Genomic DNA, 57,671 nt, shown 5'->3' with positions numbered 1-57,671 from the left:
ACGGACGACCGCGACACCTACGCGCTGATCGCCGTCCAGGGCCCGGAGGCCACCGCGATCCTGGCCGGGACCACCGACGCCGACCTGCCCGGCCTGAAGTACTACGCGATCCTCCCGGCCCAGGTCGCCGGCCGCGACGTGCTGCTCGCCCGGACCGGCTACACCGGCGAGGACGGCTTCGAGATCTTCTGCAACCCGGGCGACGCCGAGGGGGTCTGGCAGGCGCTGACCGCCGCCGGCGAGGGCCGCGGCCTGGTCCCGTGCGGCCTGTCCTGCCGCGACACGCTGCGCCTGGAGGCCGGCATGCCGCTGTACGGGCACGAGCTCTCCACCGACCTGACCCCGTTCGACGCGGGCCTGGGCCGGGTCGTGCGCTTCGACAAGACCACCAACGAGGGCACCTTCGTCGGCCGCAAGGCGCTGGAGAAGGCCGCCGCCGAGGCCGAGGCCAACCCGCCGCGGGTGCTGGTCGGCCTGGTCTCCGAGGGCAAGCGCGTCCCGCGCGCCGAGTACACCGTGGTCTCCGCCGACGGCGCCCCGATCGGCCGGATCACCTCGGGCGCCCCGTCCCCGACCCTGGGCCGGCCGATCGCGATCGCCTACGTGGACGCGGCCCACGCCGCCCCCGGCACCACCGTCGCGGTGGACGTGCGCGGCAAGCACGAGCCGGTCGAGGTCGTGGCGCTGCCGTTCTACAAGCGCGCCCGCTGAGGCCCGGCCCTCCCCGTAGACCCCGTGGACCCGGGCCCGCACCATGCCCGACCCGGGCTCGGGCCACGCCAGGCCCAGGTCCGACCCGGGCCTGGACCGTGCCCGGACCACGCCTGATCCACGCCTGATCCACGTCGAAGCCGTCCGTGCGGCGGCCCGCTTCGTCGTACCCGCTTCCCATCCTGGAGAATGACGCCATGAGCAACCCCCAGCACCTGCAGTACACCAAGGAGCACGAGTGGCTGACCGCCATCGAGGGCGGTGTCTCCACGGTCGGCATCACCGCCCACGCGGCCGACGCGCTCGGTGACATCGTCTACGTGCAGCTGCCCGAGGTCGGCGACGACGTGACCGCGGGCGAGTCCTGTGGCGAGCTGGAGTCCACCAAGTCGGTCAGCGACCTGTTCTCCCCGGTGACCGGGAAGATCGTCGAGATCAACCAGGACGTCCTGGACGACAACAGCCTGGTCAACAGCGCCCCGTTCGAGGGCGGCTGGCTGTTCAAGGTCCAGGTGGAGTCCACCGACGAGCTGCTCAGCGCGGACGAGTACACCGCCTTCATCGGCGGCTGACCCGCTCGTGACGGGGCGGCCGCAGCGCGGCGGCCGCCCCGCCAGGCTCCCCCCTCTCTGCTCCCGTCTCTCTCCTCCCGGGAAGACCACACCATGACGGTTCTGAACCAGTCCCTGCACTCCCTCGACCCGGAGATCGCCGCCGCGGTCGACGCCGAGCTGCACCGCCAGCAGACCACCCTGGAGATGATCGCCTCCGAGAACTTCGCCCCGGTGGCGGTCATGGAGGCCCAGGGCTCGGTGCTCACCAACAAGTACGCCGAGGGTTACCCCGGCCGCCGCTACTACGGCGGCTGCGAGCACGTCGACGTGGTCGAGCAGATCGCGATCGACCGCATCAAGGCCCTGTTCGGCGCCGAGCACGCCAACGTCCAGCCGCACTCGGGCGCGCAGGCCAACGCCGCCGCGATGTTCGCGCTGATCAAGCCGGGCGACACCATCCTGGGCCTGAACCTGGCCCACGGCGGTCACCTGACCCACGGCATGAAGATCAACTTCTCCGGCAAGCTCTACAACGTGGTCGCGTACCACGTGGACGAGAAGACCGGCCAGGTCGACATGGCCGAGGTCGAGCGCCTGGCCAAGGAGCACCAGCCGAAGCTGATCATCGCCGGCTGGTCCGCCTACCCCCGCCAGCTGGACTTCGCCGCGTTCCGCCGGGTCGCCGACGAGGTCGGCGCGCTGCTGATGGTGGACATGGCGCACTTCGCCGGCCTGGTCGCCGCCGGTCTGCACCCCAACCCGGTGCCGTACGCGGACGTGGTCACCACCACCACCCACAAGACCCTGGGCGGCCCGCGCGGCGGTGTCATCCTGTCCAAGGCCGAGTACGCCAAGAAGATCAACTCCGCGGTGTTCCCCGGCCAGCAGGGCGGTCCGCTGGAGCACGTGATCGCCGGCAAGGCCGTCGCCTTCAAGGTCGCCGCGTCCGAGGAGTTCAAGGAGCGCCAGCAGCGCACCCTGGAGGGCGCCAAGATCCTCGCCGAGCGCCTGCTCCAGGCCGACGTCGCCGAGGCCGGCGCCTCGGTGCTGTCCGGCGGCACCGACGTGCACCTGGTCCTGGTCGACCTGCGCAACAGCCAGCTCGACGGCCAGCAGGCCGAGGACCGCCTGCACGAGGTCGGCATCACGGTCAACCGCAACGCCGTCCCGAACGACCCGCGGCCGCCGATGGTCACCTCCGGCCTGCGCATCGGCACCCCCGCGCTCGCCACCCGCGGCTTCCAGGCCGAGGACTTCCGCGAGGTCGCCGACATCATCGCCGAGGCGCTCAAGCCCGCCTTCGACGAGGACGCCGCCACCGCGCTCAAGGCCCGCGTCACCGCGCTGGCCGAGAAGTACCCGCTCTACCCGAACCTCTGATCACCTCGGTGATCGTTCGGGCGGGGTGACCGGCCTCACCCCGCCGCGGCACCTGGGATCCCGGGGCACCGCGCACACTGGACAGTGCGCGCGGTGCCCCGACCCGTGTCGTCCCCCGCCCGCCAGTCCTTCCACGAGACAGACAAGGACGTCCCCCGTGGCCCTCAGCGTCTTCGACCTCTTCTCCATCGGCATCGGCCCGTCGAGCTCCCACACCGTCGGCCCGATGCGCGCCGCCCGGATGTTCGCCCGGCGCCTGCGGTCCGAGGACCTGCTCGCCCAGGTGGCGAGCGTGCGCGCCGAGCTGTACGGCTCGCTGGGCGCCACCGGCCACGGCCACGGCACCCCGAAGGCCGTCCTGCTCGGCCTGGAGAACCACTCCCCCCGCACGGTCGACGTCGACCAGGCGGACAAGGACGTCGAGCGGATCACCGCCGAGAAGCGGCTCAACCTCCTCGGCACCCACCCGATCGACTTCGACCCGGGCACCCAGCTGGTCCTGCACCGCCGCCGCTCGCTGCCGTACCACGCCAACGGCATGACCATCTGGGCGTACGCGGCGGACGGCTCCACGCTGCTGGAGAAGACCTACTACTCGGTCGGCGGCGGCTTCGTCGTCGACGAGGACGCCATCGGCGCGGACCGGGTCAAGCCCGACGACACCGCGCTGCGCTACCCCTTCCGCACCGGCGAGGAGCTGCTGCGGCTCACCCGGGAGACCGGGCTGTCGATCTCCGGCCTGATGCTGGAGAACGAGAAGGCCTGGCGCTCCGAGGAGGAGATCCGGACCGGGCTGCTGGAGATCTGGCAGGTCATGCAGGAGTGCGTGCGGGCCGGCATGTCCCGCGAGGGCATCCTGCCCGGTGGCCTCAAGGTCCGCCGCCGCGCCGCCGCGGCCGCCCGCGCGATGCGCGCCGAGGGCATCGGCCCGGCCAACGCGATGGAGTGGGTGACCCTCTACGCGATGGCGGTCAACGAGGAGAACGCCTCCGGCCGCCGGGTGGTCACCGCGCCGACCAACGGCGCGGCCGGGATCATCCCCGCCGTCCTGCACTACTACCTGAACTTCATCCCGGGCGCCGACGAGGACGGCATCGTCCGCTTCCTCCTCGCGGCCGGCGCCATCGGCATGCTCTTCAAGGAGAACGCCTCCATCTCCGGCGCCGAGGTCGGCTGCCAGGGCGAGGTCGGCTCCGCCTGCTCGATGGCCGCCGGCGGCCTCGCCGAGGTCCTCGGCGGCACCCCCGAACAGGTCGAGAACGCCGCCGAGATCGGCATCGAGCACAACCTCGGCCTCACCTGCGACCCGGTCGGCGGCCTCGTCCAGATCCCCTGCATCGAGCGCAACGGCATGGCCTCCGTCAAGGCCGTCACCGCGGCCCGGATGGCCCTGCGCGGCGACGGCCGGCACCACGTCTCGCTCGACAAGGCGATCAAGACGATGAAGGAGACCGGCGCCGACATGAAGATCAAGTACAAGGAGACCTCACGCGGCGGCCTCGCCGTCAACGTCATCGAGTGCTGATCACACCCGCTGTCGCCTGAGCCCCCGGACCCGTCCGGGGGCTCTCGGCGTTCCGGGGCTCTCGGCGTCCCGGGGCGTTCCGGGGTGTCCCTCCTGCCGCCCCTCGCGGCGGCGTACGGGGTTCAGCCCGCCGGCGCCGCGGTCGGCGCGCCGTCCCGGGACCCCTGCTCGTCGGGCGCGCCCCCGCCCGGGTTCGGGCGGGCCAGGCAGGCGACGGCGGTGGCCATGGCGGCCAGGACCACCCCGCCGACCACGGCGCCGTGCAGGCCGCCGGTGACCGCCTCCCCCACCGCGTCCCGAACCCCGGCCGGCAGCCCGGTGAGCGCGGCGGGGGTCAGCCCGCCGCCGGTCAGCCGGGCGCTCTGGTCGGCGCCGAGCCGCTCCGTGAGGACGTCCGTCATCCGGGCCGCGTAGACCGCGCCGAGCGCCGCCATGCCGAGCGAGCCGCCGATGCTGCGGAGCAGGGTGACCACCCCCATCGCGGCGCCCATGTCCCGGGGCCGGACGGCGCCCATCGAGGTCAGCATGGTGCTCTGCATCAACAGGCCGATCCCCACCCCCGCGACGGCGGTGAGCCCGGAGGCCACGGCCGTCGGGGTGCCGGTGCCGAGGAGCAGCAGCAGCGCCGCGCCGACGAGCGCCAGAACGCCGCCGATCAGCGGGTAGCGCCGCTCGCCCCCGGGCCCGCCCATCAACCGGGCGGTGAGGAGTTGGGCGCCCATCATGCCGAGCATCAGCGGCAGCAGGAGCAGGCCGCCGGTGGTCGGTGAGGCGCCCTGGACGAACTGCAGGTACTGCGGCAGGTAGCCGACCAGGGCGAGCATCACCGCGCCGGTGAGGAAGCCGAGGATCTGGGCGACCGTGAAGTTGCGGTCGCGGAACAGGGCGGGCGGGATCAGCGGTCCGGGCGCCCGCCGCTCCACCCGGGCGAACCAGGCGAGTGCCGCCGCCGCGACGGCCGCCGCGCCGAGGACCTGGGGCGAGGTCCAGGAGTAGGTGACGCCGCCCCAGCTGCCGATCAGGGTGAGGGAGAGGATACCGACGGTCAGCAGGACCACCCCGGCCCAGTCGAACGGCGCGCGGACGCGTTCGGTCCGCAGCCGGACGCCGAGGCCGACCGCCGCCAGCGCGAACAGGCCCACCGGCAGGTTGACGTAGAACGCCCAGCGCCAGCTCAGCCGGTCGGTGAGGAAGCCGCCGAGCAGCGGTCCGCCGACGAAGGCGATCGGCATCAGCACCCCGATCACCGACTGCACCCGCCCCCGGTCGCCGGCCGGGAGGAGCACCCCGATCACCGAGAGCGCGCCGACCATCAGCCCGCCGGCGCCGACCCCCTGGACCGCCCGGAAGGCGATCAACTCGCCCATGTTCCGGGACAGTCCGGACAGCGCCGAGCCGGCCAGGAACAGCAGCACCGCCCACTGGTACGCGCCCTTGCGCCCGTACAGGTCGCCGAGCCGGCCCCAGAGCGGGGTGGCGGCGGCGGAGGTGAGCAGGTAGGCGGTGACCGCCCAGGAGAGCTGGTCCAGGCCGCCGAGGTCGCCGACGATGGTCGGCAGCGCGGTGCCGATGATCTGCCCGTCGAGGGCCGAGAGGAAGATGCCGAGCATCAGCCCGACGATGCCGAGCAGCGGCGGCTTCGGGCGTTCGCCGGGCGCGGTCGCCCCTTCGCCGGAGGTGGTTGCCCCTTCGCCGGGGGCGGTCGCCCCTTCGTCGGGGGTGTCCACGCCCGCACCGGAGGCGGTCGCGCTCTCACCGGAGGTGGTCACGCCTGCGCCGCCCGGTCAGGCCGCGAACGGGCGGACGCGCCGGGCGTCGCGCAACGCCTCCGCCCACCAGGCGAGTTGGTCGAGCATGCTCTTGGCGGCGACGTCGGCGGCCGGGTCGAGCGGCTTGCCGTCGGCGTCGAAGCACTGGGCGGCGCCGTGGAAGCTGACCGTGTTGCGAATCGTCATGGCGTTCAACTCGGCGAGCACCACCCGCAGTTGCTCGACGGCGCGCAGACCGCCGGAGAGGCCGCCGTAGGAGACGAAGCCGACCGGCTTGCCGTGCCACTGGCTGTTGTGCCAGTCGATGGCGTTCTTCAGCGGGGCCGGGAAGCTGTGGTTGTACTCGGGCGTGACGACCACGAAGGCGTCGGCGGCGTCCAGTCGGGGTGTGACGGCGGCGAGCAACTCGGCCGCGCCCGGCTCCAGTTCACCACCGAAGGACGGGAAGGTGGTCGGCAGCGGGGTCTCGACCAGATCGACCAGATCGGCGGTCATGTCGCCGCGCGCACCGAGGTGGCCGAGCAGCCAGTCGGCGACGACGGGCGCGAACCGGCCGCTCCGGGTGCTGCCGACGACGACCGCGATCTTCAGGCTCTTCTCCGAAACGTCCTTGGCCATGGATGTTCCCCCTCCGGGACGATGTGTACAACGTATCTGCCAGATACAACGTACACACCGGCGCGTACGCCGTCTACTTCCAATACGCCGTACACGCCGGGTGGTACGGTGGGAGCCCCAGCCGGAAGGAGCCCGCCGTCATGCCCGCCCAGCAGGCCCCCGCCGGAGACGACGACCAGACCAAGCCCCAGGCCTCACTCTGGGAGCGCCTCGCCCGCCCGGCCCCCGCGCCGCGCACCACCCTCACCCCGCACCGGATCGCCGAGGCCGCGGTCGCGATCGCCGACGCCGAAGGCCTCGACGCCGTCACCATGCGCCGGCTCGCCACCACCCTCGGCGTCGCCCCGATGGCCGCCTACCGGTACGTCTCCGGCAAGGACGAACTCATCGACCTGATGGTCGACTTCGTCCACGGCGAACTCCCCCTGGACACTCCCTCCAGCGGCTGGCGCGACACCATGCGCACCCTGGCGCTCCACCTGCGCGCCATGAACCTGGCCCACCCGTGGATCGTCCGCGCCGGCGCCGTCCCCCTCACCCCGAACCAGCTCGCCATCCCCGAACGCGCCTTCGCCGCCCTCGCCGACCACGGCCTGGACGCCGACACCACCATGGCGGTCTTCCGCACCGTCACCGGCTACGTCCACGGCTCCGTCGCCGCCGAGCTCGCCCTGCGCACCCTCCAGCGCGAACACGGCTGGTCCGACGGCGACGAGACCCGCGCCGGCCTCGCCCCCCGGATGTCCTTCCTGATGGACACCGGCCGCTACCCCACCTACCAGCGCTACCTCCACGAGGCCACCCGCAAGGACGACCCCACCTGGCAGTTCGAAACCGGCCTCGACTGCGTCCTCACCGGCATCGCCACCCACCTCGGCATCTAAAGGCGCCGCCCCGGGCCTCCGGCGGGTGGGGGAAATTATGTAGACCGGTCTACCTTCCACGCGCGGAATATGCAGACCGGTCTACTTCTTCACCGCACCCCCGCGCCCCCCTTGCGCAGGAAGTCGGCCCGTCCGACTTCCTGCGCGCCCCGCCCCCCACGAACGCTCCCTATGTAGACCGGTCGATATATTTTCCCCGAACCCACTCGGACGCTCGATCCCGGCCCCGCGCGCAGGAAGTCGGCCCCGCCGACTTCCTACTCCGAGGAGACCTCCCCCGCGATGAGCAGCCGGTACCCGTAGTCCATGCGCTCCTGGTCGAGGAGTTCGGCATGGCGGCGGTGCCAGGCGCCGGATTCGAGGTCGGCGCGCAAGCGGTCGATCGCCGGCTGCACCACCGCGGCCGGCAACTGGGCGAAGGTCGAGCTGGCCCGCCGGACGACCGGGTCGAGGTAGAACTCGGGCCGCCGCCAGTAGGCGATCTGGTAACCGTCCGTGAAGTCGTGCGGGACGGGGAAGGGCAGCACGGTGTGCGCGTCCAGCGCGTCGACGACCTGGGCCAGCGGTGTGAAGCGGCTCTCCTCCAGCTCCCGGATCTCGGGCAGGTACTCCTCCAGCAGCCACAGCTGCGGACGGTGGGCCGGGTCCCAGGTGAAGACGACCTGCCGCCGGGCGACCCTCCGCAGCTCCGCGAGGCCCCGTTCCGGATCCGGCCAGTGGTGGACGGTCAGGACGGCCATCGCCGCGTCGAAGGAGCCGTCCGGGAAGGGCAGTTGCTCGGCTCCGGCCTTGACCTTCCGGCGCCCCGGGTGCTGGTCGAGCATGACCTGGGAGGGGTCGACGGCGATGACGTCGGCGCCCTCGGGTTCGTAGGATCCGGCGCCCGCACCGACGTTCACCACCGACCGGGCCCCCTGGAGGGCGGAACCGATCAGGGCGTGCAGTCGGGGATCGGGCCGGCGGATGGCGCGGTAGCCGACCCCGATGCGGTCGTACGTCGCCTGCGGTCGGCTGTCCGTGGTCTCTTCCATGCGGTCAAGCCCACCAAGCGGGGCGCCCGGCGGCAAGCGGTTCGGCGCAAGAGCGGGTGAGGCACCGCGTGTTGGCCCGCCGACCGCCGAACGGCACCTGCGCAGGAAGTCGGCCCGTCCGACTTCCTGCGCGTGGGGCCACCCGCGGGTCAGCGGCGGCGGGCACCCATGGGCACGGTGAGGATGGCGAGGCCCGCGGCGAGGATGGCGAGGCCGCACCAGGAGGCGGCGGGGAGGCGTTCACCGAGGACGGCGACGCCGAGGAGGGCGGCGACGGCGGGTTCGGCGAGGGTGAGGGTGGTGGCGGTCTGGGCGGAGGTGCGGCGCAGGCCGTGGCCGAAGAGGCGGTAGGCGAGGAAGGTGGTGATCACCGCGAGGTGGAGCACCACCGCCGCGCCGCGCGGCGAGGCGAGCCACTGCAGGTCGCCGAGGAACAGCACCGGCAGGACGAGCAGCGCGGCCGCGCCGAACATCGCCCCCATCACCCCGGCGGACGGGTGCCCGCGCGAGATGAGCCTCCCGCCGATGAGCGAGTACACGGCGTACGAGAGGCCGGAGAGCGCGGCCAGCCCCACCCCCACGGCGTCCACCGCCGCGCCGCCGCCGGTGAGTTCGGGGCCCAGCACCAGGACGGCGCAGCCGACGACCGCCGTCACCGTGGCACCGGCCCACCGGCCGCTCGGCCGCCCCTGCCGGGTGATCCAGCCGAGCAGGCCGGCGAAGACGGGGGCACTGCCCAGGGCGATCACGGTGGCCACCGCCACCCCGGCGCGGGTCACCGCCGGGTAGAAGGTGACCGGGTAGCCGACCACCGCGACGGCGCCGACGGCGAGTTGCCACCGCTCCCGGCGGCCGCAGGCCCGGGGCAGCGCGCGGGCGCTGCGGGTGGAGAGGAAGAGGAGGAGCCCGCCGAGGACCAGCGCGGCGGCGCCGATGCCCGCCGAAGGGGCGCCGTCGGGTGCGAGGGAGCTGGCCGTCCCGGTGGTGCCCCACAGCAGTGCGGCGACCAGGATCGGGACCGGACCGCCGAGCGGGCTGGTGCGGCGGGCGGTGGCGGAGGAGGCGGGCCGGGTGGGCACGGGCGTGGAGGTGCGGTTCGGCACAGTCGTGAACTTCCGTCGTCGAAGACCGTCAAGGGAGTTGGTTTCGCACCGGGCACACACGGCAGCCCCCGGCGGCCGAAGGGGGCCGCAGCAGGGAGCGCGGGGGGCGAGCCACCGGCGTGTGCGCCCGGTCAGGCGCTGAGCGGTGGCAGTACGACGTGCCAGTACAGGTTCACGGGCCTGATGCTACCCGGCAGTTCCGGCGTGGCTGGGTGTACGGAGGAATTGGCGGCCGGGCGACGAAGCACCGGAGGCCCAACAGCGAGGATGGTGAATATTCACAGGCAACAGCGTGAACCTATGCAAAATCCAAAGGTGAACTAGGTTACAAACCTTTCAATCAAAGCCACCTGGTTTGCCCACATGCTGAGATCCGTGCGATAGTCGAAGCAGCCCAACGGCGGGCGGCACAGCACGCCGGCCTGGGCGTGGAGACTTCGGCTGGCCCGACCTGGCACGGCCGACGCCCATCGCGCGGCACGCACCCCCTTGGCCGGCGCGATGACTTGCAGGGGCCCCCATCCGCCGGACCACGGCGACTTCGGGGGCCCTGCGCGTTTTCCCGGGAAGACCCGGACGACTAGGACGACCAGGATGACCCGGACGGCCGGACGGCCCGGAAAGCCAAGAAAGACCAACCCGGGAAGCCCGGAACGGTCAGTGCCGCTCGCGGACCTTCAGTTCGAACCAGACGCCCTTGCCGCGCGGCAGCAGGTCGGCGCCCCAGCGGTCGGCCAGGTCGTCGATGACCCGCAGACCCCGCCCCCGCTCGGTCACCGGCTTCGGCTCGGCGAGGATCATGCAGGGCAGCGCCCGGGAGGAGTCGCGGACCTCGACGCGGAGCCAGCCCGGTTTGCGGATCACCTGGAGTCCGATGGTGCGCCCGGCGGCGTGCCGGACGGCGTTGGAGACCAGTTCGCTGGTGAGTAACTCACCGGCCTCCAGGTGCTGGTGGAGGTCCCAGGACTCCAGGACCGACAGCACCAGTCGGCGGGCCACCGGGCCGGTCTCCGGCCGGGACGGCAGTCGTACCTCGTTCGGCACGGACTGATCGCTCAGCCTGCCGCAATACATCTCCTCCAGTTCCTCCGAGCTGAGCCGCTCCAGCGCCGCCAGCGCGCCCTGGACATCGATCCACGACGCCTCGGCGACCAATCCGGCCCCGGGAACTGATGACTGATCTGTTTCGCCCCAACCCGCCATGCGGTCCATCATTGCGGAACGCAAGCGGCCGCGTACGGACAATGAGCAAACGATCTCCTCCGAGTCGGCATATGCCGCGTGCAAGGAGACCCCGCGAAGAGTGCCAGGCGGGGGCCCGGAGGGGGTCCGGAAGGGGCCGACGGCAGGTGGGGCGAGGGTGGGGAGCAGGCAACCCGGGACGCGTCCGCCGTCAATCCCGGGTTGCCACGGAACCGCCCCGACCAGGGCGGCTACCGGTCGGCCTACCAGGCGCTCCAGGGCACGTTCCAGCCACTCAGGCCGTTCGCCGGGTCGAGGGTCTCCTTCTTGGTGGAGTTCTTCACGACCACCACGTCGCCGACGAGCGAGCCGGCGTAGAACTTGCCCATCGAGGTGGATTCGCCGCCGCCCTCGACGTCCTTGAGGGCGACGCAGCCGTGGCTGACGTTGTCCTCGCCGATGAGCTTGCTCCAGTAATTGCCGTGCAGGTAGGTGCCGCTGTCGGTGAGCCGCATCGAGTGCGGCACCTGGAGGTCGTACGGGGAGCCGCTCATGCCGGGGAGGGTGCTGGACTGCATCCGCACCACGCCCTCCTTGGACATGACGACCATCGTGCCGTTCCAGGTCGGGTGTTCGGGCGAGCCGGAGGTGATGTCGATGTCCGACGGCTTGCCGTCCAGTTCGACGGTCATCCTGTGCGCGGCGGCGTCAACCGTCGAAATCTGAGATCGCCCGATCGTGAAGGGCTCGTCCCGGTCGGTGCCGTACACCCCAGGGGCGATCTCGACGCTCTTGAGGCGGTAGTGCACGGTCACCTTGGTGCCGGACTTCCAGTACTGCTCGGGGCGGAAGTCCAGCCGGCGGTTGCCGAACCAGTGGCCCTTGACCACGGTGCCGTTGTCGGTCTCGAAGGTGATGCCCTTCGCGACGACGTCCTTGTTCTTGACGTCCTTGCTGAAGTTCACCGAGACGATCATGCCGACGCCGTACGTCGCGTTGTTGTCCACGTTGTCGGCGGCCTTCGCGAGGGCCGTCGGCGTCAGCGTGGAGAAGTTGCTGTCCGCGCTGGCGACCACGCCGTTGGCGTCCGCGGCCATCGCGCTGACCTGGTAGGTGCTGCCCACGGCGAGGCCGGCCGACGGGGTCCAGCTGGAGCCGTCGGCGGCGATGGTGCCGGGCACCTCCGCGCCGGTCTTGTCACTGACCTTGACGGTGGTGAGCTTGCCGCCGGTCGCGCCGACCTTGAGCGCGTCGGGCGCGACGTCCACCGTGCCGGGCTTGGGCTCGATGTTCACCACGGCCTGAGACACCTTCGGCGCCGCGCTGCTCGCCGCCGCGGCGCCCGGGGAGGCCGTTCCGGCGGCCGTTCCGGCCCCCAGGTCCGCCTTGGCCGCGCTCCCGCCCCCGTTACCGCTCCCGCCACTCCCGCCGCCGCACGCGGCCGTCAGCGCCATCGCGCCGCCCACCAGGCCGACGGCCACCACTCTGCGTATCGACCTCAACGTCGATCCCTCCCTCGGAAACCCCACGAACCGAAACCCGCGGATCGAAACCCACAGACCGAACCCCGCGGGCCGAAACCCGCGAACCGAACCCCGCGGGCCGAAACCCGCGAACCGAACCCCGCGGGCCGAAACCCCACGACCCGGAGCCCCGCACAAAACCCCGCGCACACCACGGACCCGACCACTACACGCGCCGGCCTCCGGAAAGGTTGCGCCATCCGGGGCCCGGTGCGCTGCGAAAACGCGAACGGCCCGACCCCAACGGGTGAGGATCGGGCCGCTCGTCCGCACCGCGGCGACGAACCGGGACTATCCGGTCAATCGGCGGGCAGGATCTACCAGTTCGCCCAGGCGATGTTCCAGCCGCCGAGCCCGTTGGAGGGCGCGACGGTCTTCTCCTTGCTGTTCACGACCTTGACCACGTCGCCGATCATCGAGTCGTTGAAGAACTTGCCCGCGACGGAGGTGTCGCTGCCGCCCTTCTCGTCCACCATCGCGACGCAGCCGTGGCTGGCGTTGGTCCTGCCGAACGGATTGGTCGCGTTGGACCAGTAGTTGCCGTGCACGAAGGTGCCGGAGGTGGTCAGCCGCATCGCGTGCGGCACGTCCTGGATGTCGTACTCGCCGCCGAGGCCGACGGTCTGCGAGTTCATCCGGGTGACCTTCTCCTTGGACATGATCACCATCGTCCCGCTCCAGGACGGCGTGGCCTCCGCGCCCATGGTGACCGGCACGGTGGTGCTCTTGCCGCCCCGCTCGATCGTCATCTGGTGCGCCTTGGCATCGGCGGTGGCGATCTGGGAGCGGCCGATGGTGAACGGCTCGTCCTTGTCCACGTCGCCGTAGACGCCCGGGGCGACCTCGACGCTCTTCAGCCGGTACTTGATGGTGACCTTGGTGTCCGGCTTCCAGTACTCGGCCGGGCGGAAGTCCAGCCGGTTGTCGCCGAACCAGTGACCCTTCACCTCGGTGCCGTTGTTCGTCTCGAAGGTGATGCCCTTGAGGACGGCGTCCTTGTTCTTGACGGTCTTGCTGAAGTTCACCGAGACGATCATGCCGACGCCGTAGGTGGCGCCGTCGCTGATGTTGTCGTTGGTGGAGACCTTCTTGTCCGGCGTCAGCGTGGTGAACGTCGTGGTGGACGCGGTCACCAGGCCGTCGGCGTCCTTGGCCTGCGCGTTCACCTTGTACGCCATGCCGACGGTGAGCGCGGCGGCGGGCTTCCAGCCGACGCCGTCCGGAGTGATCGCCCCGTCGACCGGCTTGCCGTTCTTGTCGGTCACCTCGACCGTGGTGAGCTTGCCGTTCGAGACGGACACCTGCAACGCGTTGCTCGGTGCGACGTCCTGGGCTCCGTCCTTCGGCTCGACGGCCAGCACCGCGGCGGAGGCCTTCGGCTCGCCCGACGCGCCCGCCTGGGCCGCCGTCCCGCCCGCACCCGCCGTCGCCGCGGGCGCCGCGTTGTCGCCCCCGCCGCCCGTCCCGCCCTTGTCGTCGCCGCAGGCCGCGGTGAGCAGCAGCACCCCGCCCATGACCAACGCCATCGCACCCCTGCGCCCGTAACGGCTGGTGGTACGTATCGCGGCGTCAGCCGTCTTCCCCGTCTTCACGCTTTCTCCCCTCCCGGTATCCACTCTCTTGACGCGTTGAGTGCCCCCATGAGTTGCACCGGACGCCGATCTTTCGCGCCGGACCAGGGCGCGCCGGAGCAGGATAGCCGGGCCGTCCGAGCGGATCCCGGGGGGAGGTGGGTGGATCGGGGGTGAATCGGCGGTGAAGATCGACTACTGCGCGACGGGGCCGGCGGCGGGGTCGACCGCGGTCCCGGCCGAGGGCCCGACCGCGGGCCCGACCGCAGGCCCGGCAGCCGGCCCGAGGGCGCTGCCCGCCACCCACTGCTCCCACGGCATGTTCCAGCCGTTGAGGCCGTTCTGCGGCGGCACGAAGTCCCCCGCGGAGGCCTTCACCTCCAGCACGTCCCCCGGAACGGTGTGCTCGAACAGCCAGCCCGCCGGGGAGTCCTTGCTCGCCCCGCCCTTGGCGTCGGCCAGGCCGATGCAGCCGTGGCTGGTGTTGGCGGTGCCGAACACCCCCGGGTCCGCCCAGTAGTTGCCGTGCACGAAGGTGCCGGAGTTGGTCAGCCGCATCGCGTGCGGCACGTCCTTGATGTCGTACTCGTCGCCCATCCCGACGGTCTGCGAGTTCATCCGGGTCACCTTGTACTTCTCCGACACCACCATGACGCCCCGGTAGGTGGAGTGGTCACGGCTGCCGCCGGACACCTTGAGCACCCGCACCACCTTGCCGCCCTGCCCTGCCCGGACGGTCAGGGTGTGCGCGTCCAGGTCGACGGTGGAGACCTGGGCCCGGCCGACGGTGAAGTGCAGGTCCTTGGTCTGGGTGCCGAACTCGCCCGGCGCGCCCTGCACGTCCTTCAGCCGCAGCGCCACCGTCACCTTGGTGCCGGCCGCCCAGTACTGCTGCGGGCGGACGTCCAGCCGCTGGTTGCCGAACCAGTGCGCGGCCACCGGGACGGGCGGGTCGGCGCTCACCTGGACGGCCCTCTCCACCGCCGCCCGGTCCGTGATCGGCCGGCTGAAGCGCAGCGACACCGGCATGCCGACACCGACGGTGGAACCGTCCTCCGGGGTGAAGAAGGCGACGAAGGTGTGCGCCCGGGCCATCGTGGAGAACGCCGAGTGCTGGGCCGCCCGTTGGCCCTGGTCGTCCTCGGCGACGGCGTCCAGGGTGTACGCGGTGCCCAGCGGCAGCGGGCCGTCGGGCGTCCAGGCGGCGCCGTCCGGGGCGATCGTGCCGGGGACCTCGGTGCCCCTGGTGTCGGCCAGCCGGACGGTGACCAGCCGGCCCTGCGCCGCCGTCACCCGGACCGGGCCCTCCGGCGGCACGTCCTGGGCCCCGTCGGCGGGCAGCGCCGTGACGACCGCCCGGGACGGCGGCGGGGGCGGGGTGTGCGCCCCGGGCCCGGCGGCGTCCTGCGCGGGGGCCGCCGGGGAGCCGCCGCACCCCGTCAGGACGGCGAGGCCCCAGGCCACCGCCGCCGCCCGCCGCGCCCACACCCGTCCTCGGCGCCGCATTCCGGGGCCTCCCACTGTCCACGTCCGGTACCGGGAAGGTCCGGTACCGGGAGCCTCCGCCACCGGGGACGCCCGATGCCGGCAACGTCCGGTACCGGGACCGCCCGATACCGGGAACAACGAGGGCAATCACGGCGGGGACACGCGCGGCCGCGCGAAATCCCCCCATCCATCGGCCGCCATCCGCCGGTAAGCCCCCGTTCAGCCGCTTCCGATCTGCGCAATCCGGGAAAGAGGAAGTGAACGGGGTCCGGGACACCCCGTCCAGGGAGGGTGCGGCCATGGCGTCAGGGCAGGAGCTGGAAGCCGGAGTGCGGCCGCCCGGCGGGGACACCGCCGAGCCACCGTGGCCCGGCAGCTGGCAGCCGCTCGGCGCCCGCTTCCGGACCGACCAACAGGGCCGCCAGGGCACCAACTTCGCGCTCTGGGCGGCCGGCGCCGAGGCGGTCGACCTCTGCCTGTTCGACGAGGACGGCCGGGAGGCCCGGCACCGCCTCACCGAGCAGGACTTCCAGACCTGGCACGGCTTCCTGCCCGGCGTCCGCCCCGGCACCCGGTACGGCTTCCGCGTGCACGGCCGGTGGGACCCGTGGACCGGCGCCCGCTGGAACCCGGCGAAGCTGCTGCTCGACCCGTACGCCCGTGCCGTGGACGGCTGTTACACCAGCCACGACGCGGTCTGCGCCGCCGTCCGCAACTGGCCGGAGGCGGACGTCGCCGACACCGTCCGGGACAACCGCGACTCCGCCCGCTACGTGCCCAGATCCGTGGTCGTCCACGACGACGACGACTGGTACGACGACCACCGCCCGAAGACCCCGTGGGCCGAGACGGTGCTCTACGAACTGCACGTGCGCGGCTTCACCATGCGCCACCCCGACATCCCGCCGGAGCTCCGCGGCACCTACGCGGGCCTGGCCCACCCGGCCGCCGTCGCCCACCTGACCCGCCTCGGCGTGACCGCCGTCGAGTTGCTGCCGGTGCACCAGTACGCCAGCGAGGACCACCTCCAGTCGCGCGGCCTGGTCAACTACTGGGGCTACAACACGATCGGCTACTTCGCCCCGCACGCCGGCTACTCGGCGGCCGGCTCGCGCGGCGGCCAGGTCGGCGAGTTCAAGCGGATGGTCCGCGCCCTGCACGCCGCCGGGATCGAGGTGATCCTCGACGTGGTGTTCAACCACACCGCGGAGGGCGCCGAACTCGGCCCGATGCTCTCGCTGCGCGGCATCGACAACACCGCCTACTACCGCCAGGCCCCGCACCGCCCGCGCGGCTACGCCGACTTCACCGGCTGCGGCAACACCCTGGACACCCGCCGCCCGCAGGTGGTCCGGCTGGTCACCGACTCGCTGCGGTACTGGGTCACCGAGATGGGCGTGGACGGCTTCCGCTTCGACCTCGCCGCCGCCCTCGCCCGCGGCACCGACGGGGTCGACATGGACCACCCCTTCCTCGCCGCCGTCTCCCAGGACCCGCTGCTCAGCCGGGTGAAGCTGATCGCCGAGCCCTGGGACGTCGGCCCGGGCGGCTACCAGGTCGGCGGCTTCCCCCCGCTGTGGGCCGAGTGGAACGACAAGTACCGGGACACCGTGCGGGACTTCTGGCGCGGTGCCCGCCCGGACGTCCGCGAGCTGGGCTACCGGCTGTCCGGCTCCTCCGACCTCTACCAGCGCGGCGGCCGCCGCCCGTACGCCTCCGTCAACTACGTGACCGCGCACGACGGTTTCACGCTGCGCGACCTGGTCAGCTACGACCGCAAGCACAACGAGGCCAACGGCGAGGCCAACCGGGACGGCACCGACGACAACCGGTCCTGGAACCACGGCGTCGAGGGCGAGACCACCGACCCGGAGGTGAACGCCCTGCGGCTGCGCCAACTGCGCAACCTGCTGGCCACGCTGCTGCTCTCCACCGGCGTCCCGATGCTCACCTCCGGGGACGAGCTGGGCCGCACCCAGGGCGGCAACAACAACGCCTACTGCCAGGACAACGAGCTCGGCTGGCTGGACTGGTCGCTCCTGGCGGATCCCCGCTGGCGCGGGCTGTGCGAGCTGACCGCCCGGCTGATCCGGCTGCGCCGGGCCCACCCCGTGCTGCGGCAGCGGGCGTTCTTCTCCGGCCGGGCCGCCGCCCCGGGCGGCCAGCCGGACCTCGCCTGGTTCACGCCGCTGGGCAAGGAGATGACCGAGGCCGACTGGTTCACCCCGACCGCCTGCCTGGGCATGCTGTTGTCCGGCACCGCGATGTCCGAACGGGACGAGGCCGGACGGCCGACGCTGGACGACAGCTTCCTGCTGCTGCTCAACGCCGGCCACGAACCGGTGCTGTTCACCCTCCCCGGCGAGCCCTGGGCCGCGCCGGAGGAGGCGTACGAGACGGTGGTCGACACCGCCGTCGAGGGCGGCGGCGATCCCTGTCCGCAGGGCGCGACGCTGCTGGCCGGGCGCTCGCTGCGGCTGCTGCGCGCGCCCGCCGCCACGACCTGAGCGGTGTCGGCCGCGCGAGCGGCGCACTCCGGCCCGTGCGGCCGGCCCCACGCGCCCCGCTGTTCACCCGCGCCCCACCCGTACGGGTGGCCGGTTCTCGCCGAAGTGTTCTGTCAGGGGTGAAAAACCTGATGAGAAATGACGCGCCCTCGTCCTACCCTCACGACGATGGCCGAGAACCGACAAGACGACGACACCGCGACCGGGCACCGCTCCACGGTCCGCTCCCTACTCCGCCTGTGGCCCTACGCCCGAGCCGTCCGCCGCCGGTTGGCCACCTCGGTGGCCGCCGCCCTGGTCGCCATGCTGAGCGTCCTCGGCGTCCCGCTGGTCCTCGGCCGGATCGTCGACGGCCCGCTCGCCGAACACGACCTGAGCGGGCTCTGGCCGCTGATCGGCCTGCTGCTGGTCCTCGGACTGGTCGAGGCCGCGCTGTTCTACACCCGACGGGTGGTCCTGGCCCGCCCGCTGGCCGGGCTGGAGACGGCCATGCGCGGCGACCTCTTCGCCAAGCTCCAGCGGCTGCCGATCTCCTTCCACGAGCGCTGGGGATCCGGCCAGCTGCTCTCCCGGGCCACCGCCGACATGTACACCATGCGGCTGTTTCTGGCCTTCCCGCTGGTCTTCCTGGTCGTCAACTCGGTGATGTTCCTCGCCGGCACGGCGGTGATGTTCACCCAGGACTGGCGGCTCGCCCTGATCATCCTGCTGCCCGCCGTCCCGCTGTTCGTGCTCACCCGGCGGTTCGAGGCCGGCTACTCGGGCGCCTCCCGCCGCGCCCAGGACCAGAACGGCGACCTCGCCACCGTCATCGAGGAGTCCGTCCTCGGCATCCGCATCCTCAAGGCCTTCGGCCGCCACCGCACGATGGCCGAGCGCTTCCGCGCCCAGACCCACGACCTGCGCCGCACCGAACTGCGCAAGGCCGGGCTGCTCGCCAACCTCTGGGCGGTGATCGTCGGCCTGCCCGAGATCGCCCTCGGCTGCGCCCTCGCCGCCGGCGCCTACCTGGTCGCCCACGACGAGCTGAGCGCCGGCACCCTGGTCGCCTTCCTCTCCACCGCGCTGGCGCTGCGCTGGCCCGTCGAGTCCCTGGGCTGGCTGCTCGCCTACGCCAACGAGGCCGCCACCGCCACCGACCGCTTCTTCGAGGTGCTGGACGAGCCCGAGACCGCCGACCCGGGCACCGCCGAAGGACTCGGCACCACCCCCGACGGCATCCGCTTCACCGGCGTCCGCTTCCGCTACCCCGACGCCCCCGACGACACCCCCGACCTGCTGGCCGGCATCGACCTGCACATCCGCAGCGGCGAGACGATGGCCCTGGTCGGCGCCACCGGCAGCGGCAAGACCACGCTCACCGCACTGCTCCCCCGCCTGTACGAGGCCACCGCCGGCACCATCACCCTGGACGGCCGGGACATCCGCGACCTCCCCCGGGAGCGGCTGCGCGAGCTGGTCGCGGTCGCCTTCGAGGAGCCCACCCTGTTCTCCGCCACCGTCCGGGAGAACGTCCTGATGGGCGCCCCGGGCGCGGACGACCGGCAGCTGCGCGCCGCCCTGGCCACCGCCCAGGCCTCCTTCGTGGAGAAGCTCCCGGACGGCGTGGACACCGAGGTCGGCGAGCAGGGCCTGAGCCTGTCCGGCGGCCAGCGCCAGCGCCTCGCCCTGGCCCGTGCGGTGGTCGGCGACCCGGCCTTCCTGATGCTGGACGACCCGCTCTCCGCCCTCGACGTGCACACCGAGGCCCTGGTCGAACGGGCGCTGCGCCAGGTCCTCGGCGCCACCACCGCCCTGGTGGTCGCCCACCGCCCGAGCACCGTGCTGCTCGCCGACCGGGTCGCGGTGCTCTCCGACGGCCGGATCGAGGCCGTCGGCACCCACCAGGACCTGCTGCGCGACTGCGCGCACTACCGCGAACTGATGTCGGGCGAGTCCGCCCCGACGCCCGAGGCCGTCCTGGTCTCCGAGGGGGGCACCACCCGATGACCACCACCATCTCGCCCGTCGGCCCCGCCGAACGGGAGACCGCCGAGCCGGTCGAGGAACAGCTGCCGCCGCCCCCGGCCGACGAGGAGGACATCCCCGTCCCACCCGGCGCGCCCCGGGCGCTGCTGCGCTCGCTGCTCGGCCCGCACCGGGCCCGGATCGCCGTCGCGATGCTGGTGATCCTCGTCCAGCAGGCGGCCCTGCAGTCCGGCCCGCTGCTGGTCGCCATCGCGATGGACCGCGGCATCCCGGCGCTGCGCGAGAGCGACAGCGGCCCGCTGGTCGCGGTGGTCTGCGCCTACCTGGGCTGCGCGCTGCTCAGCCTGCTGCTGCAGTGGGCGTTCATCAAGATCAGCGCCCGGGTCAACCAGGACATCCTGCTGGAGCTGCGCGGCCGGATCTTCCGGCACGCCCAGCGGCTGAGCCTGGACTTCCACGAGCGCTACACCTCGGGCCGGATCATCTCCCGCGCCACCAGCGACGTGGACGCGCTGCGCGAGCTGCTCTCCGAGGGCCTCCAGGAGCTGCTGACCGTCCTCCTGTCGGTCTGCTACATCTCGGTGCTGCTGCTGGTGCTGGACTGGCGGCTCGGCCTGGTCTCGCTGGCGTCGATCCTGCCGCTGGCGCTGATCGCCCGCTCCTTCCGCAGCCGCTCGCGCCGGGTCTACCGCCGCTCCCGCACCTCGGCCGCCTCGCTGATCGTCCGCTTCACCGAGACCATGAACGGCATCCGCCCGGTGCAGGCCTTCCGCCGCGAGAAGGCCAACGACGAGGCCTTCGCCGTGGTCAACCGGCAGTCCGCCACCGCGACGGCGGACGGCCTGCTGGAGATCGCCCGCTACGTCGGCCTCTCCCGCGTCACCGCCAACCTGTGGACCACCGGCGTGGTGCTGCTCGCCGCCTACCTGGTCGCCGACGGCACGGTCGAGCTGGGCGTGCTCACCGCCTTCGTGCTCTACCTGCGCCGGCTCTACGACCCGATCGACCAGCTGGCGATGTTCCTGAACAGCTACCAGTCGGCCGCCGCCGCGCTGGAGAAGATCGCCGGCCTGCTCGCCCACGAGCCGACCGTCGCCGAACCGGCCGCGCCCGCCGAACTGCCGCAGGCCGCCGGCAAGGGGCGCGAGGTCCGCTTCGAGGAGACCCGTTTCGCCTACCGCACCGGCAAGCAGGTGCTGCCGCCGTTCGACCTGGTGATCCCGGCCGGGCAGACGGTGGCGGTGGTCGGCGCGACCGGCGCCGGGAAGTCGACGGTCGCCAAGCTGCTGGCCCGCTTCTACGACCCGACCGACGGCCGGATCCGGCTGGACGGCGTGGACCTGCGCGACCTCGCCACCCCCGAGCTGCGGCGCGGCGTGGTGATGGTGACCCAGGAGTCCTTCCTGTTCTCCGGCACCGTCGCCGAGAACATCGCCATCGGCCGCCCCGGCGCCGCCCGCGAGGAGGTCGAGCAGGCCGCCCGGGACATCGGCGCGTACGAGTTCATCGCCGCGCTCCCGGACGGCTTCGACACCGACGTGCGCAAGCGCGGCGGCCGGATCTCCGCCGGGCAGCGCCAGCTGGTCGCCTTCGCCCGCGCCCTGCTCGCCGACCCGGCGGTGCTGATCCTCGACGAGGCGACCAGCTCGCTGGACGTCCCCGGCGAGCAGGCCGTCCAGCGGGCCATGCGCACGGTGCTGGCCGGCCGGACGGCGGTGATCATCGCGCACCGGCTCTCCACCGTGGAGATCGCCGACCGCGTCCTGGTGATGGACCAGGGCCGGATCGTCGAGGACGGCTCCCCACAGGAGCTGATCGACGGATCCGGCCGCTTCGCCGCCCTCCACCAGGCCTGGCGGGACAGCCTGGTCTAGGTCGTCCTGGTTCGGCGCTCCCCGCGGCAGGGCCTCAGCGCAGCACCCCCGCGTCCATCCCCGACGACTCGGCGGGCAGGGCCACCAGCCCCAGCTCCGCCGGGGAGGCCAGCCGGGGGTGGGCCGGCAGCACCCGGACGGTGTAGCCGAACGGGCCGGTCCGGCACAGCTCCAGCGAGCCCTCGTAGCGGGTCCGGCCGTCCAGGTCGGACCCGCCGACCGGCTTGAGGGCGAGCACGCAGCCGTCCGAGATGCCGTCCGTCTCGTCCACCCGGCCGGACACCGCCTGCACCTCGACGTCGCCCGGTTCCAGCGCCCCGAGCGCGACCTGCACCCGCAGCGCCAGCGAGCTGCCCAGCTCCTGCGCCTCGTCCGGACAGTCCGCCTCGACGTGCTCGACCCGGACGGCCGGCCAGGCCTCCCGGACCTTCGCCTTCCAGGCCGCCAGCTCCAGGGCGCCGTGGTGCTCCGCCGCCGCCAGCTCCCGCTGGGCCAGCGCCGCCGGGGTGTACAGCCGTTCGACGTACTCGCGGACCATCCGCCCGGCCAGCACCTTGGGGCCGAGGGTGACGAGGGTGTGCCGGACCATGGCGATCCAGCGGTGCGGCAGCCCGTCCGTGCCCCGGTCGTAGAACCGGCCGGCGACCTGGTCCTCGATCAGGTCGTACAGCGCGGCGGCCTCGATGTCGTCGCGGCGCTCGGCCTCGCTGCTCTCCGGGTCGAGCACGCCGCCGGTCTCGTCGGCGGTGGGGATCGCCCAGCCGTTCTGGCCGTCGTACCACTCGTCCCACCAGCCGTCCAGGACGGACAGGTTGAGGCAGCCGTTGAGCGCGGCCTTCATCCCGGAGGTGCCGCAGGCCTCCAGCGGGCGCAGCGGGTTGTTCAGCCAGACGTCGCAGCCCGGGTAGAGGTGCCGGGCCATCGCCATGTCGTAGTCCGGCAGGAAGACGATCCGGTGCCGGACGGCCGGGTCGTCGGCGAAGGCGACCATCTGCTGGATCAGCCGCTTGCCGCCGTCGTCGGCCGGGTGGGCCTTGCCGGCGACCACGATCTGCACCGGCCGGACGGGGTGCAGCAGCAGGGCGCGCAGCCGGTCCGGGTCGCGCAGCATCAGGGTGAGCCGCTTGTACGAGGGCACCCGGCGGGCGAAGCCGATGGTGAGCACGTCGGGGTCGAGCACCGAGGAGACCCAGCCGAGTTCGGCCTCGCCGGCGCCGCGCTGGCGCCAGGAGTCGCGCAGCCGGCGGCGGGCCTCGTCGACCAGCTGGGCGCGCAGGCTGCGGCGCAGGTCCCAGATCTCGGTGTTGCCGATCCGCTCCAGGCCCGTCCAGCGCTTGGCGTCGCCGGTGGTCATGGCGTCCTCGGCGCGGTCGGCGCCGATCTCGGCGGCGCCGAGCCGCACGACCGCCGGGTCGATCCAGGTGGCGGCGTGGACGCCGTTGGTGACGGAGGTGATCGGCACCTCGGTGGCGTCGAAGCCGGGCCAGAGGCCGTTGAACATGGAGCGGCTGACCTCGCCGTGCAGGGTGGAGACCCCGTTGGCGCGCTGGGCGAGCCGCAGGCCCATGGCGGCCATGTTGAAGAGCTTCGGGTCCCCGCCGGGCCAGGTCTCGGCGCCGAGCGCGAGCACCGGCTCGACCGGGACGCCCGGCAGCGCGGCGTCGCCGCTGAAGTGGCGGGCGACCAGCTCGCGGTCGAAGCGGTCGATGCCGGCCGGGACGGGCGTGTGGGTGGTGAACAGGGTGCCGGCCCGGACGGACTCCAGGGCGGCGGCGAAGTCCAGGCCGACGCTGTCGGGGCCGGGTGAGCCGGTGGCGACCAGCTCGCGGATCCGTTCGACGCCGAGGAAGCCCGCGTGGCCCTCGTTGGTGTGGAACACCTCGGGGGCGGGGTGCCCGGTGAGCCGGCAGTAGGCGCGGACGGCGCGGACGCCGCCGATGCCGAGCAGCATCTCCTGGAGCAGCCGGTGTTCGCTGCCGCCGCCGTAGAGCCGGTCGGTGACGTCGCGCTCGGCGGGCGAGTTGGCCTCGATGTCGGAGTCGAGGAGCAGCAGCGGGACCCGTCCGACCTGGGCCTTCCAGATGTGCGCGGCGAGGGTGCGGCCGCCGGGCAGGGCGAGGTCGACCCGGCCGGGGGTGCCGTCGTCCTCCCGGAGCAGGCTGACCGCGAGTTCGTCCGGATCGAGCAGCGGGTAGCGCTCCTGCTGCCAGCCGTCCCGGTTGAGGGACTGCCGGAAGTAGCCGTGCCGGTAGAACAGGCCGACGCCGATGACCGGGACGCCGAGGTCGCTGGCGGCCTTGAGGTGGTCGCCGGCCAGGATGCCGAGCCCGCCGGAGTACTGGGGCAGCGCGGCGGCGATGCCGTACTCGGGGGAGAAGTAGGCGATGGCGGCGGGCGGCGGGGTGGCGCCGGCCTCCTGCTGGGCCTGGTACCAGCGCGGGCCGCTGAGGTACTCGCGCAGGTCGTCGGCGAGGTCGCCGAGTCTGCGCAGGAACCGCCGGTCGGCGGCGAGGGCGGCGAGCCGGGCGGCCGGGACCTCCCCGAGCAGCCGCACCGGGTCCTCGCCGGTCGCGGCCCAGACCTCCGGGTCCACGGACCGGAAGAGGTCCCTGGTCTCGGGGTGCCAGGACCAGCGCAGGTTGAGGGCCAGCTCGTGCAGCGGCTGGAGTTGTTCGGGCAGGACGGTGCGGACGGTGAATCTGCGGATTGCCTTCACGGCGTGAAGCGTAGCCGCGATGTCCGTCATGACAGTGCGTCAAGTGGGCTATTGGGCATCCGTTCGGCCTATTGATGAGATCGCATTCGGCGCATTGGTCTGCACGGGGGGCGCGCGCGGCGCACATTTCCGGGGTCCTGCGCTACCAATGCATGAACACTGCGGAACAGGTCCATTTCCGATGGCTCATCCGCTCAGGACAAAGCCCGAAACTACTGTCGTACCGCTGCAAAAGTCTTGTCCCCGGTGCGAGGATGACTCAAGGTCGTTGATGCTGCGGGGAGTGCGGCGGCGGGTGGCGTCCGCCTTGAAGCAGCACGTCCGAATCCTTTTCGCGTTGATCGTTCCCCTTCTTCTTAGCCCATTCGGCGCTCACCTCGCACCGACGCGTGTCCTCGTACTCGGCCTGCTCGTTCACGGGTCGACCGGGTCGCCCAGGGGCGTGCCCCCTGGAGGCGCGCGCCGGGACGCGCGCGGCTCCAGGGCCCCCCGTCGAGGGCTCGGCGGGCGCCGGGCAGGTTGCCGGGGACGGCGGCGCGGGCAGGCTTCCGGTCGCACGTCCTCCCCACCCAGCAGTCCTCCCGGTACTCCCCTGGCCCATCCCCGGCCCGCGGGAGCTGCCGCCGATCTCGGGCAGGAGTTTGACATGCACGGCGACACGCGGGACCAGTCCACACCGGTGGCCGACAGCCACGACGCAGCGGTCGCGGAATCCGCCGGACGGATGGATTCTGACACTCGGACGGATCCGGCGATGCCGGCGCCGCGGGCCGCCGGGGCGGTCCGCACCGAGCCGGCCGAAGCGGCCCGACAACCCGGGGTCGAAGAGGGCCGGACCGCGGCACCGCGCAGGCGCACCACCACCACGCGCCGCGCCGCCGCCACCGCGAAGGCCACCGCCGACGCCGCCGGGACCGCCGGGACCACCGCCGAGGGCGCCTCCGGCGCCGCGCCGCGCAAGGCCTCCGCCCGCAAGCCCGCCGCCCGCAAGACGACAGAGAGCGACACCGTGATCGGCCGCATCCCCGTCCTGGACGTCAGCCCCCTCGTCGACTCCGGCCGCCGCCCGGCCAAGGCCGTCGTCGGCGAGACCTTCCTGGTCACCGCGACCGTGTTCCGCGAGGGCCACGACGCCGTCAACGCCAACGTGGTGCTGCGCGACCCGCGCGGCCGCGGCGGCCCGTGGACGCCGATGCGCGAGCTGGCCGAGGGCACCGACCGCTGGGGCGCGCACGTCACCCCGACCGCGCCCGGCCGCTGGTCGTACCTGGTCGAGGCGTGGAGCGACCCGGTCGCCACCTGGCGCCGGACCGCCGCCGTGAAGCTGCCCGCCGGGATCGACACCGCGCTGGTCCTGGAGGACGGCGCCCGGCTGCTGGAGCAGGCCGCGGTCGGCGTGCCGAAGAAGGAGGGCCGCGCGCACGTGCTGGCGGCCGCCGACGCGCTGCGCGACCCCGGCCTGCCGCCGCTGTCCCGGCTGGCCGCCGCGCTCGCCCCCGAGGTGCTGGACCTGCTGTCCCGGTACCCGCTGCGCGAACTGCTCAGCGCCTCCCGCCCGCTGCCGCTCCAGGTGGACCGCGAGCGCGCGCTGTACGGCTCCTGGTACGAGTTCTTCCCCCGCTCGGAGGGTGCGGTGGTGGACCCGAGCGGCGTCGAGCCGCCGCGTTCGGGCACCCTGCGCACCGCCGCCGAGCGGCTGCCGGCCGTCGCCGCGATGGGCTTCGACGTGGTCTACCTGCCGCCGGTGCACCCGATCGGACGAGCCTTCCGCAAGGGGCCGGACAACGCCCTGACGGCCGGTCCGCACGACGTCGGCTCGCCCTGGGCGATCGGCTCCCCCGAGGGCGGCCACGACGCCGTCCACCCCGACCTCGGCACGATCGAGGACTTCGACCACTTCGTCGCCGAGGCCGAGGCCCTGCACCTGGAGGTGGCGCTGGACTTCGCCCTCCAGTGCTCCCCCGACCACCCGTGGGTGAACAAGCACCCGGAATGGTTCAGCCACCGCGCGGACGGCACCATCGCGTACGCCGAGAACCCGCCGAAGAAGTACCAGGACATCTATCCGATCAACTTCGACCAGGACATGGAAGGAATCGTCAAGGAAACCATCCGGATCCTCCGGTTCTGGATGTCCCACGGCGTTCGGATCTTCCGGGTCGACAACCCGCACACCAAACCCGTGGCGTTCTGGGAGAAGGTGCTCGCCGACATCGCCCGCACCGACCCGGACGTCGTGTTCCTGGCGGAGGCCTTCACCCGCCCCGCGATGATGCACACCCTGGGGAAGATCGGTTTCCACCAGTCGTACACGTACTTCACCTGGCGCACCACCAAGCCGGAACTCACCGAGTACCTCACCGAACTCACCGGTGACGCCGCCGCCTACATGCGGCCCAACTTCTTCGCCAACACCCCGGACATCCTGCACGGCTACCTCCAGCACGGCGGCCGCGCCGCGTTCGCGGTCCGCGCCGTGCTCGCCGCCACCCTCGCCCCCAGCTACGGCGTCTACGCCGGCTTCGAGCTGTACGAGGACGAGCCGGCCCACCCCGGCTCCGAGGAGTACCTGCACTCGGAGAAGTACGAGCTGCGCCCGCGCGACTGGACCCGCACCGACTCCCTCGCCCCGCTGCTCACCGTGCTGAACCGGCTGCGCCGGCGCCACCCGGCCCTCCAGCAGCTGCGCAACCTGCGCTTCCACCCCACCGACAACGACCAGGTGCTCGCCTACTCCAAGAGCGCGACCACCCCCGAGGGCCTCACCGACCAGGTCGTCACCGTGGTCAACCTCGACCCGCACCACGTCCAGGAGGCCACCGTCACCCTCGACGGCGACGGCCCGTACGCGGTGCACGACGAGCTCACCGGCGCCGTCTACACCTGGGGCCGGCACAACTACGTCCGGCTCGATCCCTCAGCCGAGCCGGCTCACCTCCTCACGGTTCGGAGGAACCCAGCGTGACTGTGAACGAGCCCGTCCCCGACACCTTCCCGGAGACCTCGAAGAAGAACCTGGACCCGGAGTGGTTCAAGCGTGCGGTCTTCTACGAGGTGCTGGTGCGGTCCTTCCAGGACAGCAACGGCGACGGGGTCGGGGACCTGAAGGGGCTCACCACCAAACTCGACTACCTGCAGTGGCTCGGGGTCGACTGCCTCTGGCTCCCGCCGTTCTTCGCCTCGCCGCTGCGCGACGGCGGGTACGACGTGGCCGACTACAAGTCGGTGCTGCCGGAGTTCGGCGACCTCGCCGACTTCATGGAGTTCGTCGACGCCGCGCACGCCCGCGGCATGCGCGTGATCATCGACTTCGTCATGAACCACACCAGCGACCAGCACCCGTGGTTCCAGGCCTCCCGGACGGACCCGGACGGCCCGTACGGCGACTTCTACATGTGGGCCGACGACGACAAGCAGTACCCGGACGCCCGGATCATCTTCGTCGACACCGAGACCTCCAACTGGACCTACGACCCGGTCCGCAAGCAGTACTTCTGGCACCGGTTCTTCTCCCACCAGCCGGACCTCAACTACGACAACCCCCGCGTCCAGCAGGAGATGATCGCCGGACTGCGGTTCTGGCTCGACCTCGGCATCGACGGCTTCCGGCTGGACGCGGTGCCGTACCTGTTCGCCCGCGAGGGCACCAACTGCGAGAACCTGCCGGAGACCCACGAGTTCCTCCAGCGGGTCCGCAAGGAGATCGACGCCGACTACCCCGACACCGTGCTGCTGGCCGAGGCCAACCAGTGGCCCGAGGACGTCGTCGACTACTTCGGCGACTTCACCGCGGGCGGCGACGAGTGCCACATGGCGTTCCACTTCCCGGTGATGCCCCGGATCTTCATGGCCGTGCGGCGGGAGTCCCGCTACCCGGTGTCGGAGATCCTCAGCAAGACCCCGCAGATCCCCGGCGGCTGCCAGTGGGGCATCTTCCTGCGCAACCACGACGAGCTGACCCTGGAGATGGTCACCGACGAGGAGCGCGACTACATGTACGCGGAGTACGCCAAGGACCCCCGGATGCGCGCCAACGTGGGCATCCGCCGCCGGCTCGCCCCGCTGCTGGAGAACGACCGCAACCAGATCGAGCTGTTCACCGCCCTGCTGTTCTCGCTGCCCGGCTCGCCGGTCCTCTACTACGGGGACGAGATCGGCATGGGCGACAACATCTGGCTCGGCGACCGGGACGGCGTGCGCACGCCGATGCAGTGGACCCCGGACCGCAACGCGGGTTTCTCCTCCGCCGACCCGGGCAGGCTCAGTCTGCCGCCCATCATGGACCCGGTGTACGGCTACCAGGTGACCAACGTCGAGGCACAGCAGAGCAGTTCGAGTTCGCTGCTGCACTGGACGCGTCGCATGATCGAGATCCGCAAGCTCAATCCGGCGTTCGGCCTCGGCACGTACACCGAACTGCCCTCCAGCAACCCCGCCGTGCTGGCCTTCGTGCGCGAACACGAGGGGGACCTGGTCATGTGCGTGAACAACTTCTCGCGGTTCGCGCAGCCGACCGAGCTGGATCTGCGGCAGTACGGCGGACGGTACCCGGTCGAGCTGATCGGCGGGGTGCGCTTCCCCTCCATCGGCGAGTGGCCCTACCTGCTCACGCTGGCCGGCCACGGCTTCTACTGGTTCCAGCTCCGGCAGCCGCCGCGACTGAGCGGGACCAGGCGCTCGAAGTAACGATCCGCCACACCCTGCCCCACAGCACCACCAGACCCTCCGGGGGCGCGAGTTGAACCCCTGCGCCCCCGGAGTTCTCTGCACCGCCGCGTACGGAGAACAGCCCAACGGCCACCCACACGAAGGCGTGACACCTGAGCCCCGCTCGCGTGCCGCCGCCGCCGCGCCGCCGAAATCCGGAAGACTGACGGACCCGGCCAGACCCGTCGGGCAGTCCGCCCGCTTCCGGGGAAAGGGAGTCATGTCCGAAACCTCCCGTTCTCAAGCCCATGTGCAGCAGGACGCCCCCGCCGACCCCGCCGCACCGGCGGGCGCGCGGAGCACCGGGGCCCGGAGAACCGCCCTGGGGGTCAGCGAACTCGTCCAGGCCGCGCTGCCGCTGATCGCCGAGTGGCTCCCCACCCAGCGGTGGTACGCCGGAAAGGGACGGCCCATCACCGGCCTCACCCCGATGGTCGGAACCCCGCTCCAGGTCGGCGACCCCGCCCTGCTGCACCTGCTGCTGCGGGTCGAGCACGCCACCACGGCCGGCGCCCCGCACGGCGACATCTACCAACTCCTGCTCGGCATCCGCTCGGAGGGGCCCGCGGACATCGAGCCCAGCGCCGTGCTCGGCCGGCTCAGCCAGGGCCCGTACGACGGCGCGGCGCTCTACGACGCCGTCCACGACCCCGAACTCACCGGGCGGCTGCTGGAACACCTCGCCACCGGCGACCGGTTCGGCTCGCTGTCCTTCCGCCGGACCCCCGGCTCCGGGCTCCCCGCCAACCTCCCGGGCCGCGCCTCCACCGCCGAGCAGTCCAACAGCTCGGTCATCTACGGCACCTCGTACATCCTCAAGCTGTTCCGCCGCATCCACCCCGGCACCAACCCCGACCTCGAACTCTCCCTCGCCCTCTCCCGGGCCGGCTCCACCCGGATCCCCCGGGTCGCCGCCTGGTTCGAGAGCCGGCTGGAACGCGCCGAACCCGCCACCCTCGGGCTGCTCCAGCGCTACCTGCCGGACGCCGAGGACGGCTGGGAGCTCGCCCTCGACCAGGTCGGCCGGCTCAAGGGCGACCCCTCCCCCGGCAACTTCGCCATCGAGGCCCACCGGCTCGGCCGGGCCACCGCCGAAGTCCACCGGGTCCTGGCCCGCTCGATGCCGGTCGCCCGGCTCGACCGCGCCCAGACCAGCCGGCTCGCCACCACCATGGCCGACCGGCTGGACAGCGCCGTCGCCGCCGTCCCCGGCCTGCTGCGCTACCGGGCCGCACTGCGCACCGCCTTCCAGCAACTCGCCGACGCCCACCCCGACGGCCTGCCCGTCCAGCGCATCCACGGCGACCTGCACCTCGGACAGGCCATGCGCACCCCGCACGGCTGGGTGCTGCTGGACTTCGAGGGCGAACCCGCCAAGTCCGTCAACGAACGCCGCGAACCCCAGCCCGCGCTGCGCGACGTCGCCGCCATGCTCCGCTCCTTCGACTACGCGGCCGCCCACCTGCTGGCCGGCGGCCCGGTCGACCCGGAGCTCGCCCACCTCGCCGCCGCCTGGGCCCAGCGCAACCGCACCGCCTTCTGCGCCGGCTACACCGCCGGCGGCGGCGCCGACCCGGCGGCCTCACCGGAGCTGATGCGGGCCCTGGAGATCGACAAGGCGGTGTACGAGGTCGTGTACGAGGCCCGGCACCGGCCGAGCTGGCTGCCGATCCCGCTCGCCGCGATCAACCGGCTCGCCCTCACCGTCTGACCGCCCCGGCCCCGCCCGCACCCCCTGCCCTGCCCGCCCCCCTGCCCCACCCGCACCCCCGGTTCCGCCGCCCTGGAGTTAGCCCACCCCCCGTCGCAGGAGGACCCAGCCGTGACGCCGCTCGACCCGCCCGGCCGCACCACCCGCCCCGTCCCGGCCACCTTCCTGGCCGGCCCGGACTCGCCCCGGCCCGAGCCCGTCCCGGCCGAGGAGTCCGCGCCGGGCGGCGAACCCGCCCCGACCGAGGAGTCCGTACCGGTCACGCAGTCCACCCCGGTCACGGCTCCGCCCACGGCCTCGCTGCGCCTGCCCGAGGCGCCGCTGCCGCCGTCCGAGGTGGACCGGCTGGTCGGCGGGCAGCACCACGACCCGCACGCCCTGCTCGGCGCGCACCCGGTGCACGGCGGCACCGCGATCCGGGTGCTGCGCCCGTTCGCCGAGCGGGTGGTCGTCGAGACCACCCAGGGACCGGCCGAACTCACCCACCAGCAGGGCGGGTTGTTCACCGGGCTGGTGGCCGGCGCCGACGCCGTGGACTACCGGCTGCTGGTGACCTACCCCGGCGGCGAGCCGCTGGCCCAGCACGACGGCTACCGCACCCCGCCCACCCTCGGCGAACTCGACCTGCACCTGATCTCCGAAGGCCGGCACGAACAGCTGTGGCAGGCCCTCGGCTCGCACGTGCGCACCGTCGACGGCGTCGCCGGCACCGCCTTCGCGGTCTGGGCGCCGAACGCCGTCGGCGTCCGGCTGATCGGCGACTTCAACCACTGGGACGGCACCGGGCACCCGATGCGCTCGCTCGGCTCGTCCGGCATCTGGGAGCTCTTCGTCCCGGGCCTCGCCGAGGGCGCCGCGTACAAGTACGAGATCCACACCCGACAGGGCTGGGTGCTCGACAAGGCCGACCCGCTCGCCCGGGCCGCCCAGTGCCCGCCCGCCACCGCCTCGGTGGTCACCTCCTCCGACTACCGCTGGCAGGACGGCGAGTGGATGGCCCGCCGGGCCCGCGCCGCGCACCACCGGGCGCCGATGTCCGTCTACGAGCTGCACCTAGCCTCCTGGCGGCCCGACCTCACCGGCTACCGCGCCATCGCCGAGGAACTGCCGCGCTACCTCAAGGAGTTGAACTTCACCCACGTGGAGTTCATGCCGGTCATGGAGCACCCCTTCGGCGGCTCCTGGGGCTACCAGGTGTCCGGCTACTACGCCCCCACCGCCCGGCTCGGCAGCCCCGACGACTTCCGCCACCTGGTCGACACCCTGCACCGGCACGGCATCGGCGTGATCGTCGACTGGGTGCCCGCCCACTTCCCCAAGGACGCCTTCGCACTCGCCCGCTTCGACGGCGAGCCGCTGTACGAGCCGGCCGACCCGCTGCGCGCCGAACACCCCGACTGGGGAACCCTGGAGTTCGACTACGGCCGCACGGAGGTGCGCAACTTCCTCGTCGCCAACGCGGTCTACTGGTGCGAGGAGTTCCACATCGACGGCCTGCGGGTGGACGCCGTCGCCTCCATGCTCTACCTCGACTACTCCCGCGAGGGCGGCGCCTGGACGCCCAACCAGCACGGCGGCCGGGAGAACCCGGACGCGGCCGCGTTCCTCCAGGAGATGAACGCCACCGTCTACCGGCGCTGCCCCGGCGTGGTCACCATCGCCGAGGAGTCCACCGCCTGGGACGGCGTCACCCGCCCGACCGACGCCGGCGGCCTCGGCTTCGGGCTCAAGTGGAACATGGGCTGGATGCACGACTCGCTGGTCTACATGTCCAAGGAGCCGGTGCACCGCAAGTTCCACCACAACGAGATCACCTTCTCGATGGTGTACGCCTACTCGGAGAACTACGTCCTGCCGATCTCGCACGACGAGGTGGTGCACGGCAAGCAGGCGCTGGTCTCCAAGATGCCCGGCGACTGGTGGCAGCAGCGCGCCAACCACCGCGCCTACCTGGGCTTCATGTGGTCCCACCCGGGCAAGCAACTGCTCTTCATGGGACAGGAGTTCGCCCAGGGCGCGGAATGGGACCACGAGCAGGGCCCGCAGTGGTGGGTGCTCGACGAGCAGTGGCCCGCCCACCAGGACCACCGCGGCGTCCGCCGGCTGGTCCGCGACCTCAACCGGCACTACCTGGACACCCCCGCCCTCTGGGAGCGGGACACCACCCCGGACGGCTTCCGCTGGCTCGACGGCGGCGCCGCCGAGGACAACCTGCTCTCCTTCGTCCGGTACGCGGCCGACGGCTCGCCGCTGGTCGCGGTCTGCAACTTCTCCCCCGTCGTCCGGCACGGCCACCGGATCGGCCTGCCCGACCTGGACGGCCGCGACCATCTGTGGGAGGAACTGCTCAACACCGACGCCGAGGCCTACGGCGGCGGCGGCATCGGCAACTCCCACCCGGTCAAGGCCGAACCGACCCCCTGGCACGACCAGCCCCGCTCCGCCGAACTGGTCCTCCCCCCGCTCGCCACCCTCTGGCTCCGCCCGGCCCGCTGAGGGCCTGAGCACCAGAGCACCGAGCACCGGAGCGTCCGAGCGCCTGCCCGGCCGGGCAGGCGCTCAGCGCGGTGCCGACACCGGGAAGCCGAGGTCCGCCGCGGCCCTGCCCAGCTCGCGGTCGTAGGTGATGAACTCGGTCAGCTCCGTGCGGAACGGGTCCGCGCTGGCCAGGTGCAACGCGTCCAGCGAGCCGAGGCGCGGAGTGCGGTAGGAGAGCGCCCGGGCGAGCACCGCGCTGCTGAGGTCGACCTGGTGGCTGCCCCGGAGCGCCTGGTCCACGTAGTAGGGGACCTGCTGGTGGGCCAGGCCCGCGCGGAGCAGGGTGCGGGTGATCTCCAGCCGGGCCAGCGCGCTGGTGATCAGCTCGGTCCCGGCGGGCAGCGCCTGCCGCCACGCCCGCAGTGCGGCCGTCTCGGGCTCCGGCTTGATGAACTTCAGCAACGCGCAGGAGTCGAGGTAGATCAACGGTTCCGCTCCCGTTCGCGGTCTTCCACCAGGACGTCCGAGAGGCTGCCGATCTCCGGCAACAGGTCGAGGGCCAGCTCGGGCATGCCCTCCTCGGCGGGCGGGGTGACCTCGCCGGCCGCGACCATGCGTTCGAGGGTCGTCGCCGGGGGCTCCTCCGGCACGAGTCTCAGCACGGGCCGCCCGCGGTCGGTGACGACGATCGTCGCGCCGGCCCGGACCCGCGCGACCGCCTTCGACGGGTTCTGGTTCAGCTCACGCAGTCCCATGGTCTCCATGCCCTCCAATGTAACTACGTCATGTAGGTACATCAAGGGCGGGCGGCAGCGCAAACCCCGCGCCCAGGACGTTCAGCCCTTGCCCCGGCTCGGCCGCTCTGCTCGCGGACGTCCGTTCGTGGTGCGAAGGTATGGTCGATATGGCCATATTCCGAGACGACGGGACGGAGACACCCACGTGGCGCGCAGCGTGTACGTGACCGGTATCGACCGGGGGGACGGCCGGCAGGCGGTCGAACTCGGGGTCATGGAACTGCTCACCCGCCAGGTGGACCGGGTCGGGGTGTTCCGGCCGCTGGTGCACGCGCACGCGGGGGCGGCTCCCGGCCGCCGGACCGGGGGCGAGCCGGGCTCGGACCACGTGGTGGAGCTGCTGCGCGGCCGGTACCGGATCGACCTGCCGAGTTCCGAGCTGTACGGGCTCAGCTACGAGGAGGCCGCCGCGCTGCAGGCCGCCCGGGGGCAGGACGAGCTGGTCTCCGCCCTGGTCGACCGCTTCCGCGCGCTGGAGCGGCGCTGCCAGGCGGTGCTGGTGCTCGGCACCGACTTCGCCGACACCAACATCCCGGACGAGCTGGCCTTCAACGCCCGGCTGGCCAACGAGTTCGGCGCCGCCGTGCTGCCGGTGGTCGGCGGGCACGCCGAGGACCCGGAGGCCGTCATCGCCGAGGTCCGCAACGCCCACCGGGCGTTCACCGACCTGGGCTGCGAGACCCTGGCGATGATCGCCAACCGGGTCGCCCCGGGCGCCAAGCAGCGGATCCAGCGCAAGCTCACCGAGAAGCTGCCGATCCCCGCCTACGTCATCCCGGAGGAGCCGGCGCTGGCCGCGCCGACCGTCGCCCAGCTGGTCGAGACGACCGGCGCCGAGGTCCTGCTCGGGGACGCCGCAGGCCTGGCCCGGGACGTCCGCGGCTTCGTCTTCGGCGGCGCCATGCTGCCCACCTTCCTGGACGCCCTGACCGAGGGCGCCCTGGTCGTCACCCCCGGGGACCGCGCCGACCTGGTGATCGGCTCGCTGGCCGCGCACGCCGCCGGCGCCCCGCCGATCGCCGGCGTGCTGCTGACGCTCGGCCAGCACCCCGGCCCGAACGTGATGGCGCTGGCCGCCCGGCTCGCCCCCGGCACCCCTGTCGCGGTCGTCCCGGAGGGCAGCTGGCCGACCGCCGCGACCCTCACCCACCTGGAGGGCAAGCTCACCGCGGCCAGTCCGCGGAAGGCCGAGATCGCCCTCGGACTGTTCGAACTGCACGTCGACACGGCCGAGTTGACCAACCTGATCGAGGTCGGCCGGTCCGAGCGCGTCACCCCGATGATGTTCGAGCACGAGCTGCTGGAGCGGGCCCGGGCGAGCCGGCGGCACGTCGTCCTGCCGGAGGGCACCGAGGAGCGGGTGCTGCGCGCGGCCGAGATCCTGCTGCGCCGCAACATCTGCGACCTCACCCTGCTCGGCGAGGCCGACGCGGTGCGCCGCAAGGCCGCGGGCCTCGGCATCGACCTCCCGCAGGAACAGCCCGGCACCGACCGCGCCCAGGTCCGGATCGTCGACCCGACCACCAGCCCGCTGCGCCGCCAGTTCGCCGAGCTGTACGCCCGGCTGCGCGCCCACAAGGGGATGACCGTCGAGCTGGCGCTGGACGTGGTCACCGACGTCTCGTACTTCGGCACCCTGATGGTCCAGGAGGGCATCGCGGACGGCATGGTCTCCGGCGCGGTGCACTCCACCGCCGCGACCATCCGGCCCGCCTTCGAGGTGATCAAGACCTCGCCGGGCGCGGCCATCGTGTCGAGTGTCTTCTTCATGTGCCTGGCCGACAAGGTGCTGGTGTACGGCGACTGCGCGGTCAACCCCGACCCGGACGCCCAGCAGCTGGCCGACATCGCGATCCAGTCCGCCGCCACCGCCGCCCAGTTCGGGGTGGAGCCGCGGGTCGCGATGCTCTCGTACTCGACCGGCACCTCCGGGTCCGGCGCGGACGTCGACAAGGTCCGCAAGGCCACCGAGCTGGTCCGCGAGCTGCGGCCGGACATCCTGGTCGAGGGCCCGATCCAGTACGACGCGGCGGTGGACGCCCACGTCGCGGCCACCAAGCTGCCGGGCTCCGCGGTGGCGGGCCGGGCGACCGTGCTGATCTTCCCGGACCTCAACACCGGCAACAACACCTACAAGGCGGTCCAGCGCTCGGCGGGCGCGGTGGCGGTCGGCCCCGTCCTCCAGGGCCTGCGCAAGCCCGTCAACGACCTCTCGCGCGGCGCGCTGGTCCAGGACATCGTCAACACCGTCGCGATCACCGCCATCCAGGCCCAGGACGACAAGGAGTCGAAGGCATGAGCGATGGAACGCGCGTTCTCGTGCTGAACGCCGGCTCCTCGTCGGTGAAGTACCAGCTGATCGACATGCTGGACGGCGCCCGGCTGGCCTCCGGCCTGGTGGAGCGGATCGGCGAGCCCGGCGGGCGGCTGGTGCACACCCCGCACTCGGGCGGGCCGCGCGAGCTGCCGCAGCTCTTCCCGGACCACTCCGCCGCCCTGAAGGCCGTCGCCGAGGAGCTGGCCGCCGACGGCCTCGGGCTGGACTCCCCCGAGCTGGCCGCGATCGGCCACCGGGTGGTGCACGGCGGCAAGCGGTTCACCGAGCCGACCGTCGTCACCGACGACGTGCTCAAGGAGATCCGCCGGCTGATCCCGGTCGCGCCGCTGCACAACCCGGCCAACATCACCGGCATCGAGGTGGCCCGCGCGCTGCGCCCGGACCTCCCCCAGGTGGCCGTGTTCGACACCGCCTTCCACGCCTCGATGCCCGAGTTCTCGGCCCGGTACGCGATCGACAAGGCCGTGGCCGACGAGCACCGGGTGCGCCGCTACGGCTTCCACGGCACCTCGCACCAGTACGTCTCGCGGGCCACCGCCCGGCTGCTCGGCAAGGACCCGGCCGAGGTGAACGTGATCGTGCTGCACCTGGGCAACGGCGCCTCCGCCTCGGCGGTCGCCGGCGGTCGCTGCCTGGACACCTCGATGGGCCTGACCCCGCTGGAGGGCCTGGTCATGGGCACCCGCTCGGGCGACATCGACGCCGGCGTGGTGTTCCACCTGCACCGGGTGGGCGGGCTGTCGATCGACGAGATCGACGACCTGCTCAACCGCCGCAGCGGTCTGCGCGGCCTGTGCGGCGACAACGACATGCGCGAGATCATGCGCCGGGCCGGGGCCGGGGACGCCGACGCGAAGCTCGCCTTCGACGCGTACATCCACCGGCTGCGCAAGTACATCGGCGGCTACTACGCCGTGCTCGGCCGGGTGGACGCGATCGCGTTCACCGCGGGTGTCGGGGAGAACGCGGCGCCGGTGCGCGCGGCGGCCACCGCCGGGCTGGACGAACTGGGCATCGCGGTCGACCCCGAGCTGAACTCGGTGCGCTCCGGCGAGGCCCGGATCATCTCGCCCGCGTACGCCCGGGTGGCGGTCGCCGTGGTGCCCACCGACGAGGAACTGGAGATCGCCCGGCAGGCCTTCGCCCTGGTGCACCGGCGGCCCGGGGAGTGACCGGCCGCCGTCTCGCCCCTCGGAATCCTTCGTCGGCGATCCCTCACGATTCGTGCCGAATGCACCTATAACACGAACGGATAGACTGATCCATATGCGCCGAGCGAAAATTGTCTGCACCCTGGGTCCGGCGACGGACTCCTACGAACAGCTGAAGGCCATCGTCGAGGCGGGCATGAACGTCGCCCGACTGAACATGAGCCACGGCAACCACGCGGACCACGAGGAGCGGTACCGCAAGGTCCGCCAGGTCTCGGAGGACACCGGCAAGGCCATCGGCGTCCTGGCCGACCTCCAGGGTCCCAAGATCCGTCTGGCGACCTTCGCCAACGGCCCGGTGACCGTCGACAACGGCGACGAGTTCACCATCACCACCGAGGACGTCCCCGGTGACCAGCACATCTGCGGCACCACCTACAAGGGCCTGCCCGGCGACGTCAAGCCCGGCGACCCGATCCTGATCAACGACGGCGTCATCGCCCTGGAGGTCGTCAGCGTCGACGGCCCGCGGGTGAAGACCGTGGTGATCGAGGGCGGCGTGCTCTCGAACAACAAGGGCATCAACCTGCCCGGCGCGGCCGTGAACGTGCCCGCCCTGTCCGAGAAGGACAAGGACGACCTGCGCTTCGCGCTGCGCCTGGGCGTCGACATGATCGCCCTGTCCTTCGTCCGCAACGCGGACGACATCAAGGACGTCCACGAGGTCATGGACGAGGTCGGCATCCGCGTGCCGGTCATCGCCAAGATCGAGAAGCCGCAGGCCGTCGAGGCCATGGAGGAGATCGTCCTCGCCTTCGACGCCATCATGGTCGCCCGCGGCGACCTGGCCGTCGAGTACCCGCTGGAGCGGGTGCCGCTGGTCCAGAAGCAGCTGATCACGCTGGCCCGCCGCAACGCCAAGCCCGTCATCGTCGCCACCCAGATGATGGAGTCGATGATCCACGCCTCGCGCCCCACCCGCGCCGAGGTCTCCGACGTCGCCAACGCCATCCTGGACGGCACCGACGCGGTCATGCTGTCCGCCGAGTCGAGCGTCGGCAAGTACCCGATCGAGACCGTCCGCACCATGAGCCGGATCGCCGAGAAGGCCGAGGAGGAGCTGCTGTCCCAGGGCCTCCAGCCGCTCAACCCGGGCCGCAAGCCGCGCACCCAGGGCGGCTCGATCGCCCGCGCCGCGTGCGAGCTGGGCGACTTCCTGAACGGCCAGGCGCTGGTCGCGTTCACCAAGTCCGGTGACACCGCCCGCCGCCTGTCCCGCTACCGTTCGCCGATCCCGGTGGTCGCGTTCACCCCGGACGTCGCCACCCGCAACCAGCTCTCGCTGAGCTGGGGCGTCGAGGCGCACGTCACCGAGCAGGTCGGGTCCACCGACGAGATGGTCGCCCAGGTCGACCGGGAGCTGCTGCGCATGGGCAAGCTCGCCGAGGGCGCGACCGTCATCGTCACCGCCGGCTCGCCCCCCGGCATCCCCGGCAACACCAACATGGTCCAGGTGCACCACCTGGGCACCCGGGGCGAGTAGCACCAACCCCCTGGCACCGACGCCCGTGGGGCGGTCCTCCGTTGGAGGGCCGCCCCACGGGCGTTCTCGCGACGTCGCCGCCGCCGTGGCGCGGCTGCCGGTCGCCTACTTGTCGCTGTAGGGCGCGTCGTCGTTGAACAGGCGCATGCCGGGGATGGTCAGCGTGCCGCCGAACTGGCCAGCCTGCTTGGCGGTGACCCCGGTCAGCTCCAGGTCCAGCGGGATCGGGATCGAGCCGATCAGGTCGTACAGCCAGCGCGGCAGGGTGTCCGGGGTGAGGGTGATCTCGCCCAGGTCGATCGGGATCGGCAGGCCGAGCACCTTGGAGAGGTGGCCGGACAGCCGCTCCACGTACATCGTGACCGGGCCCTTGCGCATGGTCGAGGTCGAGCCGGGGGCGCCCTTCACGTGGAAGGTCTTGCCGTTGCCCTGCAACGTCGACATGTCGAGGTTGTCGATGTCGACGCTGTCCACCACGAACTTCAGCACCCGCTTGGTGCCGGTCGGGGTCCGCACGTCGTAGACGCCGTGGAAGGCCGCGCCGTGCAGTGCCAGCCGGCTGGTCGCCAGCGTCCAGTTCTGCTGCGGGACGACGTCCCCGGTGGCGGGCGCGCCGGCGGTCAGGCCGCGGGTGTCCACCGCGCAGTTGGGGTTGGCGGTCGGCGAGGAGGACGGGGTGTCGGCGGCGGACGGGGTGGCGGGGGCCGTCCTCGGGCTCGCCTTGCCGCTCGGCTTCCCCGTGGTGGCGCCGGCCGGGCCACCGGCGGCGGGGGCCGGCGCGGCGGGCGAGGCCTGGTCGCCCGCCGGGGTCTGCTCGCCGCTGTGGGCGGCGGGCGGCGCGGTGCCGGGCTGGGTGTCGGCCGGGGCCCCGGTCGTCGGGGCCTGCGGCTGGGCCGGCGTCCCGGCGCGCGGGGCCGGGGCGGCCGGCGCGGGGGCCTGGGTGGTCTCCGGCGCGGGGGCGCCGGTCGACTTGGCGCTCGGCGTCGGGCTCGGTGAACCACCCGGCTCCAGCAGGTGGTCGACGCCGCCGAGGACGTCGCCGATCAGCCCGGCCTGGTGGACCGTGTCCGAACCGCCGGGGGCGGCGGAGCGGGCGGCCGGCGGCGTGGTCGCCGGGGTGGTGGCCGTGCCGGTCGGGGCGCCGGTCGGCGTCGTGCCGGCGCTCGGCGTACCGGCCGGCGCGGAGGGCTGCTGGGTGGGAGCGGCGGTCGGCGTCTGGGTGGGGATCGCGCTCGGCCCCGTCGAGGGCGCCGTCGAGGGAACGGTGGAAGGCGCCGTGGACGGACCGGGCGGCGGCTCGGGCAGCTCGCTCTTGGGGACGGGCGTCTCCAGCGGCGCGACGTCCGGCACGGTGGCGGGCGCGGTCCCGCAGGGCTTGCCCGCCGTGGACTCGGCGACGGCCGGGTTGGGGGTGTACGCGGCGGCCATCAGCAGCGCCGTCGGCACCGCGGCCATCGCCAGCGCGCGGCCTCTCAGCCGGACCCGGACGGGCGTGCGCGGCGCCGCGTGTCGACCGGCGCGCTGCGGTTGGTCATCCGACGCGCTCACCGCGCCTCCTTCGGGTCCACGGCGGCGGCCTGCTCGTTCGACGCGGCCTGTGCGGGCAGCTTCGCGGTGGGCGCTTCGGCCGCCGCGGGCTCGGTGGCGACGTTCGCGGCGACGGCGGCCTCGGAGACAGGTGCTTCGGAGACAGGTGTTGCGGAGGCAGGTGCCTCAGCAGCGGGGGCCTCGGTGGCGACGCTCGCGGCGACGGCGGTCTTGGCCGCCTTCGGCTCCGGCAGCGGCGCCCAGGACGCCATCAGACCGCCGCCGATCAGCCCCGGCAGCAGCGCCAGGCCGAACCCGGCCAGGTTGGAGACCGGGATCGAGACCAGCGTCAGCAGGGTGGTGGCGACCCCCGCGAAGACCCGCACGGTCGGCTGGAACCACGCGGTCAGCCCGAGCACGATCAGCAGCACGCCGATGATCAGCGATCCGGCGCCCGCCGTGGTGGCCATGGCCACCGTCATGCCGCCCAACGAGAGCTTGGCGTACGGGAAGTACATGATCGGGACGCCGGCGATCATGGCCAGCAGGCCGCCGTAGTACGGCCGCGTCCGACGGAAGGTACGGAACACCCGGCGCAGCCACTGGACGGGGTTCTCGTGCTCGGCGGGCCGGAATGAGGCAAGGGCGCTGGACACGGTGCAGCTCCTCGATGGTGTGAACGAGGGATGGACGAGACACGGGATCCGGCGACGGCGCGCGCGCCGCCACCGGTCCCACAGGTGCCGTCGGGGCGGCGGACCGGGCCCGGTCCGCCGCCCGTCAAAGGCCTAGTAGCACTCGCCGGTGCCGTCGGTGTGCAGCGCGAGCTTCAGGCCGGGGAGCTTGAAGGTGCCGGCCGAGGTGGCCCAGGCGGTCTGCTGCACGTTGTACAGGTCGGCCTTGTCGGCGGCCTGGGCGAAGCCGGTCGCGCCGGACGGCAGGCCGCCGAGCTTGGACTTCCAGCCCTGGGTGGCCTCGCCCTTGAGGGTCGAGGCGTCCTGGCCGATGTTGATGTTGGTGAACTCGGCGTCCGCGTTCAGCTGGTCGAGGTCGATCAGCAGGTTCTTGGCGTAGACCTGCTTCTTGACGTCGTCGCTGTTGCCCGCCTCCAGGCGAAGGATGATCTTGGGCAGCTTCCACGGCAGGCCGGGGATGACGTTGGGGTCGGTCACCACCGACTGGCAGAGGCCCTTGATGGTGGCCTCGTCGAAGGCCGAGACGGCGACCGGGTGCGGAGTGCCGTTCACCTCGGCGTCGATCGAGCCGAACTGGGCGAAGTTCTTGCCGTGCAGCTCCGGCGTGGTGACCTTGAAGCTCTGGCCGGAGACGCTGAACGAAGCCGCCAGCGCGTTGTTGGCCATTGCGGCGCCGACCATCGCGGTGGCCGCGATGCTCGGCACCATCACCAGGGCGAAGCGCTTCCAGCGGGTCTTGCCGTAGGTCTGGGACATGCGAGTCCTCCTTCTAGGACGTACATCTCCGGCTCCCCGGCGGCGCGCCCGCGCCGGTGGGGGACTGGGATGGGAGAGAGCTACGTCCTCGGTAGCGGAGAGCGCCTTGGGCGTCGTCGGACGCGGGAGCGGCCGGCACACAGCGGCACTCCCGTCCCTCCACCGGCCGTCCTTGCGGGGCGGCGGGCAGGACCGACGACATCGGCGATCACCCCCGAGCGACAACCAGCGACCGCGCAGGGCCGCGCGGCCGGTCGAAGGACAGGAACCGCCGTGGGACCGCGGATACCCCCCTGCCCTCCCTACCGCCGACCGGGGTCGGCGGATCACCCGGTGGGGATCCCGTGCTCCACGTGGCCGACCGGATCGGAGGGTGTGCCGACCGGATCGGAGGGTGTGGAGTCAGGGACCGGGCGTCGCCGATCGTGCTCGAATCCCGGGCGAAGCACAAGAGGTTCCTTACTGACGGGTAATGCAACACCCGACGGCGTTGACCGTGAAATCGGCGTGCCGTGCACCGTGTGTGACGTCTTGAAGGAAACGTGACGAAGAAATCCGCCGGAAACATGAACGAAACACCCGTGGACAGTCACCAAGTGTGACTGTCCACGGGTGTTGTCAAGATTTGGTAAACCTCTGTCCGGTTGACCGGATTGTCGCCAAATCACCCGGCGACACCGCAGGTCATCCGACGTGCCAGGACCCGCCCGGGACGGGCCGGGCCCGGACCGGAGGAGGCGTCAGAACAGCACGCGCGCCAGCGCGGTGCGGGCCGCGGTGACCCGCGGGTCCTCCGGGCCGATCACCTCGAACAGCTCCAGCAGGCGCAGCCGGGCGGCGTCCCGGTCCTCGCCGGCGGTCCGGCCGACGGTGTCCACCAGCCGGCCGAAGGCGTCCTCGACGTGACCGCCCACCAGGTCCAGGTCGGCCGCCCGCAGCTGGGCCTCGACGTCCTTCGGGTCGGCCGCGGCCGCGGCGCGGACGGCCTGCGGGTCCACGCTCTCGATCCGCTGCAGCAGTTCGGCCTGGGCGAGGCCCAGCCTGGCCTCGGTGTTGCCCGGCTGGTCGGCCAGCACGTTCCGGTAGGCCTGGACGGCGCCGCCCAGGTCGCCGCTGTCCAGCGCGTCGTGCGCGGCGGCCAGGGCCGGGTCCTCCGGCCGCTGCGGGGCGGCGTCCGGCGCCTCGCCCGGGGCCCCGGCGCCGCCGACCACGCCGAAGCGCTGCTCGGCGACCAGGATCAGCTGGTCCAGCACCTTGCGGACGTTGGCCGCGCTCTCCGCGCCCTGGAACAGCGGCACCAGCTGGCCGGCCACCACGGCCATCACGGCCGGGATGCCCTGGATGCCGAACTGCTGGGAGATCAGCGGGTTGGCGTCCACGTCGATCTTGGCGAGCACGAACCGGCCGGCGTACTCCTCGGCCAGGCCCTCCAGGATCGGGCTGAGCTGCTTGCAGGGGCCGCACCACTCGGCCCAGAAGTCGATGACGACCGGCACTTCGGTGGAGCGCTGGACGACCTCGGCCTCGAAGGTGTCCTCGGTGACATCGATGACGAGCGCGTAGGCGGACTGCGCGGGGGCGACTCCGGCCGCTTCGTCGGCGGCCGCCTGGCGGGCCCGCTCGACCCGGGCCTGCTCGGCCTTCTGGGCAGCCTCGCCGGCTGCCTTCACTGCGGCGAGGTCGACCGCACCGCGCAGGGCGGAGCTGTTGAGACGCGAATTCCGTGGCTGCATGGCACCATCCTCCCCCGTCCGCGCCGCCTGCGGGCAACCAACCTCGGGAAAGTCGCCCCGCACGGGCCGTGCGGCGCGGATTCCCGGGCGCGGTGGCCCTCCCCCGGTAGCCTGAACCGTTCGGCGCGGATCCCCACCCGCGCCCGCGCCGCCCCGTCCCACGGGTGCGGCGCCTGGTTGTCACTGCTTTCGCTACGAGTCGTAGCGTAACTGGAGCCGGGGTCCCGCCCGCAAGCCCCACCGGCGGTTCCGCGACGTGACCTGCCCCACTTTCCGGGGCGGCCCGGCTGCCCGAACGGGCGAACAGCCGCTACCGTTACCAGCCCCACCCATGTTACTCACCAGTAGAGCGCAAGGAGGCCCGGTTGCCGGCCCCCCAGCCCCCCGCGAACCCGGACGTCACGGGCCCGGAGACCGCGGACGGCCCCGCCCCCTCGGCGGGTGCCACGACCAGGGCCAAGGGGCGCCCGCGCAGCGCCGCCGCCGACCGCGCCATCCTCGACGCCACCCGCGAGGCCCTCGCCGAACTCGGCTGGGGCGGGCTGACCATGGGCCACGTCGCGACCCGCGCCAAGGTCGCCAAGACCACCCTCTACCGCCGCTGGCCGTCCAAGAACGAACTCGTGGTGGACGCCGTCGCCAGCCTCTTCGACGACCTGGTGATGCCCGACCTCGGCAGCCTGCGGGCCGACATCGAGGCGGTGGTCGCCCAGTTCGCCGACCTGCTGGCCCGCCCCGAGACCCAGGCCGCGCTGCTCGCGCTGTTCGCCGAGGGCACCCGCGACCCGCACCTGCGCCGCCGGATCCGGGAGGCCATCGTCGACCCGCAGAAGCGCCTGGTCCGGCAGGGCCGGGCGGCCGCCCAGGCGCGCGGCGAACTCGCCCCGGACGCCGACCCGCGGACGGCCCGCGAGGAGATCGACATCATCTTCGACACCATCGCCGGGACGGTCGAGCACCGCGTCCTGGTCAGCGGCGAGCCGATCACCGCCGACTGGACCCGCCGCTTCACCAACCTGCTGCTCGGCCCCTTCCCCAGCCTGCTGGGCGACTGAGGGTACGGCGAAGCCGCCCCGCACGGAGCTCCGTACGGGGCGGCCCACCGGCACGTCCTAGAAGGACGCGTTCTCCCGGTACGTCCCCCACTCCTCGCGCAGCGCGTTGCAGATCTCGCCCAGGGTCGCCTCGGCGCGCACCGCGTCCAGCATCGGCGGGATCATCGACTCGCCCGAGCGCGCGGCCGCCAGCATGGCGTCCAGCCCGGCCCGCACCGCCGCCTCGTCCCGGGCCTCCTTGCGCTCGCGCAGCACCCGCACCTGCTCGCGTTCGACCTCGTGGCTGACCCGCAGGATCTCCAGTTCGGGGGTGACGCTGCGCGGGTGGCAGTTGACGCCGACCACGCGCTTGTCCCCCTTCTCCACCGACTGCTGGTACTGGAAGGCCGCCTCGGCGATCTCGCCGGTGAACCAGCCCTCCTCGATCCCGCGCAGGATGCCGGAGGTGATCGGGCCGATCCCGTGGTCCTCGCGGCCCTTGTCCAGACGGCTCTTGTTCAAGATCTGCTGGAAGATCGCCTCGGCCTGCTGCTCGATCCGGTCGGTGAGCGCCTCGACGTACCAGGAACCGCCCAGCGGGTCGGCCACGTTGGCGACGCCGGTCTCCTCCATCAGCACCTGCTGGGTGCGCAGGGCGATCTCGGCGGCCTGCTCGGAGGGCAGCGCCAGGGTCTCGTCCAGGGCGTTGGTGTGCAGCGAGTTGGTGCCGCCGAGCACCGCGGACAGCGCCTCCACGGCGGTGCGGACCACGTTGTTGTACGGCTGCTGCGCGGTCAGCGAGACGCCGGCGGTCTGGGTGTGGAAGCGCAGCCACTGCGCCTTGTCGGTCTTGGCGCCGAAGCGGTCGCGCATCCAGCGGGCCCAGATCCGGCGCGCGGCGCGGAACTTGGCGATCTCCTCGAAGAAGTCCAGGTGCGCGTCGAAGAAGAAGGACAGGCCGGGCGCGAAGACGTCCACGTCCAGGCCCCGGGACAGGCCCAGCTCGACGTAGGCGAAGCCGTCGGCGAGGGTGTACGCGAGCTCCTGCGCGGCCGTCGCCCCGGCCTCGCGGATGTGGTAGCCGGAGACGGACAGCGGCTTGTACGCGGGGATGCCCTGGGCGCAGTACGCCATCAGGTCGCCGATCAGCCGCAGGTGCGGCTCGGGGGCGAAGAGCCACTCCTTCTGGGCGATGTACTCCTTGAAGATGTCCGTCTGCAGGGTGCCGTTGAGCACCGCCGGGTCGACGCCCTGGCGCTCGGCGGCGACCAGGTACATGCAGAAGATCGGGACGGCCGGGCCGCTGATCGTCATCGAGGTGGTGACCTCGCCGAGCGGGATGCCGTTGAACAGCACCTCCATGTCGGCGGCCGAGTCGATGGCGACGCCGCAGTGGCCCACCTCACCGAGCGACTTGGCGTCGTCGGAGTCGTAGCCCATCAGGGTGGGCATGTCGAAGGCGACCGAGAGGCCGCCGCCGCCCGCCTCCAGGATCATCCGGTAGCGCTCGTTGGTCTGCTGCGCGTTGCCGAAGCCGGCGAACTGGCGGATGGTCCAGGTGCGGCCCCGGTAGCCGGTCGGGTGCAGTCCGCGGGTGAAGGGGTACTCGCCCGGCCAGCCGATCCGCTCGAAGCCCTCGACGGCCTGCCCGGGGGCGGGACCGTACGCCGGCTCGACCTCGTCGCCGGACAGGGTGGTGAAGTCCGCGTCCCGCTTGCGGGCGCTGTCGTACCGCTGCTGCCAGCGCTGCCGTCCGCGCTCGATCTCCTCGGCGTCCATGACCCCGAACTCCGCTCCGTACGGCCGCCACGGCACCGGGGCGGCACAGCTATTAGGACGTCCTACTAATTTACTCGGACGTCCTAGCAGCTGTCGATGGATGCCGGGGCCGAAACGCCGCGGGCCGCCCTCCCGGGGCCCGGAAACGCGCGGTGCCCCCTCCCCCGCGGGGGAAGGGGCACTCGCCGGGGCGTCGGATCAGACGCCGGCGGGCTGGCGGGCGTCGCCGCCGGCCGGGAGCCGCTCGGCGGCCTCGCGGACCACCTTGCGCTCGAAGACGAAGGACGCGAACGGGATGCAGCCGGCGGCCAGGGTCAGGATCATCCGACCGAGCGGCCACTTCAGCTTCTGCCCGAGCAGGAAGGTCACCACGAAGTACCCGATGTACAGGTAGCCGTGCAGCATCGCGACGTACGTGGTCAGGTCCTCGGCCGCGTCGAAGCCGTACTTCGCGACCATGAAGCCGCAGAACACCAGCAGGGCCACACCTGTCGCAATGGCCAGGGCCCGGTACCAGCCCAGCAGGGGGGTCGCCTTCATACTCTTCATCGCCTCGTTCGGCAGGGATCGACCGGTACGCCCGGATCCGCGCACCGCTCACACGAGGGTAACCGTCCTCACGGCCGCTCCCGCGCAGCCCCCTCGCCGCGTTCGTCGGTGAAGTCGCCGGCGGCGATCCGCAGCGGCCTGAGCAGTTCGAACACCTGCCGACACTGCTCGGTGTCGTACTCCTCCAGCCCGAAGTCCATCGCCATGAGTTCCCGGGTGGCCTCCTCGACCGTCTCGCGGCCGCGGCCGGTGATCGTGGCGAGCACGCCGCGGCCGTCCAGCGGGTTGGGGCGGCGGGCGACCAGGCCGGCCCGCTCCAGCCGGTCGACGGTGTTGGTGACGCTGGTCGGGTGGACCATGAGCCGCTCGCCGATCTTGGACAGCGACAGCTCGCCGGTCCGGCTGAAGGTCAGCAGCACCAGCGCCTCGTACCGGGCGAAGGTCAGCCCGTACGGCTTGAGCACCGCGTCGACCCGGGAGAGCAGGATCTGGTGGGCTCGCATGATCGAGGTGATCGCCGCCATCGAGGGGACCCCGCCCCAGCGGCGGGTCCAGAGCTCGTCGGCGCGGGCGATCGGGTCGAAGTCGAGGGCTAGGGGCTTGGGCACCTCCTTACCGTACCGGCGGAGGGGGCGAGCGCTACCAGCCGTCCTGATGGTGGACAAGCACGACGCGTGGCGGGAACCCGCCAAAAGGGCTGCCAGGTCCGTACCAGGACATTGCACCGGTGTGAATGCGGGGCAACAGGACCGGGCCGCGGCGGAGTTGACGGCCGATCGGTCCGCAACCGCACTATCAGGCCTCGGTTCGGATGGTAACCCGCTGAAAGACCGGGCGATTCGCACCTTTTGTCCGCCCGTTCACAATCCCTCCGGCTGGCGGGACTTGGCCAATTCATGAGCAAGACCTGTCATTTGATTTGCTCGATTGTCATGCTTTCCGCCAACCCCGTCGGCAGCCACCACCCCCACCCACCGGTGGCCCGCCGCTCGACCGCACGGGGTCCGCACGTCAGCGCCCGTCCCGCCCCTCAGGTGCCGACCCCGGCCCCCGGGACGCGGCGCGACCGCCCACACGCGGTTACCCGGAAGGACTCGTCCGTGAAGCGAAAGCTCGCAGCAGTCGCCGTACTCTCCGCCACCGCCCTGCTCACCGGCGTCGTCCAGGTGAGCACCGCCGCCCAGGCCAGCCCGGTCCCCGCGGCGCAGGCGCAGGCCGCCGAGCAGCAGGCGGCCGCGCTCGCCCTGGCGGGCGGCCAGTCCGGCCCGCTGGCGAAGGCCCTCGCCCTCGGCGGCCAGGAGCAACTGGTGGCGAAGGACGCCGTGGTGGACAAGGACGGCACCCGGCACCTGCGCTTCGAGCGCACCTACGCCGGCCTGCCGGTGCTCGGCGGCGACCTGGTCGTCCACCAGAGCGCCCGCGGCGCGGTGGAGTCGGTCGACAAGGCGGTCTCCGCGCAGCTGAGCCTGTCGAGCCTGGCCCCGCAGATCCCCGCCGACAAGGCCGCCGCGCAGGCCACCGGCGCCGTCCAGGCCACCGTCGGCGTCGCCGCGGACAAGGACGAGTCCCCGCTGGCGGCCGTGCACCAGACCGGCAAGGCCGAACTGGTGGTCTGGGCGAGCGACGGCAACCCGCGCCTGGCCTACCGGACCACCGTCGAGGGCGTGCGCGCCGACGGCACCCCCAGCAGCCAGCTGCTGGTCACCGACGCCGCCACCGGCCAGGTGCTGTCCACCCACGAGCAGGTGCAGACCGCCTCCGGCACCGGCAAGGGCGTCTTCGTCGGCAACGTCCCGCTGACCACCACCCAGAGCGGCACCTCGTACCAGCTGAAGGACGCCACCCGCGGCGGCCAGTCGACCGTCAACCTGAAGAACAAGACCTCCGGCACCGGCACGCTGGTCGCCAACTCGACCAACGCCTTCGGCAACGGCCTGGCCTCCAACAGCGAGTCCGCCGCCGTGGACGCCCAGTACGGCGCGGCCGCCACCTGGGACTTCTACAAGAACACCTTCGGCCGCAACGGCATCAAGAACAACGGCGTCGGCGCGACCAGCCGCGTCCACTACGGCTCCAACTACGTCAACGCGTTCTGGAGCGACGCCTGCTTCTGCATGTCCTACGGCGACGGCAGCGGCAACACCCACCCGCTCACCGAGATCGACGTGGCCGGCCACGAGATGAGCCACGGCGTCACCTCCGCCACGGCGAACCTCAACTACTCCGGCGAGTCCGGCGGCCTCAACGAGGCCACCTCCGACATCTTCGGCACGATGGTCGAGTTCTACGCCAACCTGCCCTCCAACCCGCCGAACTACTGGATCGGCGAGCTGATCAACCTGAACGGCGACGGCTCCCCGCTGCGCTACATGGACAAGCCCAGCAAGGACGGCGCCTCGGCGGACTCCTGGTACTCGGGCGTCGGCAACCTGGACGTCCACTACTCCTCGGGCATCGCCAACCACTTCTTCTACCTGCTGTCCGAGGGCAGCGGCGCGAAGAGCATCAACGGCTTCAGCTACAACAGCCCGACCTCCAACGGCTCGGCCGTCACCGGCATCGGCCGGGACAAGGCCGCGCAGATCTGGTACCGCGCGCTGACCGTCTACTTCACCTCCACCACCAACTACGCGAGTGCCCGCACCGGCACCCTGAAGGCCGCCTCCGACCTGTACGGCGCCACCAGCGCCGAGTACAAGGCGGTCGCGGCCGCGTGGAGCGGCGTCAACGTCAACTGACGTACGGCGCACGGTGACAGGACGTCCGGGGCCCCTGTGGAGGGCGGCCCCGGGCGTCCGCACACCCTCTTGCCCGCCCGCCCTCGCACGCCCGCCCTCCCCCGCCCGCCCGCTCCGTTCCCGGGGTGGCGGAGCCCCGCCGGCCGGACGAACCGCCCGTAGCGGGCACCGGGCGGCAGCCGAACCATCCGCACCAGCACTGGCGGATCCCGGCCAATCCCTGTCCGTGGTCTGTCATTTCCTGCCATCGATTGTCATGCTTCTGCCCAAGCCCCGTCCGACATCCGTCACCCCCACCCGTCGACGGATCGTCAGGTACCGCACGGGAGCAGCACGTCCGCGCCCTACCGCCCCCCGGCGCCAACCCCGGCGCCCCGGTACGCGGCGCAACCGCGCGCACACGCGGTTTCGTGGAAGGAACCCCCGCACGTGAAGCGAAAGCTGACAGCCGGCGCCATACTCTCCTCCACCGCCCTGCTCGCCGGCGTGATCCAGATCGCCATCGTCCCCGCCGCCCAGGCCGCCGCCCCGTCGCCGGAGCAGCAGCGCGCCGCGCTGCTCGCGGTGGCCGCCGGGCAGAGCAGCCCGGTCGCCCAGGCCCTGGCCCTCGGCGGCCAGGAGCGGCTGGTGGTCAAGGACGTCGTCGCCGACGCCAACGGCGAACGCCACCTGCGCTACGAGCGGACCTACGCCGGCCTGCCGGTGCTCGGCGGCGACCTGGTCGTCCACCAGCGCGCCGACGGCTCGGTGGACTCGGTCGACCGGGCCTTCGACGGCAGCCTGTCGCTGCCGAGCCTGGCCCCGGGCCTCGCCGCCGGGCAGGCGGCCGAGCGGGCCACCGCCGCGGTTCAGGCGACCGTCGGCACCGCCGCCGACGAGGACGAGGCGGCGCTCAGCCGGGTCGACGGCGCGGGCGCGGCCGAGCTGGTGGTGTGGGCGGCCGACGGCGCGCCGCGGCTGGCCCACCGCACGGTGGTCCACGGCGAGCGGGCCGACGGCACCCCGAGCAGCCAGCAGGTCGTCACCGACGCCGCCACCGGCCAGGTGCTGTCCACCCGCGAGCAGGTGCAGACCGCCTCCGGCACCGGCAAGGGCGTCAACGTCGGCAGCGTCACGCTGACCACCACCCAGAGCGGCTCGACCTACTCGCTGAAGGACGCCACGCGCGGCGGCCAGTCCACCACCGACCTCAAGGGCGCCACCTCGGGCAACGGCACGCTGTTCGCCAAGACCAGCAACTCCTGGGGCAACGGCCTGGCCTCCAACCGCGAGTCCGCCGCCGTGGACGCCCAGTACGGCGCCGCGGCCACCTGGGACTACTACAAGAACACCTTCGGCCGCAACGGCATCAAGAACAACGGCGTCGGCGCCGCCAGCCGCGTCCACTACGGCTCCAACTACGTCAACGCGTTCTGGGACGACTCCTGCTTCTGCATGACGTACGGGGACGGCTCCGGCAACACCAACCCGCTGACCGCGATCGACGTCTCCGGCCACGAGATGACCCACGGCGTCACCTCCGCCACGGCGAACCTCAACTACTCCGGCGAGTCCGGCGGCCTCAACGAGGCCACCTCCGACATCTTCGGCACCATGGTCGAGTGGTCGGCCAACCTGCCCGCGGACCCGCCGGACTACCTGATCGGCGAGAAGCTCAACATCTTCGGCAACGGCAAGCCGCTGCGCTACATGGACAAGCCCTCCAAGGACGGCAGCTCCGCGGACTCCTGGTACTCGGGCGTCGGCAACCTCGACGTCCACTACTCCTCGGGCATCGCCAACCACTTCTTCTACCTGCTGTCCGAGGGCAGCGGCGCCAAGGTGGTCAACGGGGTCAGCTACAACAGCCCGACCTCCAACGGCTCGACGGTCACCGGCATCGGCCGGACCAAGGCGGCCGCGATCTGGTACCGCGCGCTGACCGTCTACATGACCTCCACCACCAACTACAAGGCCGCCCGCACGGCGACCCTGAAGGCCGCGACCGACCTGTACGGCGCCACCAGCACCGAGTACAAGACCGTGGCGGCCGCGTGGAGCGGCGTCAACGTCAACTAGTGCGCGCGCCGGCACACCCCAGCCACCCCCGGTAAGAAACGGCGACAGGCTGCCGCGGCCCTTTGGGAGAGGAGGCCGCGGCAGCCTGTCGACCGTCGCGTGGCGGGGGTTCGTCGCTACGCGGTGGCCGGCTTCAGCTCGCCGCGCTCCTCCTTGGCGAGCATCCGCTCGGCGAAGAAGCCGCCGGTGGGCAGCACCGAGAGGACGAACAGCAGCACGCCGCGCTTGGCGTCCCACTTCTGCGCCTGCCAGGCCTGGATCCAGAAGACGACGTACAGGATGAACAGGATCCCGTGGACCATGCCCATCACCGGGACGCCGTCGAAGGACGTGGTCCGCTTCAGCACGGAGCAGATCAGCAGCAGGATGAACGAGACCCCTTCGGGGCCGGAGACCAGGCGCAGGCGGTGGACGGCGCTGCTGTTCACGATGGATACCTCAATACGGGGGTCGGAGGCGTACCTGCTTGTGAAGCGACTCACAAGCCTTCCGGCCATTATCACCGAGCACCTGTCCGAAGCCCCGGCCGGGGTGGGCACCGTGCCCGACGTCACAACCGCCGTGTCCCGCCCCGGCGGCACGGCCGTCGTGCCCTACCCCGCAGCCGTCGTGTCGGACCCCACGGCCGTCGTGTCCGTGTCACAGCTGTGCGCCAGAACCCGGCTCGTCGCGCCGGCCCGTCACCCGCTGCCCCTATCCTGCTGCCCGCGCCCGACGCACCGGGCGCCGTAGACATCGGACGACCGGGGGTAGCGACCACATGTTCAAGCGGGACTGGGACCGAAGGACCTGCGCCAAGCGCGGCCACACCACCTACGCGCCGACCGAGCCCGAGCTGGCCGCCCGGCTGCACGCCGCGACCGCCCTCGGCGACGCCTGGCGCTGCCTGCGCTGCGGCGACTTCGCGCTCGGCACCCCGCACGGCTCCGGCCCGGCGCAGGACGCCCCGCTGGTGCCGCGCGGCAAGGCGCTGCGGGACCTCTTCATCCTGCGCTTCCTCGCCGTCGAGCGGGTGCTGCGCGGTCTGCTGATCATCATCGTGGCCTGGGCCGTCTGGAAGTTCTCCAACAGCCAGGACGCCGTGCACCGGGTCTTCGACGAGAACCTGTCGGTCTTCCGGCCGGTCACCGACCACTTCCACTGGGACCTCGAACACTCCCCGATCGTCGACACCATCCGCAAGACCTTCGACTACCGGAAGAGCACCCTGCTGATCGTCGCGGGCGCGCTGCTGGCCTACGCGCTGATCGAGATCGTCGAGGCGGTCGGCCTCTGGCTCGGCAGGCGCTGGGCCGAGTACCTCACCGTCGTGGCCACCGCCGCCTTCCTGCCGCTGGAGGGCTACGAGCTGAGCGAGCACGTCAGCGCCGTGAAGATCGGCACGCTGGTGCTGAACATCGCCGCGGTGCTCTGGATCATGCTGTCCAAGCGGCTGTTCGGGCTGCGCGGCGGGGTGGTGGCCTTCGAGGCGGAGCGCCACTCGGCCTCGCTGCTGGAGGTCGAGGAGGCGGCCGGCACCGTCCCGCACGCCGCCCGGGGGGCGCACGCGCGGGCGTGACCGGCGCGTTTGTCGCAGACCGGTACCAGTTCCGCCGTTCCCCCTCCCCCCGCACCGGCCGCGCCCGCTAGATTGCGGCCGTGGCACAGTTCAGACTCCAGGGATCCCGGGTACTCGCGGTCGAGTTGGCCGGCGAGGCCGTCAAGGCCAGACACGGCTCGATGGTCGCCTACACCGGCCAGATGAGCTTCAAGAAGCTGACCGGCGGCGGGGACGGCCTGCGCGGCATGGTGGCCCGCCGGCTCACCGGCGAGCAGATGACCGTCATGGAGGTGAAGGGCCAGGGCACCTGCTACTTCGCCGACAAGGCCACCGAGATCAACCTGGTCCGGCTGAACGGCGAGACGCTGTTCGTCGAGGCGGACAACCTGCTCTGCACGGAGGGCTCGCTGCGCACCGGCACCACCTTCACCGGGCTCAACGGCATGTCCTCCGGCAACGGCCTCTTCACCACCAAGGTGGAGGGGCACGGCTGGGCCGCCGTCACCTCGAACGGGCCCGCGATCATCCTGCGGGTCGGCCAGGGCCAGCCGCTGCGGGTGGACCCGGGCGCCTACGTGGCGCACACCGGCAGCCTGCACCGCAGCCTGAAGTCGGGCGCGGGCTGGACGACGGTGATCGGCGAGGGCGGCGGCGAGGCCGTCCAGGTGGAGTTCACCGGAGAGGGCCTGGTGTACGTGCAGCCGTCGGAGAAGGTCACCATCGGGGGCGACGTCTGATGGGCTTCACGAAGATCAACGGCAAGATGGTCGAGGCCGTGGTGCTGCCCGGGCAGCGGCTGTTCAGCCAGCGCGGCGCGATGCTGGCGTACACCGGGGACGTCCGCTTCACGCCGAACATCACCGGCGGGCAGGGCGGCGTGATGTCGATGATCGGCCGCCGGGTGGCCAACGAGGACACCCCGCTGATGACCGTCGAGGGCCAGGGCCGGGTGATGTTCGGCCACGGCGGCCACCACGTGCACGTGATCGACCTGGCCGGCGACACCCTGTACGTCGAGGCGGACCGGCTGCTGGCCTTCGAGGGCACGCTGCGCCAGTCCACCATGTTCATGGGCTCGCAGGGCGGGGTGATGGGCATGGTCCGCGGCCAGGTCACCGGCCAGGGCCTGTTCACCACCCAGCTGGACGGCAAGGGCTCGGTCGCGGTGATGGCGCACGGCGGCGTCTTCGAGCTGCCGATCTTCCCCGGCCAGCCGGTGCACGTCGACCCGCAGGCGTACGTGGCGCACCGCGGCCAGGTGCAGAACAAGCTGTCCACGGCGCTGGGCTGGCGCGACATGATCGGCCGCGGCTCCGGCGAGGCCTTCCAGCTGGAGCTGTCCGGACAGGGCGCGGTGTACGTCCAGGCGAGCGAGGAGAAGCTCTGATGTCCTACCCGCCGCAGCCGCCGTACGGGCAGTCGCCGTACGACCAGCCGACCCAGCCCGGCTTCGCCGCCCCTCCCCCGCCGGGCTACGCGCCGCCGCCCGCGCAGGGCTACCCCCAGCAGGGCGGGTACCCGCCGCCGCCTCCCCCGCAGCAGCCCCAACAGGCCTATGCCCAGGAGCAGTTCGGCGGCCCGCAGGCCCCGCTGCCGAGCGCGCACGGCGGCTCCGGCCCGGTGGTGCACGACGCGTACAGCCTGCCGGTGAACGACAACGTCAACCCGTACGCCTTCTCGGTCGACCTGAACGGCTCCTACTTCCTGCAGAAGGGCAAGATGGTCGCCTACTACGGCGACATCACCTTCAAGGGCGTCGGCGCCGGCATGCTGGACCGGGTGATCGGCCAGCACTTCAACTCGCCGATGCACGCGGCGGACTGGGTGGTGGCCCAGGGCCGCGGCAAGCTGCTGCTGGCCGACCGGGCCTTCGACCTCAACTCCTACGACCTGGACGACGGCAACCTGACCGTGCGCTCGGGCAACCTGCTGGCCTTCGACCCGTCGCTGCGGCTCAAGCAGTCGATCATCCCGGGCTTCCTGACCCTGATCGGCACCGGGAAGTTCGTCGCCGCCTCCAACGGGCCGGTGCACTTCGTCGAGCCGCCGATCCGGGTGGACCCGCAGGCGCTGGTCGGCTGGGCCGACTGCCCGGCGCCGTGCCACCACTACGACCACGACTACATGCACGGGCTGATCGGCGGCATCCGGCGGCTGACCGGGCTGGGCGGGGCCTCCGGCGAGGAGCACCAGTTCGAGTTCATCGGCGCCGGCCAGGTGCTGCTGCAGTCCAGCGAGAAGCTGATGGCCGAGCGGTCGGTGGGCCAGGTGGACGCCGAGGCGGGCGTGCCGGTGGGCGGGGTGCCGTCGCAGCCGGCGGCGGCGTCGGGCCACGGCGGGGGCAACCTCAACGTGCCGGGCCTCGGCAATCTGGGCGATCTCGGGCGACGTTTCGGGCTGTAAACTTGTACAAGATTGAACTAAATAGGGTATGCTGAGCCCATGGATACGCACACGATCAACACTGCGGACACCCCTCCGTCGCAGCCCGAGGGGGAGACTCCCTGGCTGACCGCCAGGGAGCAGCGGATGTGGCGCGCCCATCTGGAGGTCGCCAAGCTGCTGGAGTACCAGCTCAGCCGCGAACTCCAGCCGCACAACCTGGCGATCAACGACTACGAGATCCTGGTCGTGCTCTCCGAGGCCCCCGACCGCCGGATGCGGATGACCGACCTCGCCACCGCCACCCTCCAGTCCAAGAGTCGGCTCTCGCACCAGATCACCCGGATGGAGAACGCCGGCCTGGTGCTGCGCCAGGAGTGTCCCGGCGACCGCCGCGGCCTCTACGCCCACCTCACCGAGCACGGCTGGGAGACCATGCAGCGGGTCGCCCCCGACCACGTGCGCAGCGTCCGGGCCCACTTCATCGACCGCTTCACCGAGGAGCAGCTCGACGCCATGTACGAGGCCCTCGCCCCGGTCGCCGAACACCTCCGCGGCCTCCGCGGCCGCGCCTGACGCGCCGCCCCCCAGCAGCACACCGGGGCCGGCCCCACCGGGGGCCGGCCCTTCCGGCTGCCCCGAGGGGGCACACTCGTACCCGCCAACCTTGCCGACACCACCCGTGCTCGGGAAGCACCAGGAACAGCGGGACGCCGACACCCGGACCGTGTTCATCACCGGTGTTCGCGCGGGGCACTTCCCTGGACGGCACCGGCCGACAGCAGACCCGCGACCCACGTCTCGGCCGCCGCAGACAATGCAACCCACGCGCCGCCGTCCCGAATCGCGCGCAGCCGCCACCGGGCCGCGACCACGGCCGCCAGGGCGACGACCTTCTCAGGCTCGGCGGCGGCATAGCACGGGACCGTCATCGCCCACCGCTGCGCCTGCGCGGCAGTGTGGCCGGCGGCGATCAGGCGGGGAACCAGCGAGGCGGTATCGACCCAGGCGGCGGCCGGGGCCGGCCATGACCAGTCGATGACCCGGACCCGGCTGCCCTCGACCAGGATGTTCGGCCCGGTCATGTCGGTGTGGGCCAGCGTGTCACCCGCGACCGCATCCGACACCTGCCCCTCCAACGCACTGAGCTGGTCCACGTGCTCGGCTTGCCACGGCGTCAGGCCGTCGGCAGCGACGATCTCCGGCCACAGCGCTGATCCGCCCCACCGCTGCGCGAGGCTGAACGTTCGCAGCACGGGTGCAGGTGTCAACCGGTCTGCGAGGCCGGCCAGCGTTCCGGCGATGAGCGGCAGGTCGGACGAACCGGGGGACAGGTCTGCGTGTCGTCCCGGCACGTACTCGAAGGCAGTAACCAGCCAGCCGCCGACTTCCCCCTGCCACAGCAGGGCCGCACCGATGCCCTTCACCGCTGGCGCGGCCTGCGCCTCCTTCCGGGCCATCCACAGGTTCGGGCTGTCGAGCCGGGAGCCCTTCACGAACAACCGGCCGCCGCCCGCGTCCAGGGCGGCGGCGAACTCGGCGATCTCACCGGCGTCCGGCACCGTCACGCCGGTGACGGCGCCACACCGCTCGGCGATCAGGTCACGAACTTCGGCAGGCAGGTCGACCCACTGATGGCGCACGCTGCTCCCTCGGGGCAGGGTCGGGGGCCGCCGGCAGCGCCCCCGCGGCGGCCCCCCCCGGAGGATATGTGGGTGGTGTGGGCGGCCACGGGGGCCAGCGGGCAGTTT

At 72.3% G+C, this 57,671-nt stretch carries 43 protein-coding genes (1 of these 43 running past the window's edge); 23 read left to right on the top strand and 20 right to left on the bottom strand.

The annotated features are described in order from the left end of the window. From gcvT to ACFVTF_RS30760, 4 genes are all read left to right on the top strand, one after another. Window positions 1–711: the 3' portion of a glycine cleavage system aminomethyltransferase GcvT gene (gene gcvT, locus ACFVTF_RS30775; RefSeq protein ID WP_371517078.1), read on the top strand. It extends 411 nt beyond the left edge of the window; only the last 711 of its 1,122 coding nucleotides appear in the window; the start codon falls outside the window, past its left edge; it ends in the stop codon at window positions 709–711. Between the two features lie 197 nt (window positions 712–908). Further along, window positions 909–1,283 carry a glycine cleavage system protein GcvH gene (gene gcvH / locus ACFVTF_RS30770; RefSeq protein ID WP_371517079.1) on the top strand — a complete coding sequence of 125 codons (375 nt, stop codon included), beginning with the start codon at window positions 909–911 and terminating at the stop codon, window positions 1,281–1,283. Window positions 1,284–1,376: 93 nt separating this feature from the next. Next, window positions 1,377–2,645, top strand: a complete 1,269-nt coding sequence (gene glyA / locus ACFVTF_RS30765; RefSeq protein WP_063347748.1) for a serine hydroxymethyltransferase — start codon at window positions 1,377–1,379, stop codon at window positions 2,643–2,645. A 157-nt stretch (window positions 2,646–2,802) separates the two neighbouring features. Continuing rightward, window positions 2,803–4,170: an L-serine ammonia-lyase gene (locus ACFVTF_RS30760; RefSeq protein WP_387817560.1), complete on the top strand. Its 1,368-nt coding sequence runs from the start codon at window positions 2,803–2,805 to the stop codon at window positions 4,168–4,170. A gap of 122 nt (window positions 4,171–4,292) precedes the next feature. On the opposite strand, the gene ACFVTF_RS30755 is transcribed toward ACFVTF_RS30760, so the two are convergent. Both ACFVTF_RS30755 and ACFVTF_RS30750 read right to left on the bottom strand, forming a co-directional pair. Then, window positions 4,293–5,939, bottom strand: coding sequence for an MDR family MFS transporter (locus ACFVTF_RS30755; protein ID WP_387817559.1), 1,647 nt, complete (start codon window positions 5,937–5,939; stop codon window positions 4,293–4,295). 15 nt (window positions 5,940–5,954) lie between these two features. After that, a complete protein-coding gene (locus ACFVTF_RS30750) occupies window positions 5,955–6,557 on the bottom strand; it encodes an NADPH-dependent FMN reductase (RefSeq protein WP_387817558.1) in 603 nt (200 codons plus the stop codon). Window positions 6,558–6,697: 140 nt separating this feature from the next. Here ACFVTF_RS30750 and ACFVTF_RS30745 point away from each other — a divergent pair, with 140 nt between their 5' ends. Further along, window positions 6,698–7,441 carry a TetR/AcrR family transcriptional regulator C-terminal domain-containing protein gene (locus ACFVTF_RS30745; RefSeq protein WP_387817557.1) on the top strand — a complete coding sequence of 248 codons (744 nt, stop codon included), beginning with the start codon at window positions 6,698–6,700 and terminating at the stop codon, window positions 7,439–7,441. A 257-nt stretch (window positions 7,442–7,698) separates the two neighbouring features. Here ACFVTF_RS30745 and ACFVTF_RS30740 read toward each other — a convergent pair whose 3' ends face one another. The 6 genes from ACFVTF_RS30740 to ACFVTF_RS30715 all read right to left on the bottom strand — a co-directional run bounded on the left by ACFVTF_RS30740 (window position 7,699) and on the right by ACFVTF_RS30715 (window position 15,357). Then, the gene (locus ACFVTF_RS30740; protein ID WP_387817556.1) at window positions 7,699–8,472 is read right to left on the bottom strand and encodes a class I SAM-dependent methyltransferase; all 774 of its coding nucleotides are present in this window, start codon (window positions 8,470–8,472) and stop codon (window positions 7,699–7,701) included. 149 nt (window positions 8,473–8,621) lie between these two features. Beyond that, complete coding sequence (locus tag ACFVTF_RS30735; RefSeq protein WP_371517086.1) at window positions 8,622–9,575, bottom strand: DMT family transporter; 954 nt, start codon at window positions 9,573–9,575, stop codon at window positions 8,622–8,624. Between the two features lie 657 nt (window positions 9,576–10,232). Beyond that, a complete protein-coding gene (locus ACFVTF_RS30730; protein WP_244293363.1) occupies window positions 10,233–10,730 on the bottom strand; it encodes an ATP-binding protein in 498 nt (165 codons plus the stop codon). A gap of 290 nt (window positions 10,731–11,020) precedes the next feature. Further along, the gene (locus tag ACFVTF_RS30725) at window positions 11,021–12,259 is read right to left on the bottom strand and encodes an Ig-like domain-containing protein (RefSeq protein WP_387817555.1); all 1,239 of its coding nucleotides are present in this window, start codon (window positions 12,257–12,259) and stop codon (window positions 11,021–11,023) included. Window positions 12,260–12,597: 338 nt separating this feature from the next. Continuing rightward, on the bottom strand, window positions 12,598–13,806 hold the full coding sequence (locus tag ACFVTF_RS30720; protein WP_387817554.1) for an Ig-like domain-containing protein: 1,209 nt from the start codon (window positions 13,804–13,806) through the stop codon (window positions 12,598–12,600). Between the two features lie 240 nt (window positions 13,807–14,046). Next, a complete protein-coding gene (locus ACFVTF_RS30715; protein ID WP_387817552.1) occupies window positions 14,047–15,357 on the bottom strand; it encodes an Ig-like domain-containing protein in 1,311 nt (436 codons plus the stop codon). Window positions 15,358–15,638: 281 nt separating this feature from the next. Here ACFVTF_RS30715 and glgX point away from each other — a divergent pair, with 281 nt between their 5' ends. The 3 genes from glgX to ACFVTF_RS30700 all read left to right on the top strand — a co-directional run bounded on the left by glgX (window position 15,639) and on the right by ACFVTF_RS30700 (window position 21,688). Continuing rightward, the gene (glgX, locus tag ACFVTF_RS30710) at window positions 15,639–17,846 is read left to right on the top strand and encodes a glycogen debranching protein GlgX (protein ID WP_387817551.1); all 2,208 of its coding nucleotides are present in this window, start codon (window positions 15,639–15,641) and stop codon (window positions 17,844–17,846) included. Between the two features lie 168 nt (window positions 17,847–18,014). Next, entirely contained in the window at window positions 18,015–19,835 is a 1,821-nt protein-coding gene (locus ACFVTF_RS30705) for an ABC transporter ATP-binding protein (RefSeq protein WP_387817550.1), read from the top strand. Further along, a complete protein-coding gene (locus ACFVTF_RS30700) occupies window positions 19,832–21,688 on the top strand; it encodes an ABC transporter ATP-binding protein (protein WP_387817549.1) in 1,857 nt (618 codons plus the stop codon). The genes ACFVTF_RS30705 and ACFVTF_RS30700 overlap by 4 nt, the downstream gene beginning before the upstream one ends. Window positions 21,689–21,722: 34 nt before the next feature. On the opposite strand, the gene glgP is transcribed toward ACFVTF_RS30700, so the two are convergent. Then, the gene (glgP, locus tag ACFVTF_RS30695; RefSeq protein ID WP_371517093.1) at window positions 21,723–24,404 is read right to left on the bottom strand and encodes an alpha-glucan family phosphorylase; all 2,682 of its coding nucleotides are present in this window, start codon (window positions 24,402–24,404) and stop codon (window positions 21,723–21,725) included. A 1,009-nt stretch (window positions 24,405–25,413) separates the two neighbouring features. On the opposite strand from glgP, the gene ACFVTF_RS30690 reads away from it, so the two are divergent. From ACFVTF_RS30690 to glgB, 4 genes are all read left to right on the top strand, one after another. Next, window positions 25,414–27,369 carry an alpha-1,4-glucan--maltose-1-phosphate maltosyltransferase gene (locus ACFVTF_RS30690; protein WP_371522674.1) on the top strand — a complete coding sequence of 652 codons (1,956 nt, stop codon included), beginning with the start codon at window positions 25,414–25,416 and terminating at the stop codon, window positions 27,367–27,369. Next, window positions 27,366–29,090 (top strand): maltose alpha-D-glucosyltransferase, encoded by a 1,725-nt coding sequence (gene treS, locus ACFVTF_RS30685; protein WP_063347760.1) that lies wholly within the window; start codon window positions 27,366–27,368, stop codon window positions 29,088–29,090. The genes ACFVTF_RS30690 and treS overlap by 4 nt, the downstream gene beginning before the upstream one ends. Window positions 29,091–29,331: 241 nt before the next feature. Then, window positions 29,332–30,822, top strand: coding sequence for a maltokinase (locus ACFVTF_RS30680; protein WP_387817548.1), 1,491 nt, complete (start codon window positions 29,332–29,334; stop codon window positions 30,820–30,822). Between the two features lie 111 nt (window positions 30,823–30,933). Further along, window positions 30,934–33,318, top strand: a complete 2,385-nt coding sequence (glgB, locus tag ACFVTF_RS30675; protein WP_387817547.1) for a 1,4-alpha-glucan branching enzyme — start codon at window positions 30,934–30,936, stop codon at window positions 33,316–33,318. Window positions 33,319–33,381: 63 nt separating this feature from the next. Here glgB and ACFVTF_RS30670 read toward each other — a convergent pair whose 3' ends face one another. Together ACFVTF_RS30670 and ACFVTF_RS30665 are read right to left on the bottom strand one after the other, a co-directional pair. Continuing rightward, on the bottom strand, window positions 33,382–33,786 hold the full coding sequence (locus tag ACFVTF_RS30670; protein ID WP_387817546.1) for a type II toxin-antitoxin system VapC family toxin: 405 nt from the start codon (window positions 33,784–33,786) through the stop codon (window positions 33,382–33,384). After that, a complete protein-coding gene (locus ACFVTF_RS30665) occupies window positions 33,783–34,064 on the bottom strand; it encodes a type II toxin-antitoxin system Phd/YefM family antitoxin (protein WP_387817545.1) in 282 nt (93 codons plus the stop codon). Before ACFVTF_RS30665 ends, ACFVTF_RS30670 begins: the two co-directional genes overlap by 4 nt. Before the next feature lie 178 nt (window positions 34,065–34,242). Here ACFVTF_RS30665 and pta point away from each other — a divergent pair, with 178 nt between their 5' ends. The 3 genes from pta (at window position 34,243) to pyk (ending at window position 39,129) form a co-directional block, all read left to right on the top strand. After that, a complete protein-coding gene (pta, locus tag ACFVTF_RS30660; protein WP_387817544.1) occupies window positions 34,243–36,396 on the top strand; it encodes a phosphate acetyltransferase in 2,154 nt (717 codons plus the stop codon). Next, complete coding sequence (locus ACFVTF_RS30655; protein ID WP_371517098.1) at window positions 36,393–37,607, top strand: acetate kinase; 1,215 nt, start codon at window positions 36,393–36,395, stop codon at window positions 37,605–37,607. The genes pta and ACFVTF_RS30655 overlap by 4 nt, the downstream gene beginning before the upstream one ends. A 94-nt stretch (window positions 37,608–37,701) precedes the next feature. After that, window positions 37,702–39,129, top strand: a complete 1,428-nt coding sequence (pyk, locus tag ACFVTF_RS30650) for a pyruvate kinase (protein WP_363619285.1) — start codon at window positions 37,702–37,704, stop codon at window positions 39,127–39,129. A gap of 105 nt (window positions 39,130–39,234) precedes the next feature. Here pyk and ACFVTF_RS30645 read toward each other — a convergent pair whose 3' ends face one another. From ACFVTF_RS30645 to ACFVTF_RS30630, 4 genes are all read right to left on the bottom strand, one after another. Continuing rightward, window positions 39,235–40,677 carry a hypothetical protein gene (locus tag ACFVTF_RS30645; RefSeq protein WP_387817543.1) on the bottom strand — a complete coding sequence of 481 codons (1,443 nt, stop codon included), beginning with the start codon at window positions 40,675–40,677 and terminating at the stop codon, window positions 39,235–39,237. Further along, on the bottom strand, window positions 40,674–41,312 hold the full coding sequence (locus ACFVTF_RS30640; RefSeq protein ID WP_387817542.1) for a DUF6114 domain-containing protein: 639 nt from the start codon (window positions 41,310–41,312) through the stop codon (window positions 40,674–40,676). The genes ACFVTF_RS30645 and ACFVTF_RS30640 overlap by 4 nt, the downstream gene beginning before the upstream one ends. Before the next feature lie 132 nt (window positions 41,313–41,444). Next, the gene (locus ACFVTF_RS30635; RefSeq protein WP_371517101.1) at window positions 41,445–42,107 is read right to left on the bottom strand and encodes a DUF6230 family protein; all 663 of its coding nucleotides are present in this window, start codon (window positions 42,105–42,107) and stop codon (window positions 41,445–41,447) included. 740 nt (window positions 42,108–42,847) lie between these two features. After that, window positions 42,848–43,840 (bottom strand): tetratricopeptide repeat protein, encoded by a 993-nt coding sequence (locus tag ACFVTF_RS30630; protein ID WP_350879569.1) that lies wholly within the window; start codon window positions 43,838–43,840, stop codon window positions 42,848–42,850. Between the two features lie 494 nt (window positions 43,841–44,334). Here ACFVTF_RS30630 and ACFVTF_RS30625 point away from each other — a divergent pair, with 494 nt between their 5' ends. Continuing rightward, on the top strand, window positions 44,335–44,895 hold the full coding sequence (locus ACFVTF_RS30625; protein ID WP_371522676.1) for a TetR/AcrR family transcriptional regulator: 561 nt from the start codon (window positions 44,335–44,337) through the stop codon (window positions 44,893–44,895). Between the two features lie 57 nt (window positions 44,896–44,952). Here ACFVTF_RS30625 and ACFVTF_RS30620 read toward each other — a convergent pair whose 3' ends face one another. From ACFVTF_RS30620 to ACFVTF_RS30610, 3 genes are all read right to left on the bottom strand, one after another. Next, the gene (locus tag ACFVTF_RS30620; RefSeq protein ID WP_363582040.1) at window positions 44,953–46,653 is read right to left on the bottom strand and encodes a methylmalonyl-CoA mutase family protein; all 1,701 of its coding nucleotides are present in this window, start codon (window positions 46,651–46,653) and stop codon (window positions 44,953–44,955) included. 198 nt (window positions 46,654–46,851) lie between these two features. Further along, complete coding sequence (locus ACFVTF_RS30615) at window positions 46,852–47,193, bottom strand: DUF3817 domain-containing protein (RefSeq protein ID WP_063347771.1); 342 nt, start codon at window positions 47,191–47,193, stop codon at window positions 46,852–46,854. Between the two features lie 77 nt (window positions 47,194–47,270). Next, complete coding sequence (locus ACFVTF_RS30610) at window positions 47,271–47,810, bottom strand: MarR family winged helix-turn-helix transcriptional regulator (protein WP_371517104.1); 540 nt, start codon at window positions 47,808–47,810, stop codon at window positions 47,271–47,273. A gap of 492 nt (window positions 47,811–48,302) precedes the next feature. Here ACFVTF_RS30610 and ACFVTF_RS30605 point away from each other — a divergent pair, with 492 nt between their 5' ends. Both ACFVTF_RS30605 and ACFVTF_RS30600 read left to right on the top strand, forming a co-directional pair. After that, window positions 48,303–49,940: a M4 family metallopeptidase gene (locus ACFVTF_RS30605; RefSeq protein WP_371517105.1), complete on the top strand. Its 1,638-nt coding sequence runs from the start codon at window positions 48,303–48,305 to the stop codon at window positions 49,938–49,940. A 429-nt stretch (window positions 49,941–50,369) separates the two neighbouring features. After that, window positions 50,370–51,998: a M4 family metallopeptidase gene (locus ACFVTF_RS30600; protein WP_371517106.1), complete on the top strand. Its 1,629-nt coding sequence runs from the start codon at window positions 50,370–50,372 to the stop codon at window positions 51,996–51,998. A 116-nt stretch (window positions 51,999–52,114) separates the two neighbouring features. On the opposite strand, the gene ACFVTF_RS30595 is transcribed toward ACFVTF_RS30600, so the two are convergent. Beyond that, window positions 52,115–52,426 carry a DUF3817 domain-containing protein gene (locus tag ACFVTF_RS30595; protein WP_371517107.1) on the bottom strand — a complete coding sequence of 104 codons (312 nt, stop codon included), beginning with the start codon at window positions 52,424–52,426 and terminating at the stop codon, window positions 52,115–52,117. A gap of 332 nt (window positions 52,427–52,758) precedes the next feature. Here ACFVTF_RS30595 and ACFVTF_RS30590 point away from each other — a divergent pair, with 332 nt between their 5' ends. The 5 genes from ACFVTF_RS30590 (at window position 52,759) to ACFVTF_RS30570 (ending at window position 56,496) form a co-directional block, all read left to right on the top strand. Then, window positions 52,759–53,556, top strand: coding sequence for a DUF2127 domain-containing protein (locus tag ACFVTF_RS30590; RefSeq protein ID WP_371517108.1), 798 nt, complete (start codon window positions 52,759–52,761; stop codon window positions 53,554–53,556). Window positions 53,557–53,636: 80 nt separating this feature from the next. Further along, complete coding sequence (locus ACFVTF_RS30585) at window positions 53,637–54,275, top strand: AIM24 family protein (RefSeq protein ID WP_079135621.1); 639 nt, start codon at window positions 53,637–53,639, stop codon at window positions 54,273–54,275. Next, complete coding sequence (locus ACFVTF_RS30580) at window positions 54,275–54,925, top strand: AIM24 family protein (RefSeq protein ID WP_387817541.1); 651 nt, start codon at window positions 54,275–54,277, stop codon at window positions 54,923–54,925. Before ACFVTF_RS30585 ends, ACFVTF_RS30580 begins: the two co-directional genes overlap by 1 nt. 203 nt (window positions 54,926–55,128) lie before the next feature. Further along, window positions 55,129–55,941, top strand: coding sequence for an AIM24 family protein (locus tag ACFVTF_RS30575; protein ID WP_387817577.1), 813 nt, complete (start codon window positions 55,129–55,131; stop codon window positions 55,939–55,941). Window positions 55,942–55,980: 39 nt separating this feature from the next. After that, window positions 55,981–56,496, top strand: a complete 516-nt coding sequence (locus tag ACFVTF_RS30570; protein ID WP_387817540.1) for a MarR family winged helix-turn-helix transcriptional regulator — start codon at window positions 55,981–55,983, stop codon at window positions 56,494–56,496. Between the two features lie 158 nt (window positions 56,497–56,654). Here the strand turns inward: ACFVTF_RS30570 and ACFVTF_RS30565 are convergent, their stop codons facing one another. Continuing rightward, window positions 56,655–57,563, bottom strand: coding sequence for a hypothetical protein (locus ACFVTF_RS30565; protein ID WP_387817539.1), 909 nt, complete (start codon window positions 57,561–57,563; stop codon window positions 56,655–56,657). Window positions 57,564–57,671 lie beyond the last annotated feature (108 nt).

The organism is Kitasatospora sp. NPDC057940, assembly GCF_042887425.1.
In the GTDB taxonomy this organism is placed as follows: Bacteria; Actinomycetota; Actinomycetes; order Streptomycetales; family Streptomycetaceae; genus Kitasatospora.
The sequence above is the reverse complement of the archived record's forward strand: the minus strand, read 5'-3'. Positions and strand labels throughout refer to the sequence as shown.

What these genes read in the sequence shown, in the direction of transcription:
- ACFVTF_RS30745 (WP_387817557.1), top strand. Translation starts at nt 6,698, where the DNA reads ATGCCCGCCCAGCAGGCCCCCGCCGGAGACGACGACCAGACCAAGCCC.
- ACFVTF_RS30580 (WP_387817541.1), top strand. Translation starts at nt 54,275, where the DNA reads ATGGGCTTCACGAAGATCAACGGCAAGATGGTCGAGGCCGTGGTGCTG.
- glgX (WP_387817551.1), top strand. Translation starts at nt 15,639, where the DNA reads ATGGCGTCAGGGCAGGAGCTGGAAGCCGGAGTGCGGCCGCCCGGCGGG.
- ACFVTF_RS30720 (WP_387817554.1), bottom strand. Translation starts at nt 13,806, where the DNA reads ATGGCGTTGGTCATGGGCGGGGTGCTGCTGCTCACCGCGGCCTGCGGC.
- ACFVTF_RS30655 (WP_371517098.1), top strand. Translation starts at nt 36,393, where the DNA reads ATGAGCGATGGAACGCGCGTTCTCGTGCTGAACGCCGGCTCCTCGTCG.
- gcvH (WP_371517079.1), top strand. Translation starts at nt 909, where the DNA reads ATGAGCAACCCCCAGCACCTGCAGTACACCAAGGAGCACGAGTGGCTG.
- ACFVTF_RS30715 (WP_387817552.1), bottom strand. Translation starts at nt 15,357, where the DNA reads ATGCGGCGCCGAGGACGGGTGTGGGCGCGGCGGGCGGCGGCGGTGGCC.
- ACFVTF_RS30635 (WP_371517101.1), bottom strand. Translation starts at nt 42,107, where the DNA reads ATGTCCCAGACCTACGGCAAGACCCGCTGGAAGCGCTTCGCCCTGGTG.
- ACFVTF_RS30700 (WP_387817549.1), top strand. Translation starts at nt 19,832, where the DNA reads ATGACCACCACCATCTCGCCCGTCGGCCCCGCCGAACGGGAGACCGCC.
- ACFVTF_RS30570 (WP_387817540.1), top strand. Translation starts at nt 55,981, where the DNA reads ATGGATACGCACACGATCAACACTGCGGACACCCCTCCGTCGCAGCCC.
- ACFVTF_RS30705 (WP_387817550.1), top strand. Translation starts at nt 18,015, where the DNA reads ATGGCCGAGAACCGACAAGACGACGACACCGCGACCGGGCACCGCTCC.
- ACFVTF_RS30750 (WP_387817558.1), bottom strand. Translation starts at nt 6,557, where the DNA reads ATGGCCAAGGACGTTTCGGAGAAGAGCCTGAAGATCGCGGTCGTCGTC.
- pyk (WP_363619285.1), top strand. Translation starts at nt 37,702, where the DNA reads ATGCGCCGAGCGAAAATTGTCTGCACCCTGGGTCCGGCGACGGACTCC.
- ACFVTF_RS30630 (WP_350879569.1), bottom strand. Translation starts at nt 43,840, where the DNA reads ATGCAGCCACGGAATTCGCGTCTCAACAGCTCCGCCCTGCGCGGTGCG.
- ACFVTF_RS30590 (WP_371517108.1), top strand. Translation starts at nt 52,759, where the DNA reads ATGTTCAAGCGGGACTGGGACCGAAGGACCTGCGCCAAGCGCGGCCAC.
- ACFVTF_RS30680 (WP_387817548.1), top strand. Translation starts at nt 29,332, where the DNA reads ATGTCCGAAACCTCCCGTTCTCAAGCCCATGTGCAGCAGGACGCCCCC.
- ACFVTF_RS30615 (WP_063347771.1), bottom strand. Translation starts at nt 47,193, where the DNA reads ATGAAGGCGACCCCCCTGCTGGGCTGGTACCGGGCCCTGGCCATTGCG.
- glyA (WP_063347748.1), top strand. Translation starts at nt 1,377, where the DNA reads ATGACGGTTCTGAACCAGTCCCTGCACTCCCTCGACCCGGAGATCGCC.
- ACFVTF_RS30740 (WP_387817556.1), bottom strand. Translation starts at nt 8,472, where the DNA reads ATGGAAGAGACCACGGACAGCCGACCGCAGGCGACGTACGACCGCATC.
- ACFVTF_RS30620 (WP_363582040.1), bottom strand. Translation starts at nt 46,653, where the DNA reads ATGGACGCCGAGGAGATCGAGCGCGGACGGCAGCGCTGGCAGCAGCGG.
- ACFVTF_RS30665 (WP_387817545.1), bottom strand. Translation starts at nt 34,064, where the DNA reads ATGGAGACCATGGGACTGCGTGAGCTGAACCAGAACCCGTCGAAGGCG.